The 56,621-nt window shown below is 65.6% G+C and carries 54 protein-coding genes, 3 tRNA genes and 1 other RNA gene (1 of these 58 running past the window's edge); 50 read left to right on the forward strand and 8 right to left on the reverse strand.

What is annotated here, in order from left to right; all coding sequences use genetic code 11:
- Positions 1-84: 84 nt before the first annotated feature.
- Together lspA and ispH are read left to right on the forward strand one after the other, a co-directional pair.
- The gene (lspA, locus tag UU9_RS10675; RefSeq protein ID WP_007081766.1) at positions 85-582 is read left to right on the forward strand and encodes a signal peptidase II; all 498 of its coding nucleotides are present in this window, start codon (positions 85-87) and stop codon (positions 580-582) included.
- A gap of 99 nt (positions 583-681) precedes the next feature.
- Complete coding sequence (ispH, locus tag UU9_RS10680) at positions 682-1,644, forward strand: 4-hydroxy-3-methylbut-2-enyl diphosphate reductase (protein ID WP_007081767.1); 963 nt, start codon at positions 682-684, stop codon at positions 1,642-1,644.
- Between the two features lie 77 nt (positions 1,645-1,721).
- On the opposite strand, the gene UU9_RS10685 is transcribed toward ispH, so the two are convergent.
- Positions 1,722-1,798 (reverse strand) — tRNA-Pro (locus tag UU9_RS10685).
- Positions 1,799-1,961: 163 nt separating this feature from the next.
- Here UU9_RS10685 and hisS point away from each other — a divergent pair.
- A complete protein-coding gene (hisS, locus tag UU9_RS10690) occupies positions 1,962-3,335 on the forward strand; it encodes a histidine--tRNA ligase (RefSeq protein ID WP_007081768.1) in 1,374 nt (457 codons plus the stop codon).
- A 103-nt stretch (positions 3,336-3,438) separates the two neighbouring features.
- Positions 3,439-3,837: a DUF6165 family protein gene (locus tag UU9_RS10695; protein ID WP_007081769.1), complete on the forward strand. Its 399-nt coding sequence runs from the start codon at positions 3,439-3,441 to the stop codon at positions 3,835-3,837.
- 73 nt (positions 3,838-3,910) lie between these two features.
- Here UU9_RS10695 and UU9_RS10700 read toward each other — a convergent pair whose 3' ends face one another.
- Positions 3,911-4,966 (reverse strand): glycosyltransferase family 9 protein, encoded by a 1,056-nt coding sequence (locus UU9_RS10700; RefSeq protein WP_007081770.1) that lies wholly within the window; start codon positions 4,964-4,966, stop codon positions 3,911-3,913.
- A 34-nt stretch (positions 4,967-5,000) separates the two neighbouring features.
- On the opposite strand from UU9_RS10700, the gene UU9_RS10705 reads away from it, so the two are divergent.
- The 8 genes from UU9_RS10705 to UU9_RS10735 all read left to right on the forward strand — a co-directional run bounded on the left by UU9_RS10705 (position 5,001) and on the right by UU9_RS10735 (position 10,221).
- On the forward strand, positions 5,001-5,732 hold the full coding sequence (locus UU9_RS10705) for a 3-deoxy-D-manno-octulosonic acid kinase (protein WP_007081771.1): 732 nt from the start codon (positions 5,001-5,003) through the stop codon (positions 5,730-5,732).
- Positions 5,729-6,487, forward strand: coding sequence for an MBL fold metallo-hydrolase (locus UU9_RS10710; protein WP_007081772.1), 759 nt, complete (start codon positions 5,729-5,731; stop codon positions 6,485-6,487). Before UU9_RS10705 ends, UU9_RS10710 begins: the two co-directional genes overlap by 4 nt.
- A gap of 96 nt (positions 6,488-6,583) precedes the next feature.
- Positions 6,584-6,673 (forward strand) — tRNA-Ser (locus tag UU9_RS10715).
- Between the two features lie 65 nt (positions 6,674-6,738).
- Positions 6,739-6,835, forward strand: an RNA gene (gene ffs, locus UU9_RS17560) — signal recognition particle sRNA small type.
- Positions 6,836-7,122: 287 nt separating this feature from the next.
- Entirely contained in the window at positions 7,123-8,808 is a 1,686-nt protein-coding gene (gene dnaX, locus UU9_RS10720; protein WP_040670823.1) for a DNA polymerase III subunit gamma/tau, read from the forward strand.
- A gap of 20 nt (positions 8,809-8,828) precedes the next feature.
- Positions 8,829-9,152, forward strand: coding sequence for a YbaB/EbfC family nucleoid-associated protein (locus UU9_RS10725; RefSeq protein ID WP_007081774.1), 324 nt, complete (start codon positions 8,829-8,831; stop codon positions 9,150-9,152).
- Positions 9,153-9,260: 108 nt separating this feature from the next.
- A complete protein-coding gene (gene recR, locus UU9_RS10730) occupies positions 9,261-9,860 on the forward strand; it encodes a recombination mediator RecR (protein WP_007081775.1) in 600 nt (199 codons plus the stop codon).
- A 16-nt stretch (positions 9,861-9,876) separates the two neighbouring features.
- On the forward strand, positions 9,877-10,221 hold the full coding sequence (locus UU9_RS10735) for a histidine triad nucleotide-binding protein (protein WP_007081776.1): 345 nt from the start codon (positions 9,877-9,879) through the stop codon (positions 10,219-10,221).
- A 64-nt stretch (positions 10,222-10,285) separates the two neighbouring features.
- Here the strand turns inward: UU9_RS10735 and UU9_RS10740 are convergent, their stop codons facing one another.
- The 6 genes from UU9_RS10740 to UU9_RS10765 all read right to left on the reverse strand — a co-directional run bounded on the left by UU9_RS10740 (position 10,286) and on the right by UU9_RS10765 (position 15,937).
- Entirely contained in the window at positions 10,286-10,891 is a 606-nt protein-coding gene (locus UU9_RS10740) for a Slp family lipoprotein (RefSeq protein WP_040670832.1), read from the reverse strand.
- Between the two features lie 47 nt (positions 10,892-10,938).
- Positions 10,939-12,915, reverse strand: coding sequence for a transglutaminase TgpA family protein (locus UU9_RS10745; RefSeq protein WP_007081778.1), 1,977 nt, complete (start codon positions 12,913-12,915; stop codon positions 10,939-10,941).
- The gene (locus UU9_RS10750; protein ID WP_007081779.1) at positions 12,912-13,865 is read right to left on the reverse strand and encodes a DUF58 domain-containing protein; all 954 of its coding nucleotides are present in this window, start codon (positions 13,863-13,865) and stop codon (positions 12,912-12,914) included. The genes UU9_RS10745 and UU9_RS10750 overlap by 4 nt, the downstream gene beginning before the upstream one ends.
- Entirely contained in the window at positions 13,865-14,806 is a 942-nt protein-coding gene (locus UU9_RS10755; protein WP_007081780.1) for an AAA family ATPase, read from the reverse strand. Before UU9_RS10755 ends, UU9_RS10750 begins: the two co-directional genes overlap by 1 nt.
- A gap of 97 nt (positions 14,807-14,903) precedes the next feature.
- Positions 14,904-15,494 carry a Maf family protein gene (locus tag UU9_RS10760; protein WP_007081781.1) on the reverse strand — a complete coding sequence of 197 codons (591 nt, stop codon included), beginning with the start codon at positions 15,492-15,494 and terminating at the stop codon, positions 14,904-14,906.
- Positions 15,491-15,937, reverse strand: coding sequence for a hypothetical protein (locus UU9_RS10765; protein WP_040670834.1), 447 nt, complete (start codon positions 15,935-15,937; stop codon positions 15,491-15,493). The genes UU9_RS10760 and UU9_RS10765 overlap by 4 nt, the downstream gene beginning before the upstream one ends.
- A 152-nt stretch (positions 15,938-16,089) precedes the next feature.
- Here UU9_RS10765 and UU9_RS10770 point away from each other — a divergent pair, with 152 nt between their 5' ends.
- The 38 genes from UU9_RS10770 to UU9_RS10955 form a co-directional block, all read left to right on the forward strand.
- Positions 16,090-16,605, forward strand: a complete 516-nt coding sequence (locus UU9_RS10770) for a YceD family protein (RefSeq protein ID WP_083838964.1) — start codon at positions 16,090-16,092, stop codon at positions 16,603-16,605.
- An 80-nt stretch (positions 16,606-16,685) separates the two neighbouring features.
- Positions 16,686-16,880 (forward strand): 50S ribosomal protein L32, encoded by a 195-nt coding sequence (rpmF, locus tag UU9_RS10775; protein WP_007081784.1) that lies wholly within the window; start codon positions 16,686-16,688, stop codon positions 16,878-16,880.
- A 158-nt stretch (positions 16,881-17,038) separates the two neighbouring features.
- A complete protein-coding gene (locus tag UU9_RS10780; protein ID WP_007081785.1) occupies positions 17,039-18,013 on the forward strand; it encodes a beta-ketoacyl-ACP synthase III in 975 nt (324 codons plus the stop codon).
- Between the two features lie 146 nt (positions 18,014-18,159).
- Entirely contained in the window at positions 18,160-19,107 is a 948-nt protein-coding gene (fabD, locus tag UU9_RS10785; RefSeq protein WP_040670836.1) for an ACP S-malonyltransferase, read from the forward strand.
- A gap of 64 nt (positions 19,108-19,171) precedes the next feature.
- Positions 19,172-19,915: a 3-oxoacyl-ACP reductase FabG gene (gene fabG / locus UU9_RS10790; protein WP_007081787.1), complete on the forward strand. Its 744-nt coding sequence runs from the start codon at positions 19,172-19,174 to the stop codon at positions 19,913-19,915.
- Between the two features lie 196 nt (positions 19,916-20,111).
- Positions 20,112-20,351, forward strand: a complete 240-nt coding sequence (gene acpP / locus UU9_RS10795) for an acyl carrier protein (protein ID WP_007081788.1) — start codon at positions 20,112-20,114, stop codon at positions 20,349-20,351.
- A gap of 230 nt (positions 20,352-20,581) precedes the next feature.
- Positions 20,582-21,871: a beta-ketoacyl-ACP synthase II gene (gene fabF, locus UU9_RS10800; RefSeq protein ID WP_007081789.1), complete on the forward strand. Its 1,290-nt coding sequence runs from the start codon at positions 20,582-20,584 to the stop codon at positions 21,869-21,871.
- A gap of 2 nt (positions 21,872-21,873) precedes the next feature.
- Positions 21,874-23,223 (forward strand): aminodeoxychorismate synthase component I, encoded by a 1,350-nt coding sequence (locus UU9_RS10805; RefSeq protein ID WP_040670825.1) that lies wholly within the window; start codon positions 21,874-21,876, stop codon positions 23,221-23,223.
- The gene (pabC, locus tag UU9_RS10810) at positions 23,223-24,050 is read left to right on the forward strand and encodes an aminodeoxychorismate lyase (protein ID WP_007081791.1); all 828 of its coding nucleotides are present in this window, start codon (positions 23,223-23,225) and stop codon (positions 24,048-24,050) included. Before UU9_RS10805 ends, pabC begins: the two co-directional genes overlap by 1 nt.
- A 41-nt stretch (positions 24,051-24,091) precedes the next feature.
- The gene (gene mltG, locus UU9_RS10815; RefSeq protein ID WP_425476848.1) at positions 24,092-25,084 is read left to right on the forward strand and encodes an endolytic transglycosylase MltG; all 993 of its coding nucleotides are present in this window, start codon (positions 24,092-24,094) and stop codon (positions 25,082-25,084) included.
- Positions 25,081-25,734: a dTMP kinase gene (tmk, locus tag UU9_RS10820; RefSeq protein WP_007081793.1), complete on the forward strand. Its 654-nt coding sequence runs from the start codon at positions 25,081-25,083 to the stop codon at positions 25,732-25,734. Before mltG ends, tmk begins: the two co-directional genes overlap by 4 nt.
- On the forward strand, positions 25,731-26,672 hold the full coding sequence (gene holB, locus UU9_RS10825; RefSeq protein WP_007081794.1) for a DNA polymerase III subunit delta': 942 nt from the start codon (positions 25,731-25,733) through the stop codon (positions 26,670-26,672). Before tmk ends, holB begins: the two co-directional genes overlap by 4 nt.
- Positions 26,669-27,628: a PIG-L deacetylase family protein gene (locus UU9_RS10830; protein ID WP_237710272.1), complete on the forward strand. Its 960-nt coding sequence runs from the start codon at positions 26,669-26,671 to the stop codon at positions 27,626-27,628. Before holB ends, UU9_RS10830 begins: the two co-directional genes overlap by 4 nt.
- A gap of 178 nt (positions 27,629-27,806) precedes the next feature.
- A complete protein-coding gene (locus UU9_RS10835; protein WP_156804265.1) occupies positions 27,807-30,194 on the forward strand; it encodes a putative bifunctional diguanylate cyclase/phosphodiesterase in 2,388 nt (795 codons plus the stop codon).
- Positions 30,195-30,278: 84 nt separating this feature from the next.
- The gene (locus UU9_RS10840) at positions 30,279-30,632 is read left to right on the forward strand and encodes a PilZ domain-containing protein (protein WP_007081797.1); all 354 of its coding nucleotides are present in this window, start codon (positions 30,279-30,281) and stop codon (positions 30,630-30,632) included.
- Between the two features lie 279 nt (positions 30,633-30,911).
- Complete coding sequence (locus UU9_RS10845) at positions 30,912-31,268, forward strand: NADH-quinone oxidoreductase subunit A (RefSeq protein ID WP_007081798.1); 357 nt, start codon at positions 30,912-30,914, stop codon at positions 31,266-31,268.
- Entirely contained in the window at positions 31,259-31,816 is a 558-nt protein-coding gene (locus UU9_RS10850) for a NuoB/complex I 20 kDa subunit family protein (RefSeq protein WP_007081799.1), read from the forward strand. The genes UU9_RS10845 and UU9_RS10850 overlap by 10 nt, the downstream gene beginning before the upstream one ends.
- Before the next feature lie 8 nt (positions 31,817-31,824).
- On the forward strand, positions 31,825-32,553 hold the full coding sequence (locus UU9_RS10855; protein WP_007081800.1) for an NADH-quinone oxidoreductase subunit C: 729 nt from the start codon (positions 31,825-31,827) through the stop codon (positions 32,551-32,553).
- Positions 32,538-33,809, forward strand: a complete 1,272-nt coding sequence (locus UU9_RS10860) for an NADH-quinone oxidoreductase subunit D (RefSeq protein ID WP_425476847.1) — start codon at positions 32,538-32,540, stop codon at positions 33,807-33,809. The genes UU9_RS10855 and UU9_RS10860 overlap by 16 nt, the downstream gene beginning before the upstream one ends.
- A 162-nt stretch (positions 33,810-33,971) precedes the next feature.
- Positions 33,972-34,538 (forward strand): NADH-quinone oxidoreductase subunit NuoE, encoded by a 567-nt coding sequence (nuoE, locus tag UU9_RS10865; RefSeq protein WP_007081802.1) that lies wholly within the window; start codon positions 33,972-33,974, stop codon positions 34,536-34,538.
- The gene (nuoF, locus tag UU9_RS10870; RefSeq protein ID WP_007081803.1) at positions 34,538-35,848 is read left to right on the forward strand and encodes an NADH-quinone oxidoreductase subunit NuoF; all 1,311 of its coding nucleotides are present in this window, start codon (positions 34,538-34,540) and stop codon (positions 35,846-35,848) included. The genes nuoE and nuoF overlap by 1 nt, the downstream gene beginning before the upstream one ends.
- Positions 35,845-38,172 (forward strand): NADH-quinone oxidoreductase subunit NuoG, encoded by a 2,328-nt coding sequence (gene nuoG / locus UU9_RS10875; RefSeq protein WP_007081804.1) that lies wholly within the window; start codon positions 35,845-35,847, stop codon positions 38,170-38,172. The genes nuoF and nuoG overlap by 4 nt, the downstream gene beginning before the upstream one ends.
- A 5-nt stretch (positions 38,173-38,177) precedes the next feature.
- Positions 38,178-39,206, forward strand: a complete 1,029-nt coding sequence (nuoH, locus tag UU9_RS10880) for an NADH-quinone oxidoreductase subunit NuoH (RefSeq protein ID WP_040670839.1) — start codon at positions 38,178-38,180, stop codon at positions 39,204-39,206.
- Positions 39,207-39,209: 3 nt separating this feature from the next.
- A complete protein-coding gene (gene nuoI, locus UU9_RS10885; protein WP_007081806.1) occupies positions 39,210-39,701 on the forward strand; it encodes an NADH-quinone oxidoreductase subunit NuoI in 492 nt (163 codons plus the stop codon).
- A gap of 9 nt (positions 39,702-39,710) precedes the next feature.
- Complete coding sequence (locus tag UU9_RS10890; RefSeq protein ID WP_007081807.1) at positions 39,711-40,355, forward strand: NADH-quinone oxidoreductase subunit J; 645 nt, start codon at positions 39,711-39,713, stop codon at positions 40,353-40,355.
- Entirely contained in the window at positions 40,352-40,657 is a 306-nt protein-coding gene (nuoK, locus tag UU9_RS10895; protein WP_007081808.1) for an NADH-quinone oxidoreductase subunit NuoK, read from the forward strand. Before UU9_RS10890 ends, nuoK begins: the two co-directional genes overlap by 4 nt.
- A 124-nt stretch (positions 40,658-40,781) precedes the next feature.
- On the forward strand, positions 40,782-42,821 hold the full coding sequence (nuoL, locus tag UU9_RS10900; RefSeq protein ID WP_007081809.1) for an NADH-quinone oxidoreductase subunit L: 2,040 nt from the start codon (positions 40,782-40,784) through the stop codon (positions 42,819-42,821).
- A gap of 14 nt (positions 42,822-42,835) precedes the next feature.
- Positions 42,836-44,344 carry an NADH-quinone oxidoreductase subunit M gene (locus UU9_RS10905; protein WP_007081810.1) on the forward strand — a complete coding sequence of 503 codons (1,509 nt, stop codon included), beginning with the start codon at positions 42,836-42,838 and terminating at the stop codon, positions 44,342-44,344.
- Between the two features lie 18 nt (positions 44,345-44,362).
- The gene (gene nuoN / locus UU9_RS10910; RefSeq protein ID WP_040670828.1) at positions 44,363-45,817 is read left to right on the forward strand and encodes an NADH-quinone oxidoreductase subunit NuoN; all 1,455 of its coding nucleotides are present in this window, start codon (positions 44,363-44,365) and stop codon (positions 45,815-45,817) included.
- An 80-nt stretch (positions 45,818-45,897) separates the two neighbouring features.
- Positions 45,898-45,974 (forward strand) — tRNA-Met (locus tag UU9_RS10915).
- Positions 45,975-46,170: 196 nt separating this feature from the next.
- Positions 46,171-46,704: a ribosome maturation factor RimP gene (locus tag UU9_RS10920; protein WP_007081812.1), complete on the forward strand. Its 534-nt coding sequence runs from the start codon at positions 46,171-46,173 to the stop codon at positions 46,702-46,704.
- Between the two features lie 105 nt (positions 46,705-46,809).
- Positions 46,810-48,315 (forward strand): transcription termination factor NusA, encoded by a 1,506-nt coding sequence (gene nusA, locus UU9_RS10925; RefSeq protein WP_007081813.1) that lies wholly within the window; start codon positions 46,810-46,812, stop codon positions 48,313-48,315.
- A 127-nt stretch (positions 48,316-48,442) separates the two neighbouring features.
- On the forward strand, positions 48,443-51,256 hold the full coding sequence (infB, locus tag UU9_RS10930; protein ID WP_007081814.1) for a translation initiation factor IF-2: 2,814 nt from the start codon (positions 48,443-48,445) through the stop codon (positions 51,254-51,256).
- 135 nt (positions 51,257-51,391) lie between these two features.
- Positions 51,392-51,772, forward strand: coding sequence for a 30S ribosome-binding factor RbfA (rbfA, locus tag UU9_RS10935; protein WP_007081815.1), 381 nt, complete (start codon positions 51,392-51,394; stop codon positions 51,770-51,772).
- Between the two features lie 62 nt (positions 51,773-51,834).
- Positions 51,835-52,788, forward strand: coding sequence for a tRNA pseudouridine(55) synthase TruB (gene truB / locus UU9_RS10940; protein ID WP_007081816.1), 954 nt, complete (start codon positions 51,835-51,837; stop codon positions 52,786-52,788).
- Positions 52,789-52,894: 106 nt separating this feature from the next.
- A complete protein-coding gene (gene rpsO, locus UU9_RS10945; protein WP_007081817.1) occupies positions 52,895-53,164 on the forward strand; it encodes a 30S ribosomal protein S15 in 270 nt (89 codons plus the stop codon).
- Between the two features lie 85 nt (positions 53,165-53,249).
- The gene (gene pnp, locus UU9_RS10950; protein ID WP_007081818.1) at positions 53,250-55,355 is read left to right on the forward strand and encodes a polyribonucleotide nucleotidyltransferase; all 2,106 of its coding nucleotides are present in this window, start codon (positions 53,250-53,252) and stop codon (positions 55,353-55,355) included.
- Between the two features lie 141 nt (positions 55,356-55,496).
- Positions 55,497-56,621, forward strand: the 5' portion of a protein-coding gene (locus tag UU9_RS10955) for a poly(R)-hydroxyalkanoic acid synthase subunit PhaE (protein ID WP_040670830.1). 24 nt of this gene lie beyond the right edge of the window; 1,125 of the gene's 1,149 nt are visible here — the first part of the coding sequence; it begins with the start codon at positions 55,497-55,499; its stop codon lies beyond the right edge, outside the window.

Here is a 56,621-nt window from a genome sequence, read left to right on the forward strand (position 1 = left end):
CCCCGCCTGCGGGGGAAGGTGGCCGACAGGCCGGATGGGGGCCCGCTCCGCGGCGCTCTCCACTAACCCACACACGAGCCACCCATGACCAAACCCAACGCACTCCCATGGCTGTGGCTCTCCGCCATCGTCATCGTGCTCGACCAGTTCAGCAAATGGTGGGCGCTGCACGCCCTGGCGCCGGCGGGTGTACCGCATTCGGTGATTCCCGGGTTCCTCAACTGGACGCTGGCCTTCAACCGCGGCGCCGCCTTCAACTTTCTGGCTGATGGCAGCGGTTGGCAACGCTGGTTTTTCGTGGTGCTGGCGCTGGTCATTTGCGCGGTGCTGCTGGTGTGGCTGGCGCGTACGCCGCGACGTGACTGGCGTACCGGCCTGCCGCTGGGCCTGATCGTGGGCGGTGCGCTGGGCAACCTGATCGATCGGCTGCACGCGGCGCAGGTCACCGATTTCATCCATGTCTACTTCCGCCAGTGGGACTATCCGGTGTTCAACGTGGCCGATTGCGGCATCACCGTGGGTGCGGTGCTGTTGATCGTGTTCGGCATGTTCGGCGGCAAGTCCGGGGACGGCGTGCGATAATCGGGGCTCCCCGCAGCGCGGCTTGCAGCCGCGACTGGCAGGCGGCGTGTCGCGGCGGAAGTCGCCTCCGCACGACCGCGCTCAACGCATGAGGCTCTCTTGGACATCCTGCTCGCCAACCCCCGTGGTTTCTGTGCTGGCGTCGATCGCGCCATCGCCATTGTCGATCGTGCGCTGGAATCCTACGGCCCGCCGATCTACGTGCGGCACGAGGTGGTGCACAACCGCTACGTGGTGGAGAAACTGCGCGCCGACGGCGCGGTGTTCGTCGAGGAGCTGCACGAGGTGCCCGACGGTGCCACGGTGATCTTCAGCGCGCACGGCGTATCGCAGGGCGTGCGCGAGGAGGCTGCCCAGCGTCACCTGAAAGTGTTCGACGCGACCTGTCCGCTGGTCACCAAGGTGCATATGGAAGTGGCGCGACTGGGCCGCATCGGTCGCAGCGTGGTGTTGATCGGCCACGCCGGCCATCCGGAAGTCGAGGGCACGATGGGGCAGTGGAACGCCGCCAACGCGGGCGAGATCCTGCTGGTGGAATCGCTGGAGTGCGTGGCGAAGCTTGCGCCGCGCGACCCGCACCAGCTTTCCTATGTCACCCAGACCACGCTGTCGGTGGACGACACCAAGGCGATCATCGACGCCCTGCGCCAGAAATTCCCCGACATTGAAGGGCCGCGCAAGGACGATATCTGCTACGCCACCCAGAACCGGCAGGATGCCGTGCGCCGCTTGGCCGATTCGGTCGACCTGATGCTGGTGGTCGGTTCGGTCAACAGCTCCAATTCCAACCGCCTGCGCGAGCTGGCGCAGAAACGCGGCGTGCGGTCTTTCCTGATCGACGGCGCTGAGCACATCGAGCGCAGCTGGCTGGACGGGGTAAATCGCATCGGCCTCACCGCCGGCGCATCCGCACCGGAGAAACTCGTGCTCGACGTGATCGAGCGCCTGCAATCCTGGGGCGCCGGCGCCGTGCGCGAGCTGGATGGTGAGCCGGAAAACATCACCTTCGCCCTGCCCAAGGAATTGCGACTGGTGGACGGCACGGACTCCGCGACGCCCTGAGCTCCATGCATCGCCGCATCGGGCGGCGAAATCGGGACACAAAAAAGCCGGCATAAAGCCGGCTTTTTCATCGAATTTGGTCGGGGAGACAGGATTCGAACCTGCGACTTCTACGTCCCGAACGTAGCGCTCTACCAGGCTGAGCTACACCCCGTGGGAAGCCGCGTATCTTAATCGCCGCGCCGGTGCTTGGCAACAGGTTTTGCGCAGCGCCCGGATGGATGCGGCGGCGAGAGGACAGGGCGTTCTGCTAATCTAGGCGGCTCCGTCACGGACTCCACGGGACGGTATCTTCTCCCTTGCCAGCAGAGGCTTTCATGGCGCTTACCTTGGCCCGCACCATGCCCGGCGTGCTCGAGCTGCTGCCGCTCGACCAGATCGCGTTTCAACGCATGCTTGACGTGATCCGTCGCAATTATGAGCGTTTCGGCTTCCTGCCGGTGGAAACGCCGGTTATCGAATTCTCCGATGTGCTGCTGACCAAGACCGGCGGCGAAACCGAGCGCCAGGTGTATTTCGTGCAATCGACCGGCGCGCTGGACAAGGAGGGCGCGCCCGAGCTGGCATTGCGTTTCGACCTCACCGTGCCGCTGGCGCGCTACGTTGCCGAGCACGAGCGCGAGTTGAGCTTCCCGTTCCGCCGCTACCAGATGCAGCGCGTCTATCGCGGCGAACGCGCACAGCGCGGACGCTTCCGCGAGTTCTACCAGTGCGACATCGACGTGATCGGCAAGGACGCGCTCTCGGTTCGCTACGACGCCGAAATCCCCGCGGTGATCTACAGCGTGTTCCGCGAATTGAACGTGGGCGCGTTCACCATCCAGTTGAACAACCGCAAGCTGATGCGCGGTTACTTCGAGAGCCTGGGCATCGTCGACGGCGAGCGGCAGATGCTGGTGCTGCGCGAAGTGGACAAGCTGGACAAACGCGGCGCCGACGCGGTGCGCGACACCCTGGTGGGCGAGGCTTTCGGCCTCGACGTCGCGGTGGTGCAGAAGATTCTGGCCTTCGTGCAGGTGCGCTCGACCTCGCTGCAGGATGCGTTCGACAAGCTCGACGCGCTGGGCAGCGGCCCGGAAATCATGGAGCAGGGCCGCGCCGAGTTGAAGGAAGTGCTGGCGATGATCCGCGACTTCGGCGTGCCCGAATCGCATTTCGTGCTGAACCTGTCGATCGCGCGCGGCCTGGATTACTACACCGGCACGGTCTACGAGACCACGCTGAACGATCACCCGCAGATCGGCTCGGTGTGCTCGGGCGGCCGCTACGAAAACCTGGCCGGCCAGTACACCAAGTCGCACCTGCCCGGCGTGGGCATCTCGATCGGCCTGACCCGGTTGTACTGGCAATTGCGCGATGCCGGCCTGATCAACACCGCGCAGAGCACGGTGGACGTGCTGGTGACGCAGATGGACCCGGCGCAGCTGCCGGCGTACCTGGCGCTGGCCACCGAACTGCGCAGTGCCGGCATCGCCACCGAAGTGGTGCTGGAGGGCGGCAAGCTGGCCAAACAATTCAAGTACGCCGACCGCGCCGGTATCCGTTTCGTGGTTGTGCTGGGTGAGGACGAGCTGGCCAAGGGCGTGGTGACCGTGAAGGATCTGCGCCGCCAGGATCAGTTCGAGGTGGCGCGCGGCGAGCTGATCAAGACGTTGCGGGTGGAACTGGAACAGGCCGCCGCGATGGGCTGAAGGCGGATCGGATGTCGCCGCCTTCGCTTTCCATTTCGCGACAACAACAACGGGTCTGGCGCCAACGCGCCGGACCCTCAACTTCCCAAAGGAATCCCCAGCCATGAGCCTGATCCAGACGCCGGTGTCCTATGGCGAACTCATCGACAAGATCACCATCCTCGAAATCAAGTCGCGCCGCATCACCGACGCGGCCAAGCTGGCCAACGTGCGCAACGAGCTGGACATGCTCAACGCCACCTGGGCCAACAGCGCCGCCTCGCAAACCGATATCAGCGATGAGCGCGCGCGCCTGCTGGCGGTCAACGAAGCGCTGTGGGACATCGAGGACAACATCCGCCTGATGGAGCGCGCGCAGACGTTCGATGCGGCCTTTATCGAGCTGGCGCGCTCGGTGTATTTCCGCAACGACGAACGCGCCGCGTTCAAGCGCGAGATCAACCAGAAGCTGGGCTCGGAACTGGTCGAGGAAAAGTCGTACCAGGATTACCGCCAGAAATGACGAGCTCCTGTGGGAGCGGCTTCAGCCGCGATGCTTTTTGCCAAAGCGCAGAGCATCGCGGCTGAAGCCGCTCCTACAACAGCCCCATCTCGTGGGCAGCGGCTTCGTAGCGTTCGATCGCGTCGTCGACGGTGATCAGATCCATCACGCCCGGCTTTTCGATCTTGCTTCCCCAGGGGATTTCGCTGGCCGGTTTGCCCAGGTATTTGCGGGCGGCCTCGTCGTATTTGTTCACGCACCAGCGGCGGTCGGAATACGGGCCGGACCGGTCGGGATTGCTGGCGGCGTGCAGTCCCAGCACCTTGGTGCCGACCGCGTTGGCCATGTGCATCGGACCCGAATCAGGCGTCAGCAGCAATTGCGCGCGGCCGAGCAGGGCCATCAGCCGCTTCAAGGTGTCCTTGCCGGTGAGGTCGAGTGGCGGATGTTTGCAGGCGGCCAGCACCGCGTCGGCCATGTCGCGCTCGGTCGGCGACGGACCACCGACCAGCGCCACGCGCCAGCCGCGCGTGGCGGCGTGATCCATCACGGCGGCGTAGCGCTGCGGTCGCCAGTTGCGCAGCGCATGGCTGGAAGTGGGGCTCACCAGCAGGGTGGGCGTGTCGCCGGGCAGTTGTGTGGCGGCCCATGCGTGCGCTTCGTCGGGCACCGGGATATCCCAGCGCACCTGTCGTTGTTGCAGCCCCAGCGGTTCGCAGAAACTACCGATCGCATCCAGCACGTGTTCGCCGCGTCGCGCCGGAATCCGTTCGTTGATCACCAGGCCATGCAGATCGCGCGCACGTGCACGGTCGTAACCGATGCGTCGTTTGGCCTTGATGCCCAGGCTCAGCAGGTTGGAGCGCATCGCCACCTGCATCTGCAGCAGCGCGTCGAATCGCTGACCGCGCAGCGCCTCATGCACCACGCGCATGCCGGACCAGCCGGCGGCCTTGTCGAACGTGACGAACGCGACGCCAGGCAGGTCGCCCACCAGCTTGCGTTCGAGCTTGCCGATCACCCACGTCAGCGCCACCTCCGGCCACGCCTGTTGCAGCGTGCGCACCAGCGGCACCACGTGGGTGACATCGCCGATGGCGGAGGTGCGCAGCAGGCAGATCGAGGCGGGAATCGTCGGGTTGGGTGTCATGGGCCTGGGTTAGAATCGTGAGGGATCACCGGGCATGATGATGCAGGAAGAAACGCTCAACCAGGCGGGCGGCGCGATTGTCTTCGACGCCGCGCTGTCGGCACAAGTCACGCACAACTGGTTTGCGCCAGCGTACTGGCGTGAGCGCGATGCGTTGCGCGTGCAGGCAGGCGGGCGCGGTGGCGTCGCGGTGATCGATACGCCGGCCGGTGAATGCGTATTGCGCCATTACCGTCGGGGCGGCCTGGTCGCCGCATTGATGGGCGACCGCTATTTCTGGCGCGGCGCGATGCGCACGCGGCCGTTTGCCGAATTCCACTTGCTTGCCGAAATCGAGCGGCTCGGACTGCCGGGTCCGACACCGGTCGCTGCACGTTACTGCCGCCAGGGCGCGTTCTACACCGCCGACCTGATCACCCGCCGTATCCCTGATGCGCACACGCTGGCCGAACGCCTGGCCGCGGGGCAACTGGATGACGCGCTTGCCGAAGCCGTGGGCATGTTGCTGGCACGTTTCCATCGCGCCGGAATCTGGCATGCCGATCTGAACGCGCACAATGTGATGGTGAGCGGGGACGCGTTGTTTTTGATCGATTTCGATCGGGGCCGGAAGCGCGCGCCCCGGGCGGCATGGCAGCAGGCCAACCTGCAACGCCTGCGCCGTTCGCTGCTGAAGCTGGGCGCGGCGGCGGGGGACGAAGAAGCTTTCGACCGCGAGCTGTGGCAGCCACTGTTGCGTGGCTACCGTCGTACGATGTCGGCATGAATTGGCATTTGCATTTTCTGGGGGTGGGCGCCGCCCACGCGGTGGAACTGGGTTCCTCCGCCGTGGTGCTGGAGCGCGATGGCGAGCCGGTGCTGTTGGTCGACTGCGGCCCCGATACGCTCGACCGCTACCAGGCCGCCTATGGCAGCTTGCCGCGGGCGATCTTCATCACCCACACGCACATGGATCACGTGGGTGGCATGGAGCGGCTGTTCACCCGACTGTGGTTCGACGAACGCCTGCGCGGCCGCACCCGGGTCTTCGCACATGCCGGCCTGCTGCCGTGGCTGCAGGTGCGGGTGGCCGATTACCCCGGCGCGCTGGCCGAAGGCGGCGTCAATTTCTGGGAGGCGTTCCAGCTGGTGCCGTGCACGCGCGGCTTCTGGCTCGATGGCCTGTGGTTCGACGTATTCGCCACCCGCCACCACGTCCCCGGCACCTCGTTTGGCCTGGCGCTGGACGGCAGCTTTGCCTACACCGGCGACACACGACCGATCCCCGAAGTGCTCGGCGCGCTTGCCGGCGAATCGATGCTGATCGCGCACGATTGCGGCCTGGTCGGCAACCCGTCGCACACCGGTGTCGACGACATCGAGCGCGAGTATCCCGAAACGCTGCGTCGACAAATGATGCTCTACCACTACGGCAGCGCCGCCGACGGCGCCGCACTGGCGGCGCGCGGCTACCGCATCGCCACATCGGGCGAGCGCATCGCACTGGCATCGCCCGCCGTACCCCGCGCCGGCGCCGGCTGAAACACTCTCGATTCGCTTGCCTGTACCCCAAGCCAGCGGCTATCCTTCCGCTTCTTTGTCGGGCCGTGATGTCCGGTAAAGGCGGTTTCACCCTGCGGAGAGGTGTCCGAGTGGTTGAAGGAGCACGCCTGGAAAGTGTGTATAGGGTAAAACCTATCGCGGGTTCGAATCCCGCTCTCTCCGCCAATTAAAAAAGCGCGACGGCTACGGCCGGCGTGCTGGGTTCCAGAAGCCCACGTCCATGGTGGCCCCGTCGGTCCCCCCGCGACGATAGTTCGCAAACTCCGCCAGGTCCGGAAGGAAGCAACGGTAGCGAATGATTCGGGTGCCGGGGTGTGGCTGGCGGGGCCGCCACCATTTAACTCCGAATTCTCCCCTTGAGCCCGCAGCCTAACGCCGGCTGCAAGCTGGCAAGTGCGATTCCCGCACGGCACCTTCGCTCCCTCTCCCGCTCGCGGGAGAGGGTTGGGGAGAGGGCAAGCCGGCCGCGCACTCGCCGATCCCTGCAACCTCACGCCGGCCGCGATCCAGCAAGTGCGATTCCCGCACGGCCCACCCTTACGACTCCGCCAGCCCTTTACTGACTTACCCCGCCCGACTTGGCACAATCGACCTTTGCCCCAACGTTGGTTGCCATGTCTTATCAGGTACTCGCACGCAAGTGGCGCCCCCGTAAATTTTCCGAGCTGGTGGGGCAGGAACACGTGGTGCGCGCACTCACCAATGCGCTCGATACCGGACGCATGCACCACGCCTACCTGTTCACCGGCACGCGGGGTGTGGGCAAGACCACGATCGCGCGCATCTTCGCCAAATCATTGAACTGCGAGCGTGGGCAGTCGGCTGATCCCTGCGGCGAGTGCTCGGTATGCACGGCGGTGGACGAAGGCCGCTTCGTGGACCTGCTGGAGATCGATGCGGCCAGCAACACCGGCGTGGACGATGTGCGCGAGCTGATCGAGAACGCGCAATACGCACCGTCGCGCGGCCGCTTCAAGGTGTACCTGGTCGACGAGGTGCACATGCTGTCGAAGAACGCGTTCAACGCGTTGCTGAAAACGCTGGAAGAGCCGCCGCCGCACGTGAAATTCCTGCTCGCCACCACCGACCCGCAGAAGCTGCCGGTGACGGTGTTGTCGCGCTGCCTGAAGTTCAACCTGAAGCGTCTGCTGCCGGACCAGATCTCCGGCCAGATGCGGCACATCCTGGGTGCCGAGAACCTGACGTACGAGGAAGCCGCCATCGGTGAGCTGGCGCGCGCCGCGGATGGGTCATTGCGTGATGGCCTGTCGCTGCTCGATCAGGCGATCGCCTATGGCGGCGGCGCGCTTCGCGGCGACGATGTGCGAACGATGCTCGGCAGCGTGGCGCGTGGCCAGGTATTGGGCGTGCTCGATGCGCTGGCGGCGGGCGACGGTGAGCGTCTCCTGGCCGAAGCCACGCAGATCGCGTCGTATTCGCCGGATTTCGGCAGCGTGCTGGACGACCTGGCCAGCGTGCTTCATCGCGTGCAGTTGATCCAGCTCATCCCCGGTTACCGGGCGGAAGAGGGCAGCGACGACGACCAGGCGTTGCCGGCACTCGCCGAACGCATGACGCCGGAGGATGTGCAGCTTTATTACCAGATCGCCACCTCGGGTCGCCGCGATCTGGCGCTGGCGCCAGATGCGCGCACCGGCTTCGAGATGGCGCTGTTGCGCATGCTGGCGTTCCGGCCGGGGGACGCGTCACCCACGGGTACGGAGCGATCGACCAGCCACACCCCGGCCCCCGTGCCAGCGCCCAGGCCGGCACCGGCACGGACGGAACAACGCGCCACACCCGTACCTCCCGCCACGGCTCCCTCGCCGCCGCGTGATACCGCGGTGGCGCCACCCGCGCCTGCACTTGCATCGTCCGCACCCGTGCCGCGCGACGCCAACGGCTTGCCGGTGTGGGAGGCCTTGATCGCCCAGGCGGGCTTGCGTGGTCCGCTGGGTTTGCTGGCGCAGAACGCCGTGCTGCGCGAACGCGACGGACAAACCCTGGTGCTGGCACTGCAGCCGGTGCACATGCATCTGGCCGTCGAACCGATGGTCAGCCAGATGGAAGAGCGCATCGGCCAGGCGCTGGGCGAACGCATTCGCCTGCGCTTCGTCGGCAGCAGCGCGGATGCGGCGGTGGAGACGCCCGCGGCGCGGGCCGCGCAGGCGCGCGACATGGCGCAGTCGGCTGCCGAACAGGCGATCGAGGGCGACCCCCTGGTGCAATCATTGAAACGCGATTTCGGCGCCAAGGTGGTGCCGCAATCGATCAAGCCCATTGTTGACAGTCGATCCTGACTGAAGAGCGGAGTAATGCCATGAGAGGACAAATCGGCCAGCTGATGCAGCAGGCCCAGCGCATGCAGGAAGACATGAAGCGTGCGCAGGAAGAGCTCGCCAAACTGGAAGTTACCGGCAGCGCCGGTGGTGGCCTGGTCAGCGTGGTGATGACGGGCGCGCACGAGGTCCGCCGCGTGCAGATCGACCGCCAAACCTTCGCCGACGATCCGGAAATGGCCGAGGATCTCGTCGCCGCCGCCGTCAACGACGCGGTGAACAAGGTGGCGCAAGCCAGCAAGGACCGCCTCGGCGGCGTCACCGCCGGCATGAATCTGCCGGCCGGCTTCAAGATGCCGTTTTGAGGCAGGGAATGGAGAATCGGGAATGGAGAATGGTGAAAGCGGAGCGAGGCTTCCCGTGCTCTTGATCTTCCGATTCCCTATTCCCCATTCCCCATTCCCGGATGTCCAATGACCGGCTCGCCTCTCCTCGCCGACCTGATCGAAGCATTGCGCTGCCTGCCTGGCGTGGGCGGCAAGAGTGCGCAGCGGATGGCCTTCCATTTGCTGGAGCGCGATCGCGAGCGTGGGCTGAAACTGGCGGCGGCGCTGGAGCAGGCGATGCAGCGTATCGGGCATTGCAACCGCTGCCGCAATTTCAGTGAAGACCCGTTGTGCGCGCTGTGCGCCAACAGCAGTCGCGACCGCCAGGTGCTGTGCGTGGTGGAGTCGCCGGTGGATGTGGCGGCGATCGAGCAGGCGACGGGGTATCGCGGCCAGTACTTCGTGCTGATGGGGCGCTTGTCGCCGCTGGACGGGCTTGGTCCGGAAGAATTGGGGCTGGGGCTGCTCACCCAACGGCTGGGTGAGGGCGAAATCGAGGAAATGATCATCGCCACCAATCCCACCGTCGAGGGTGAAGCCACGGCGCATTACCTGGCGCAACTGGCCCGCGCCGGCGGTATCCGGCCGACCCGGTTGGCGCATGGCGTGCCGCTGGGTGGTGAACTTGAATTCGTCGACCGCGGCACCCTCGCGCATGCGTTTGGTCGTCGACAGATCGTTGAGTGACTAAGGGGAAAGCACCATGAGCGACACGATTTTCAGCAAGATCATCCGCCGCGAAATCCCCGCAGATATCGTCTACGAAGATGACGACGTGCTGGGTTTCAGGGACGTCAATCCGCAGGCCCCGATCCACGTGCTGTTCATCCCGAAACGGCCGATGGCCACCTTGAACGACGCCGAGTCGGGCGATGCGGCGCTGCTGGGCAAGCTGTTGCTTGCCTGCGCTGATTACGCGCGCCAGGAAGGGGTTGCCGAGCAGGGTTATCGAACGGTGATCAATTGCAACGACGATGGCGGGCAGACGGTGTTCCATCTGCATGTCCATTTGCTGGCCGGCCGTCGCCTGACGTGGCCCCCGGGCTGAGCGGGCTATACGGCATGGCAATACGAAAACGCCGGCACGAAGCCGGCGTTTTCTTTGGGTCCCGTCATTTGCCGCGTGGTGGATGCTGGTGCGGAGGTCGCACGATGATCACCCGTGGCTGGTTCCAGTAAGGATTGCCCCAACCGTAGCCGCCGAAGCCGGGGCCGTAATAGCGGCCAAAGCCCGGGCCCCAGAACGGGTCGTAGAAGCCCGGCCCGTAACGCTGCGGCGCGACCCGCTTCGGCCACAGGTAAACCACGTCGGCCTCGACCCGGGGGTAGGCGTAATCGAATTCGCCCACCTTCTGCGACACGATGCCGTGCAGTGTGCCGGTTACCGTCAGCTCGCGGCCGCGGGTGAATACCTCGGGGTCGTAGAAGCCGTTGCGGCAGGCGACGAAGCGCCCTTCGCTTTCACCCTCGACACCGGCCTTGGGGCGTGCCTGATCGTTGAGCGGGCGGGACAGCAGATAGAAACAGGTCTGCTGCGGACCCGGCTCGGTCTTGATGATTTCGCCACCCCAGCGTACGTGCGTACCGCCGGCACCGCCCTGTTGGGCAGCCGCGGTGCTGACGCTGGAATAGGTGCCCTGCAGCGGTTGCGGAATGGTGGCGCAGCCGCCCAGCAGGGCGATGGCCGCGACGAGGGCAAGCGGGCGATAGGGGGACATGACGGTTTCTCCGGCAGGGGCGATGGCGTGCGCGATCACTTCAATGATCATTTGACCACGTCGAGGGGGCGGAATTCCCGTACGGCAACAGAAAATGCGCGCACGGATTCAGTCGACGGGTGGTCCTGGGCGTAACGCAATGACAGATACAGATTCATCAGTGCTTCCAGTTCATGGCGCTGCGTGGGCAAGGCTCTCGCGGCGCGGCTCAGATAATGCTGCGGCCCTTCACTGGAACGCCGCGTGATTCCGCGGCGCGCCAGCTTGCTTTCAAGCCGGTGCATGGCGGCGCGCAGGTGATCGCGCGCTTCGCGCCGCCATAGCGCCCAGCCCAGCCCGAGGGCAACAAACAGCACGCTGCTGATCGCCAGCAGCAGGCCAAGCATCCCGGTATCGGTGTTGCGTATGCCGAAAGGCGTCAGCAGGCCTCGCTGGCGCAAGGCATCGAAACCCACAACGGCCTGATCCCACCATCGGTTGACAACGTCCCAGCGGTTGCGCACGTCCTGCAGCCAGTCGTTGCGGTACCAGTCACGTTGATCGCCGGCCGCCGCAGACGCGCCCAGGGTCACGCGCTCGGGCCGCACGGCGGCGGTGGGATCGACGCGAACCCAGCCGCGCCCGGCCAGCCACACTTCGCTCCATGCATGCGCATCCGAGTTGCGTACCAGCAGGTAGTCGGCCAGCTTGTTCCAGTAGCCGCCCTGGTAGCCGGTGACCACCCGCGCGGGAATGCCGGCGGCGCGCATCAGCACGGTGAACGACGACGCGTAGTGCTCGCAGAAACCCTCCTGCGTGGAAAACAGGAAGTCGTCGATGGAGTCGCGGCCCAGCGGCGCGGGCGCCAGGGTGTAGCGAAAGCCGCCATCGTGGAACAGTGCCAGCGCCGCATCCACGATCGCCGCATCATCGCTGCCGAAGCGTTGGCGCCATTGCGCTGCCAAGGCATGGCTGCGTGGATTGAATGCCGTCGGAAGTTGCAGGCTGCGCTGCCGCGATGCGGGATCGAGCACCGCTTGCAGCCGGTATCGCGACGCCGACGTGGCGGCGTAGCTGATCGCTTCGGTCACCACCTTGTCCGCCAGCACTTCGCGGTCGGGTTGCATCCGCGATTGCGTTGGCGCCTGCAGCGGTACGTCCAGGGTCGGCAGTACCCGTTGGCGGGTGGGCTGCAGCGTGATCCGGTAGCTGACTGTCGTGCCGGCCTCGATTGCGGCGACCGCTTCACGCGGATCGGGTGGCCTGCGGTGCCAGCCGCGGCCGTCGTAGTAGCCCATCACGTAGGCGCGAAAATAGCGCAGGTCGGTGGCCGGTGGCGGTCCGTCGAAACTCACCCGCATGGCGGGCCGGTCGTCGGTGAGCAACTCGGTGAAATTTCCCGGCGTCATGCTGTCGCTGAGACCGGTGGTTGCCTGTCGCGGGGACGGCGCGCCCCACAGCGGCGTGCTCAATCGCGGCACCAGCAGAAACGCGAGCAGTGCCAATGGCAGGGCGGAGAACAACAACCCCAGGTTGGACAGCACGGTGCGGCGCGTGCTGGTGGGCAGGCGCGCCGGTTGCAGCGCGCGCAAGGTGGCCAACGCGGGCAGCAGGCCCAGCGCCACCACGAGGGTGGCGATCAGGCCCTGATCGAACAGCAGGGCAACCATCAGCGCAAAGCAGGCGAAGCTGATGCCCACCCGCGCATCGCGTTCGGTCTCGCTTTCCAGCAGTTTCAGCACCAGCAGGCCCACGGCCAGCGCGGTGCCCGGTTCGCGGCCGAAAATGCTGCCGTACCAGGCGATCACCACCAGGGTCAGCAACACCAGCATCGGCAATTTCAGCCAGGCGGGTACCCGGCCGGTTTGCTGCCGCCGCTGCCACCAGCGCCAGCCGAGTATCAATGCCAGCGCCCCGCTCAACCACCACGGCAGATGCGGCGCATGCAGCGCCAGGACCATGGCGAGCGTGCCGCTGAGCAGGTCGAAGGCGCGGTTGTCGATCGGGGCGTCGATGGTGGCTTGCGGGCGCGGCGTGCGTTTCATGGCAACTGCGCCAGCGCGTTCATGCAGTGGGCGTAATGCTCCGGTCCGCTGCCGTTGGGGATGATGTTGCCAGGCAGCCACAGGCTGAAATGACGCTGTTGCGCGTGGGCCTCGTTGACCCAGCGGGCCAGCCGGGAGATGCGCGATTCATCGTCGAGTCCGTCGAGGCGGCGCCAGTCCAGTTGCCATTGCGGACGGTTCTGCGCCCGCTCGAAGTCCTTCACCAGCAGGTTGTCGTGGCGCGCGCTGGCTTTCCAGGCGACGTGGCGCTGCGGATCGCCCACGCGATACTCGCGCAGCGCCGCCAGCTCGTCACCCTGCAGCAGGCGCATGTGCCGTGCATCCTCGGCCGGCGCGACCGGCGGTGGACCGGCTTCTTCCGGGCGCGGCCACACCAGCACGGCCTGCTCCGGATGCAGCCAGCTCCATGCGCGAAACAGCCCCAGCGGCCAGTTGCTCCAGACCCGCAGGCGCGTCAGCGACTGCCAGCCGCGTCGCGTCGTCGGCATCATCAATTTCAAATGCACGACCGCGCCGGCATCGATCGCGAAGGCGGTGGTGTCCCGGCCGAGTTCCACCCGGATCGCCTGGCGCACGCGTGACGAATCGAAGGCAAGCGTGAGCTCGATCGGTTGCCCCGCCACGGCATGGCCGGCCCGGATGTGGCCCAGCCGCAGACCATCGAGGTCGCGGAACGCCACCAGCATGCTGGCGGCGCTGGCCGCGCCGAGCAGGCAGGTCAGCAGCAGGGCGGCGTTGTTGGCGTAATTCAGCGCGCCCACCAGCATCACCAGCAGCAACACCGAAAAACCCAGGCCGAAACCGGTCGGCACGATGTAGATGCGCCGCCGGTGCAATTCGATCGGCAGCTTTTCGGCCCGGCGGTAGCGGGTGAGGGACGGCAGCCGGCGCTCGGCCAGTTGTTGCGCGCGCTGCAGCAGCGGAGCCATCAATCCACCGCCACCTCGGCCAGCAACTGGCGCGCCAGCGTCTCGCCGTTGGCGCCGCGCACGGGCAGCAGCCGATGCGCCGCCAGGGGCACGAACAAGGCCTGCACATCCTCGGGCAGCACGTGGGTTCGACCACTCAGCAAGGCCCACGCCCGCGCCGCCGCAAGCAGCGCCAGCCCCGCGCGCGGTGACAGCCCGGCGCGAATGTCCGGATGGCGGCGGCTGGCCGTGAGCAAGGCCTGCAGGTAGTCGAGCAGGGCGGCGCTGGCGGTGATCGATTGCGCCTGTCGGTGCAATGCGGACAGCGCCGCGCCGTCGAGTTGCGGCGCCAGTTGCGCCAGCAGGTCGCGTCGATCGCTGCCGGTCAGCAATGCGCGCTCGGCCGCCGCGTCCGGATAATCCAGCGACAGCCGCAGCATGAAGCGGTCCAGTTGCGAATCGGGCAACGGGAAGGTGCCATTGAGGTCCAGTGGATTCTGCGTGGCCACCACGAAAAACGGCTGCGCCAGCGCATGCGTCTGGCCGTCGACGGTGACCTGGTCCTCGGCCATCGCTTCGAGCAGCGCGCTTTGTGTCTTGGGGCTGGCGCGGTTGATCTCGTCGGCCAGCAGCAGGCCGGTGAAGATCGGCCCGGGATGAAAGCGGAACTGGCCGGTTTCGCGCTCGTACACGCTGACGCCGATGATGTCCGAGGGCAGCAGGTCGCTGGTGAACTGCACCCGCTGGAATTCCAGCGCGAAAGTCGCCGCCAGCGCGTGCGCCAGCGTGGTCTTGCCTACGCCAGGCACATCTTCCAGCAGCAGGTGGCCGCCCGCGATCAGGCAGGCAAACGCCAGCTTCACCTGCCGCGCTTTTCCCAGCAGGACCTGGTTGACCTGGGCGATGGCGGCGTCCAGCCGCTGTTGCAGGGAGGAATCACGAAGCGGCGTGGTGGCTGGCATGGGCGGTCGATGCGGGAAGGGTAGTGGTGACCTTACCCATGCCGAGTCGGAACCGTCCAGCGACCATGCCGCAATTTGCCGCGCGCCCGAGCGGCTCCTAGGGCAGGGCGATGCCGCAGTCGCGCAACAACCGGGCTACCGCGATCAGCGGCAGGCCGATCAACGCGCTGGGGTCGCTGTTGTCGATGCCCTCGAACAGGCTGATGCCCAGGCCCTCGCACTTGAAACTGCCCGCGCAGTCGAGCGGTTGCTCGCGCTCGATATAGCGGGCGATTTCCTCCTCCCGCAACGGACGGAAGCGCACGCGGGTGTGATCGACGTGCACGTGCCGGCGACCGTCGCGGGTATCCAGCACGCAGACGGCCGTATGAAAATCCACCCGACGGCCCGAGCTGGCCAGCAATTGCTCGCGGGCGTGCGCTGCCGTGCCGGGCTTGTCCAGCAGCGTTCCGTCCAGTTCGGCCACCTGGTCCGATCCGATGATCACGGCGTCGCGCCGTGTGCCGGCCGCTGCCTCGGCCTTGGCGATGGCCAGCCGCAGCGCTCGTGCGTGTGGGCTTTCACCCGCCACTGGCGCTTCGTCGGTACCGGGGGCGCAGGGCTCGAAATCCACGCCCAGCCGGCGCAGCAGCTCGGCGCGGTAACGTGATGTGGAGGCAAGTACCAATCGGACGGCGCTGCCGCTCATGCGTCGGGGTCGCGGCGGATGTGGTCGCGCATGGCGCTGTCCAGATCGGTCTGGGCCTGGCTCAGCGCCTGCAGCAGCGGGCGCAGACGCGCGCGCGCGCTCAGCAACGAGTTGCGTGCTTCGTCGATTTCATGTGCCTTGGCGTGGGGCAGGCGGTCGCGGATCCACAGCCTCTGCTGCAGCAGGGCGCGCAGGCCGGCGTCGATCGCGTGCTGGGCGTCTTCCTCGCCCGCGGCAGGCAGGTCAGGGTTGATCGACATCACGGCGTAGGCCTGCTGCAAGCCGCTGCGGCAGGTCTTGAGATCGCTCTCCAGCCGGTCGGCCAGGTCGAGCAGGCTGGTGAGGCTTTCGGCGCGGCCCGGGCGGCGCAGCAACAGCCAGCCTGTCGCGGCAACAAGAAGCGCCAGCAACGTGGCGGCGCCGAGCGTCAGGTAGACATTCAAGGTGCGCATCCAGGCGACACGGGGTCGAAAGGCCCCAGTCTGCCGTATCGTGGGCGGATCAGGCAAAATGGGCAGATTGCCGGCCCCGTCCCGCCGGCTGTTGCGCCACGCCGGTTGACTTCGATCGGGTTCAAACCTACCATTCCGCGACTATGTCCGTGACACTGCCAGAGTCCCTGGACGCTTGGCGCGTGGTTTCGGCGCGGCGTTCGTTCGAAGGAACACTCCCCATCGCGACCCTGTCGCGCCTCCGCGAGGCGCTGGCCGGCACCGACGGGTTGGTGCAATTCGAGCTGGATTTCGGACGCGACAGCCTCGGAACGGATTACGTCGCTGTACGGGCGCAGGCCCGGCTTGCCCTGATCTGCCAGCGCACGCTTGAGCCATTCGTGCTGCCGGTGGTCGTGGACACGCGGCTGGGCCTGATCAGGCACGAGCGCGACGAAGCCGGGTTGCCACCGGACTACGAAGCGCTGCTGGTGCCCGAGGATGGGCGGTTGAATCCGGCGGACGTGATTGAGGACGAATTGTTGTTGGCGCTGCCGCTGGTACCGGTCAACCCGGACAGCAGCCTGCCCGACGAAGTGACAGGCCATGACGCCGAAGAGGATTCCGGCGAAGGGCATGCCGGAAATCCGTTCGCGGTGCTGCGCGAACTGAAGAAATAACCATCGGGCCAGGTCAGTGATCCGGTCCATACCGATTCAGAACATACCTAGCAAATCATTGCTTTAGCTGGAGAACTACCATGGCAGTTGCCAAGAGCCGCCGTACCCCGTCCACCCGCGGCATGCGTCGTTCGCACGACTCGTTGAAGACCGTGCAGCTGTCCACCGATCCGACCAGCGGCGAGGTGCATCTGCGCCACCACGTCACCAAGGACGGCTACTATCGCGGCAAGAAAGTCATCGAAACCAAGGGTGCGGTGTCGGTCGAAGATTGACCGCGTGTTCCGGGGCCCGAGGTTCCGGTAGTCACGACCCAAGGCAAACGGCGCGGTGACGCGCCGTTTTGCGTTCCCGGCGGCTGAAACGTAACGTGGCGATGTCGTGTCGCCGCCCAGCCGACCGAATCCTTTGCAGTCATGGGATGGATAGCCGAATGCCGCAGATATATTCCCGCATCATCGCCACCGGCAGCGCCTTGCCGGAGCGAGTGGTCACCAATGTCGACCTGGAAAAGATCGTCGACACCAGTGACGAGTGGATCCACAGCCGCACCGGCATCCGCCAGCGGCACATCGCCGCCGATGGCGAGACCACCGGCGACCTCGCCTTCCGGGCCGCGCAGAGCGCGCTGGAAGCGGCGGGCGTCAAGGCGTCCGAGCTCGACCTGATCGTGCTGGGCACCACCACGCCGGACATCATTTTTCCGTCCACCGCCTGTCTGGTGCAGCACCGGCTGGGCGCCAACGGTTGTGCCGCGTTCGACGTCAACGCGGCCTGTTCGGGCTTCGTCTATGCGTTGGGCATCGCCGACAAGTTCATCCGCAGCGGGCAGTCGAAAAAGGTGCTGGTGATCGGCGCCGAGACGCTGACGCGCATGGTCGACTGGAGCGACCGCCAGACCTGCGTGCTGTTCGGCGATGGCGCCGGCGCCGTGGTGCTGGAGGCTTCCAGTGAGCCGGGCATTTACGCCACCTGCCTGCACGCCGACGGCGGCTTCAAGGAGCTGCTGTACAACCCCGTGGGCGTGTCGGTTGGCTTCAACGACGAGCCCAATCATGGCGTGCGCATCCACATGTCCGGCCGCGAGGTGTTCAAGGTCGCGGTGAAGACGCTCGATTCGCTGGTCGGTGAAACACTCGAGGCCGCCGGCATGGTCGAATCGCAGATCGACTGGCTGATTCCGCACCAGGCCAACCTGCGCATCATCGAGGCCACCGCCAAGCGGTTGAACATGTCGATGGAGCGCGTCATCGTGACGGTCGACAAGCACGCCAACACCTCGTCGGGTTCGGTGCCGCTGGCGCTCGATTACGCGGTGCGCTCGGGCAAGGTGCAGCGTGGCCAGAACCTGTTGCTGGAGGCGTTCGGCGGCGGCTTTACCTGGGCGTCGGCGCTGTTGCGTTACTGATCCCGGCACGCTTGCTGACTGCGTTCGTTTGAATCGATGCCGCCGCCGAGGCGGCATCGTCACGTCAGCCAGGATGATCCGATACCGCTGCGCACGGACAGCCCGGCATGGCACCATGCCGTTTTTCCATCGACGGTTTGCGCATCATGAGTTCGATTTCCCCTTCGCTCGCTTTCGTATTTCCCGGTCAGGGCTCGCAGTCCGTAGGCATGCTGGCCGACCTCGCCGAGGCGCATCCGCAAGTGCGCGCGACGTTCGACGAAGCCTCGCAGGGTGCGGCGACCGATTTGTGGAAGCTGAGCGCGCAGGGCCCCGAAGACCAGCTCAACAGCACCGAGAACACCCAGCCGGCGTTGTTGGCCGCCAGCGTGGCGGTGTGGCGGGTGTGGCAGGCGCTGGGCGGCGCGCAGCCGGCGCAGTTCGCTGGCCATAGCCTGGGCGAATACAGCGCGCTGGTGTGCGCCAACGCCTTGTCGCTGCATGACGCGGCGGCGCTGGTGGCCGAGCGTGGCCGCCTGATGCAGGCGGCTGTCCCGGCCGGCGTCGGCGCGATGGCGGCAATCCTGGGTGGCGACGACGCGCAGATCGCCGCGGTGTGCGAGGAGGTGGCGCAGGGGCAGGTGGTGGCGCCGGCCAACTTCAATTCGCCCGGCCAACTGGTGATCGCAGGTCATGCGGAGGCGGTCGATCGCGCCCTGGCGAAACTGGCCGAGCTGGGTGTGAAGAAAACCATCAAGCTGGCCGTTTCGGTGCCGTCGCATTGCGCGCTGATGCGCGACGCGGCCGATCGCCTGGGTGAGCGCATGGCCTCGATCGCATGGCAGTTGCCGTCGATCCCGGTGATCCAGAACGCCGAGGCACGCAGCTACAACACGGTCGAGGACATCCGCGGCGCCCTGCAGCGTCAGCTGTACCTGCCCGTGCGCTGGACCGAATGCGTGCAGGCACTGGCTGCCGGTGGCGCCACGCGCATCGCCGAATGCGGCCCCGGCAAGGTGCTGGCTGGCCTGATCCGGCGCATCGACAAGACACTCGAGGCACGTGCCATCGGCGCACCCGCCGAGCTGGACGCCGCACGCACCGAATGGGTTTGAGCGCGCACTCGACGCGTCATTCGCCCCACACGATTTCTGTTATCGAACCTGAGGATTCCACACGATGAGTCATTCCCTGCAAGGCGAGATCGCCCTGGTTACCGGCGCCAGCCGCGGCATCGGCGCGGCGATTGCCGATGAACTGGCGGCGATGGGTGCCACTGTCATCGGCACCGCCACCAGCGATGCGGGCGCCGCGGCGATCGGCGAACGCCTGGCGGCGCACGGCGGCCACGGTCGCAAGCTGGATGTCACCGATGGCGCCGCCGTTGAAGGCTTGATCGATGCCATCGGCAAGGAGTTCGGCGCGGTGTCGATCCTGGTCAACAACGCCGGCATCACCCGCGACCAGTTGCTGATGCGGATGAAGGACGATGACTGGCAGGCGATCATCGATACCAATCTCACCTCGGTCTACCGCACCTCCAAGGCGGTGATGCGCGGCATGATGAAGGCACGCAAGGGCCGCATCATCTCGATCGCCTCGGTCATCGGCCTCACCGGCAATCCGGGTCAGTCCAACTACGCGGCGGCCAAGGCCGGCATCATCGCGTTTTCCAAGTCGCTGGCGCGCGAGATCGGTACCCGCGGCATCACGGTCAACGTGGTTGCACCCGGTTTCATCGACACCGACATGACCCGCGCCTTGCCGGAAGCACAGAAGGAAGCCCTGCTCGGGCAGATCGCGCTGGGCCGTCTCGGCGAGGCCGATGACATCGCCAAGGCAGTGGGTTTCCTGGCCTCTGCGGCGGCCGGCTACATCACCGGCGAAACGCTGCACGTCAACGGCGGCATGTACATGGCGTGAGGATTCTCACGCTGGTTGTCGCCAGCAGACGGTTTTTAGGCGACAATTACCCCTTCGCGCCGGCCATCGTGGCCTGTGCTGTGGGTTCATCAGCCGGCGATGGCGGCATCACTGCTTAGCCATTACAATGCGCCGGCCTTTTGCTGGCACGGTGCCGGCACAGACAAACAACTACTCCTTGAGAGGTATGGGCAACATGAGCACCATCGAAGAGCGCGTCAAGAAAATCGTCATCGAGCAGCTGGGCGTGAAAGAGGATGAAGTCACGACGAATGCTTCGTTCGTGGACGATCTGGGCGCAGATTCGCTGGACACGGTGGAGCTGGTGATGGCCCTCGAAGAAGAGTTCGAAACCGAGATTCCCGACGAGGAAGCCGAGAAGATCACCACCGTGCAGCAGGCCGTCGATTACATCAAGGCCCACTCCAAGGATTGAATGATCCGGGTTTGATCCCACCGGTGGGCGGCGTTCGATATCCGAGCCTGCCACCTCCGTGGTGATAGCGAATGCTGCGCCTTCTGGCGCAGTTTTCGTTTCTGCGTTTTGTAACGTCCGATCCCGTATGGTGCGCCAGCCGCGCCCTGCGGTGACGGGCGCCATACCCGCGGTGTGCACGGGCCTGTGCTGACGATGGGCGGCGCCACGCAACCTTGAAGGAAAACAGCATGAGCAAGCGACGAGTGGTAGTGACCGGCATGGGCATCATTTCCCCGGTCGGCAACGACATCGCCACCGCTTGGCAGAACATCGTCGAAGGCCGCAGCGGTATCGGTCCCGTGACCAGCTTCGACGCCAGTGCCTACGCCACCCGCATTGCGGGCGAGGTCCGCGATTTCGATCCGGTCGACGCCTATTTCGCCGGCATCGATGCACCGGACGACGAGCGCCGTGCGATCGCCAAGGACTTCAAGCGGATGGACCCATTCATCCACTACGGCATCGTGGCGGGCACCCACGCGTTGCGCCAGTCCGGGCTGGTGGTCGACGAGCGCAATGCCGCCCGCGTCGGCATCGCCGCGGGCGCCGGCATCGGCGGCCTGCACACCATCGAGTCGACCGCGCTGGAGCTGGCCGCGAGGGGGCCGCGCAAGGTGTCACCGTTCTATGTGCCCAGCTCGATCATCAACATGGTGGCCGGCAACCTGTCGATCTACCACGGCATCAAGGGCCCGAATATCGCCCTGGTTTCGGCTTGCACCACGGCCACACACAACATCGGCATGGCAATGCGGCTGATCCAGTACGGCGATGCCGACGCCATGCTGGCCGGCGGTTCCGAGTTTGCCACCACGCCCACGGCGATGGCGGGTTTCTGCTCGGCCAAGGCCATGTCCACCCGCAACGACGATCCCACCCACGCCAGCCGTCCGTGGGACGTCGGCCGCGACGGCTTCCTGCTGTCCAACGGCGCGGGCATGCTGATGCTCGAGGAATACGAATTCGCCAAGGCGCGCGGCGCCAACATCCTTGCCGAGCTGACCGGTTTCGGCATGAGCGGCGACGCGTACCACATCACCGCGCCGAGCGGCGATGGCGCCGAGCTGGCCATGCGCAACGCACTGCATGACGCGCACCTGCAGCCGTCCGATGTGCAGTACGTCAACGCGCACGGTACATCGACGCCGGTGGGCGACCTGGGCGAGGCCAAGGCCATCCGCAGCGTCTTCGGCGAGCATGCCACGCAGAAAGGCAAGTTCGCGGTCAGCTCCACCAAGTCGGTCACCGGGCACCTGCTTGGCGCCGCTGGCGGCGTGGAGGCGATCTTCTCGATCATGGCGCTGCGCGAGGGTGTGTTGCCGCCGACGATGAACCTGGTGGATGTCGATCCGGAGGTCGCCGCGCTCGGCATGGATCTGGTGCCGAACCAGGCGGAGAAGGCCGACATCGACATCGCCATGTCCAACTCGTTCGGTTTTGGCGGCACCAACGGCTCGCTGGTTTTCCGCCGCGCCTGAGCGTGACCTGTCTCCGCCGCCTGTTGCCCGGCGAGCGCGACCTGCTCGCGCCCGCCGCGGCCTTTCCGCAGCGTTATCCGTGCCTGCTTGAAAGCGTGCTGCATGGCACGCGGCAGGCGCGCTACGACATCCTGTTCGCGTTTCCCCGCGAATCCCTGACGTTGCATACCGACGGTTCGCTGCGCGACGAAGCGGGGCGCGCGCTGGACGGCCATTTCCTCGACGCGCTGGATGCCGCCTGGAAAAACGAGCAACTGCCGGGCAGCCCGTCGGATGAGCTGCCGTTCCACGGTGGCTGGGTGCTGATGCTGGCCTACGAGCTGGCCGCGCAAATCGAGCCCACGTTGCGGTTGCAGCCCTCGCCGTTGTTGCCGCAGGCGCTGGCTGTGCGCTGCCCAGCCGCGATCATCGTCGACCACCAGCGCGGCCGCACCACGCTGGTGGCGGAAACCGGTTGCGAGGCGTTGCTCGACGCGATGCAGGCCGATCTCGACACGCCGTTGGCGATCGATGCCGCCCCCCTCCCGGCGTCATGCGAAGAGGACGATCCGCAACGCTTTCTCACCGGCGTGGCGCGCATCCACGACCACCTGCGCGACGGCGACATCTTCCAGGTGAACCTGTCGCGCGAGTGGCGCGCCCGCTACGCGCAGCCACCTGCAGCCGCATCGCTGTATGCCGCGTTGCGCCAGGCCAACCCGGCGCCGTTCGCCGGCTTGCTGCAGCAATCGGGATGGTCGCTGGTCAGTTCGTCGCCCGAGCGGTTGGTGGAAGTGCGCGACGGTTGGGCGCAGACGCGGCCCATCGCCGGCACGCGACCGCGCACGCCCGGCGATGACGACGATGCCCGCATCCGCGAATTGAGCGATCACCCGAAGGAGCGCGCCGAGCACGTCATGCTGATCGACCTGGAGCGCAACGACCTGGGTCGTGTCTGCGTGCCGGGCACGGTCGAGGTGGACGAGTTGATGGCGGTGGAAAGCTATGCCCACGTCCATCACATCGTTTCCAACGTGCGCGGCCGGCTGCGCGCCGGGGTGACGCCGGGCCAGGTGATTGCAGCAACCTTCCCGGGCGGTACCATCACGGGTTGCCCCAAGGTGCGTTGCATGGAAATCATCGCCGCGCTGGAAGACGCACCGCGCGGCGCCTATACCGGCGCGCTGGGTTATCTCGATCGACATGGTGACCTCGATTTGAACATCCTGATTCGCACGCTGACCTTGAGTGGCACGCAGGCAAGCCTGCGCGCCGGCGCCGGCATCGTGGTCGACTCGGTGGCGGCGCTGGAGCTGGAGGAAACGCGCGCCAAGGCGCGCGGCCTGTTGCGCGCGCTGGGCGTGCCCGGCTGATGGCCAGCCGCATGCTGGTCAACGGCGTTGCGTCCGAGGTGGTGTCCGCCGCCGACCGGGGCTTTTCATATGGCGACGGGCTGTTCGAGAGCATCCGCTTCGTGGGCGAAAGCGCGCCACTGTGGGACCGGCACATGCAGCGGCTGGCCGACAGTTGCCGTCGCCTGCAACTGCCGCTGCCCGATACCGCACAGCTCCTGCGCGAGTCACGACAAGTGCGTGATGCCATGGCGCACGCGGTGGTGCGCATCGCCTGGACCCGCGGCGTGGGCGAACGCGGCTATTCGCCGCCTGCGGCCGCCACGCCCACGCGAGTCGTGGCGGCCTTCCCGCCGCCACCGATGGATGGCGCCGTGTATGCACGCGGCGTGCGCACGCGGCTGTGCACGCTGCGCCTGGCCGAACAACCGCAACTGGCAGGCATGAAACATCTCAACCGGCTGGAACAAGTGCTGGCCCGCGCGGAATGGAATGATCCGGCAATCGCCGAGGGTTTGCTGTGCGATGGCGGCGGCCGGCTGGTTTCGGCAACCATGGCCAACCTGTTCGCCGTGATCGATGGCGAACTTGTGACGCCATCGCTGCAGCGCTGCGGCGTGGCCGGCGTGGCCCGTGCGCAGATACTGGCGCGTGCCGAAAACGCTACGGAGCGTGACATCCGGCTACCGGACCTGCAGCGCGCCAGCGAGGTTTTCCTCAGTTCCAGCGTGCGCGGCGTGGTGCCGGTACAGTCGCTGGATGACTGGGGCTGGACACCTGGCCCGGTGACCCGGCAATGGCAACGTCACTGGCGGCAATTGGGTTTCCCGATGGAGTACGCGGCATGAATCAGCATCGAACCCGCGGTCGCGCGCTGGGACGCGGCCTGATGTGGCTCGCGATGCTGGCGCTGGTCGCGGCCGCCGCCTGGGGCTGGCACGATTTCAACCGCTTCGCCCGCACGCCACTGCGCGTGACCACCATCGGCGACAGCATCGACATCGCCCGCGGCAGCAGCTTCAAGGCGATCGTGGCCGACCTGCGCCAGCAGGGCGTCACCCGCGCGCACCCGTTGTACTGGCGGGCGCTGGCCGAACAGATGCGGGTGGCGGGCAGGCTGCACGCAGGCGAGTACGCGCTGACCCCGGGCATCACCCCGCGGACGCTGCTGGCCAACATGGCCGCCGGGCGTGTATTGCAGCGCAACCTCACCATCGTCGATGGCTGGACGTTCCAGGAATTGCGCCAGGCACTGGCGCGCGCCGAGAAACTGAAACACGACAGCAGCAACCTCGATGACGCGGCCGTCATGCAGCGCATCGGTGCGGCGGGCGAGAATCCGGAAGGCCGTTTCCTGCCCGAGACCTACGCCTACGTCAAAGGCGACAGCGACCTGGACATCCTGCGTCGTGCGCACCAGGCGATGGTCAAAACGCTGGCCAGCCTGTGGGCCGGGCGCGCTCCCGACCTGCCGCTGGCCACGCCCTACGATGCGCTGATTCTCGCCTCGATCGTGGAAAAGGAAACCGGCAAGCCCGACGAGCGGGCGCAGATCGCCGGGGTGTTCGTGCGCCGCTTGCGCCATCACATGCTGCTGCAGACCGATCCCACCGTGATCTACGGCATGGGCGCGCGCTACGCCGGCAATATCCGCCGCAGCGACCTCACCACCGATACGCCCTACAACACCTACACCCGCCCCGGATTGCCACCGACGCCGATCGCGCTGCCGGGCAAGGCGGCCTTGCAGGCGACACTGCACCCGGCGGCCGGCGATGCGCTTTATTTCGTGGCGCGCGGCGATGGCGGCCACGTGTTTTCCAGCACGCTGGCGGAACACAATCGCAACGTCGATTGCTATCAACGGAAACGCTGCCCATGAACGCGCCATCATCGACAGCACGCGGCCGCTTCATCAGCCTCGAAGGCGGCGAGGGCGCCGGCAAAAGTACCTTGCTGGCGGGGTTGCGCGACTGGATCGGGCAGCAGGGCGTCACCCTGGTGCAGACGCGTGAACCCGGCGGCACCGAACTGGGCGAGGCGGTGCGCGCCATCGTGCTCGACCCGCGACACCACGGCCTGGCCGCTGAAACCGAATTGCTGCTGATGTTCGCCTCGCGCGCGCAACTGGTGCGCGAGCGGATCGAGCCGGCGCTGGCGGCCGGCCAGTGGGTGCTGTGCGACCGTTTCGCCGACGCCAGCTACGCCTACCAGGGCGGCGGCCGTGGCCAACCCGTGCAACGCATCGCCGCGCTGGAGCAGTGGGCTTGCGCCGGTGTGACGCCGGACATGACCTTGCTGCTGGATCTTCCCGTGGCCACCGGCCGTGCCCGTGCCACGGGGCGCAGTGCACCCGACCGCATCGAGGGCGAGGCGGACGGCTTCTTCGAACGGGTACGCGCCGCTTACCGTGAGCGCGCCGCGGCCGAGCCGTCGCGGTTCAGGGTCATCGATGCAACCCAATCGCCGGCGAAGGTACTCGCCGATGCCATCGATGCCGTGGCCGAATTGACCCGGGGCATCAACGCATGAACACCCAACCGTGGCATGCGGAGCACTGGTCGCGGCTGCAGGCGCGGCGGGCGCGTGGTGCGCTGCCTCACGCCTTGCTGCTGTGCGGCCCCACCGGGTTGGGCAAGCGCGCGTTCGCACGGCGCTTCGTCCATGGGTTGCTGTGCGAACAGCCGAACGGGAATACCGGCGACGCATGCGGCCACTGCCGCGCCTGCCTGTTGCTGGCGGCGGGCAGTCACCCGGATCTTGTCGGCTTGACCTACGGCCTGCGCAAGGACGGCGTGCAGCGCAGCGAAATCGTGGTGGAGCAGATCCGCGACCTGTCGGTGCGACTGGCGATGAGCAGCCAGTTCGGCGGCTGGCAGGTTGCCGTCATCGACCCGGCGGATGCGATGAACGCGGCCGCGGCCAACGCCCTGCTGAAAACGCTGGAGGAGCCTGCCGCGCAGACCATGCTGTTGCTGCTGGCCGACGCGCCCTGGCAATTGCCGCAGACCATTCGCAGCCGCTGCCAGCGCATCGAGTTTCATTTGCCTACCACTGATCAGGCGCTGGCCTGGCTGCAGGCCGAGGGTGTCGCCGATGCGGCCACGGCGCTGCAGGCGGCCGGTGGCAACCCGGGGCTGGCGCGTGACTGGACGGCGCAGGGCGCGCTCGACCGCCGCCGCGAAGTACGCAAGGACCTCGCCGCGCTGGCGGCGGGGCGCGGGCAGACGGCCGACGTCGTCAAGCGCTGGCTGGACGACGAGCCGGCGCAGCGGCTGTGGTTTGCCGCGCAGGCGTCGGCCGACGAAATGAAGTCGCGGGCCGATCGACAGGCTCCGCCGCTGTCCAGCGCCCTGGATGCCGACATGCTGGCGCAGTGGTATGCCGCCGCCAACCGCACCCGCCACGCTTTGCGCGGCCCGTTGCGCGACGACCTGCTGTTGCTGGAGTTGCTGGCGATGTGGCGGTGACGACACCGTCCGCCGGGCCCGCGGCGGCGGATGCCCTGACGAGCTTTACGGCGCATACGCGCCTGTTGATCGTGGCGCCGCATCCCGACGACGAAACCATCGCCAACGGTCTGCTGATCCAGCAGGTACGCGCCGCTGGCGGCGAGGTCGGCATCGTGCTGTTGACTGACGGCGACAACAACCCCTGGCCGCAACGCTGGGTGGAACGGCGACTGTACATCGGCGCCGACGGACGCCGGCGCTGGGGCGCGCGGCGTCACGCCGAACTGCTGCGGGCGATGCAGCGGCTGGGTGTTCCGGCCGCGGCACTGCAACAGCTGCACTGGCCCGATCTGGGCGTGACCTCCCGCCTGCTCTCGACGCACCAGGCCGCTGTTGCCGCGTTGACCTCCGCCATCACCACGTTCCGCCCGGACATCGTGGTGGCTCCCGCGTTGGGGGATCGCCATCCCGATCACGGCTCGGCGCACGTGCTGGCGCGCCTGGCACTGGCCAGGCTGCCGTCGGCGCCCGGGTTGCTGACGTACATGGTGCATGGCCTGCAGAGCGATACGCCCGCGCTTCGTCTCGAAGGGTCGCCCACGGAGCAGGCGGCAAAGCGGTTTGCGCTGTCGGCGCATCACAGCCAGCTGGTACTCAGCGGGGGCAGGGTGCAGCGTCTTTCCGGACGGGCGGAGCGGTTTTTTGCCGTCCCCCCGTCACTCGCGGCGCCGGATGGCGGTTTGCCCTGGCGGCCGCCTGCGGCGCTGCATCCGTGGTTGCGACTCAGCCTGGTCGACGCCGCCGGTGCCCACACCTGGCGCTGGCGGGAGGCTCCGCTCCGGCGCGGCGATGCGGGCGGGTACCAGCTGTCGCCGCCGCGTGGCGAGCCGGTGGCCTCACCCCGTTTCGCGCGCCTGTCGCTGGCGGTTCCGTCGCCCTGGATATTTGATCATTGGGGCTGGTGTGAAGTGTGACACAGCCCCGGGTCGAGCGCTTTACACGCCGGGGTCACCCCGCTAGCTTGTGTCGGTACAGGGTGTGCTGGGGGCCCTGATTTGCGACCGCAGCGTTCCGCTCATCGGTGTTCAGGGATGGAAGGGGCGACGGGCAAAGCAGGACTGCCGGTGCTGTCCATTCGCCCGGACAACAAGCATGCGCGACAGGGACCAGCATCTGATGCCAGCAGCAACCGGTTTGCCGGTAGCGATGGCGGAGCGCGGTCCATCGCCCCGGCCGGTGGATGATGATGCCCGGCAGCGACGCGCGCTGCGCCTGCTCAGTGACGTGGTCAGGGCCATCCACGCCCATCGCGATGAGTCGACCATGTTCGGCGACGTCTGCCGCCTGGCCGCAAGCTTTGATGATTGTCCGGTCGCGCTGATCGCCTTGCGCGAACCGTGCGGCGCACTGCGGTTGCGCACAACGGCCGGGCTGGCATGGGATGTTGATGCCACCACCGACCTTGCCGGTTCCGGTCGCCTGGCCAGCGTCGCCAGCATGGCCATCGACAGTGGAAAACCCGCGTGGCACACGCATGTCGCGCCGGCCGAGGCGGCGGATGCGTGGGATGAAAGCCTCGCGCAGGTCGGTGCGTTGCTGGCGTTGCCGCTGCATCGGGATCATGTTGTCGATGGCGTTTTCGTCATCGGCGCCTACCAGGCCGATGCGTTTGCCGGGGTGGGCCTGTCGGTTTTTTCGGAGATCGCCGAGGAGCTGGGCCGGGCCCTGCCATCCCATGGCTCGCCCCCGGCGCGACTGCCGCACAGGGCTGACCTGCCCTTCAGCGCGGCGTATGTCCGGGCGGTGTTGTCCAGCCAGTACACCGGCGTGCTGGTGATGTCCGAGGACAATCATGTGGTGCTGGCGAACGAGGCGTTCTGTGCCTTGTTCGGCATCACCGACCCACCCATCACCCTCGAGAACATGCCGGCGGAAAACCTGTACGAGCGCATGTGGTCCGCGTACGCCGATCCCGATCAGGAGTGGGCCCGCGTCCGGGAGATCGTGGCCCGGGGCGAAACGGTCCGGGGCGACGAGGTGCAGATCCATGGCGGCCGCATTTTCCTGCGCGACTTCACCCCGATCACCACCCATGGCCGGCCAAACGGGCGGATCTGGCATCAGCACGAAATCACCGAGCGGAAAATGTACGAGGCGCGGGTCGAGCGGCTGGCCTTCTATGACGTGGTAACCGGGCTGCCCAACCGGCGCCTGCTGTTCGAACGGCTGGAGCAGGGGCGCGTGCTGGCGACCACGCAGCGCTCGCTGATTGCGGTGGGCGTGCTGGACCTGGATCGCTTCAAGAGCGTCAACGACAGCGTCGGCCATGCCGGCGGCGACCACGTGCTGGCGGAGGCCTCGTCACGCGTCGCCGCGTTGCTGCGCGAGGCCGACGTGCTGGCCCGGTTTGGTGGTGACGAGTTCGGGCTGGTCATATCGGGCCTGGACAGCAAGGAGCAGCTCGACGCGATCAGCCGCTGCATCCTGCAGGCACTGCGCGCGCCTTTCGATCTGCGGGGGGAACTGCTCTACCTTTCAGCCAGCATCGGGTGGACGCTCTATCCGCTGGACACCTCGGACGCCGAGGGCCTGCTGCGCCACGCGGACATGGCCATGTATGCGGCCAAGGAGGAGGGCAAGGACCGCGGCCTGTTGTACGAACCGGCGATGGAAGAGGAGCAGGTGCGCCTGCAGGCGATGCGCGAGCGGATGGCGCAGGCGCTGCTGCAGTCGCGCCTGCAGCTGTTGTTCCAGCCGATCGTCTATATCGACGGGCTTCCCGGCCTGCATGGCGTGGCGGGGATGGAGGCACTCCTGCGCTTGCGCGATGGTGAAGACGGGCTGATCGAGCCCGCGCATTTCATGCATGTGCTGGACGACCCGCAACTGGCCCGCCCCATCGGTCGCTATGTGCTGGACGAGGCATTGAAGCAATGCCAGGCGTGGATGCGCCTGGGCGTCTCGATTCCCGTGTCGATCAACATCAGCACCCGGCACTTGCTGCACCCGGCCTTCTTCGCCGACATCGATACGGCGCTGGACAGTTATCCGGGCGTGATGGATGTCGGCTTCGGCATCGAGGTGACCGAGACCGGCCCGACGATGGACCATGCCCGGGCCAAGGTGGTTATCGAGGAGTGCCGGCGCCGCGGCATCCGCGTGGGTCTGGACGATTTCGGCACCGGCACGGCATCGCTAAGCCATATCCAGAAACTGGATATCGAACACATCAAGCTCGACCAGAGTTTCGTGCGCGATATCCTGAGTGACGAACGCAACGTGGCGATCGCCGCCGGCGTCATCACCACCGCCCGCATGCTGGCCAAGACGGTGATCGCGGAAGGGGTCGAAACCTCGGAGCAGGGCGATCTGCTGGCCATGCTGGGTTGTCACCAGCTGCAGGGTTTCTCCATTTCGCGCCCGATGCCTTCCGAGGCGGTGCCTGGCTGGGTGGCGGACTGGAAGCCCCCTGCATCTTGGGAGCGACTGGTCGGCGAGCGGCGGAACCAGCAGGCCGTGCAGCCCCCTGCGGTGCGCTGATCGCCTGCGGTGGTGCGATCGCCCGGCAGCATCTACCATCATGCCCATTGAGCGGGCGGTGCAGCCGCCATCCAGGAGTCGAACATGAAACCCGTGGCCGCCCGGCAGGGCATCATCTCGTTGAAGATCAAGGACGCCGTGTCGCTGTACAACGCGTACATGCCCTTTCTGAAACATGGCGGATTGTTCGCACCCAGCGAACACGTCTATGCGCTGGGCGACGAAGTGGTGCTGCTGGTTACCCTGGCCGAGGAAACCGAGCGCCTGTCGGTCGTGGGCAAGGTGGTATGGATCAGTCCGGCCGGTGCGCAGGGCAATCGTGCGGCGGGCATCGGTATCCACTTCAACGAATCCAGCGACGCGGAAGCCGCGCGCAGCCGCATCGAGAACATCCTGGCCGGCACACTCAACTCCGAGCGCCCGACCAATACGATGTGACCGTTCGTGGTCACGCGAACCACCCATGTCGTCGCGTTGTCGCCGCTGCAGACGCGCGCCATGTCGTCAAGGCTTGTCCCTCGACCCATGGGCGCTGATACAATGGCCGGATTCGCGAACTCGCTTCGCGGAACGTCGAACGCCAGCGGGTTCATCCGCGGACGTGGCTGAGCAGCCCATGGCCCAAGCGGCCTGTCGAATCGAAGTCGCCGGACCGTAAGTTGCTGGGTTGAACCCCGCGGTCACTGATGCGCCCGATGGCGCGGAGGTCGTTGCACCGTGCTTGCCGAATATTGGCCTGTCCTGTTGTTCATCGGCGTTGCCACCGGCCTCGGGCTGGTGCTGCTGGCGGTTGGCCTGCTGGCCGGCCCGCGTCGTCCCGAAGCCGAGAAGCTGGCGCCGTACGAATGCGGTTTCGAGGCGTTCGAGGACGCCCGCATGCGTTTCGACGTGCGCTACTACCTGCTCGCCATCCTGTTCATCATCTTCGACCTGGAAATCGCCTTCCTGTTTCCGTGGGCGGTGGTGTTCAAGCAGATCGGGCTGATCGCGCTGATCGAGATGGGCCTGTTCCTGCTGCTGCTGGTGATCGGCTTTGCCTACGTGTGGAAGAAGGGAGCACTGGAATGGGAATGATGGAATCCGTCAGCGGGGTGATGCACAACCCGCAGCCGCTGAACCTGGTGGACGACATCCTGCGCCCGGCCGGTGACAACCCGGTGGTGCAGCGCGGCTTTGCCACCACCAGCGTGGATGCCTTGATGAACTGGGCGCGCACCGGCTCGATGTGGCCGATGACGTTCGGCCTGGCCTGTTGCGCGGTGGAAATGATGCACGCCGGCGCGTCGCGACTGGACCTTGACCGTTACGGCGTGATCTTCCGCCCCAGCCCGCGCCAGTCCGACGTGATGATCGTGGCCGGTACCCTGGTCAACAAGATGGCCCCGGCGCTGCGCAAGGTCTACGACCAGATGCCCGAGCCGAAATGGGTGATCTCGATGGGTAGCTGCGCCAACGGCGGCGGCTACTACCATTATTCCTACTCGGTGGTGCGTGGTTGCGACCGCATCGTGCCGGTGGACATCTACGTGCCAGGCTGCCCGCCCACGGCGGAGGCGCTGATCCACGGCATCCTGCAACTGCAGAAGAAAATCCGCCGCACCAGCACCATCGCGCGTTCGTAGGCCCCGACATGACCGACACATCCGCGACCTCGCTGTCCGACCAGCTCGCCGCCCGCTTCGGCGACACGCTCACCCTCAGCACCGTCCGCAACGAAACCACCGCCGAACTGGCCGCCGCCGACCTGATCGCCGTGGCCACCGCGCTGCGTGATGAGCCCGCGTTCCGCTTCAGCGAATTGATCGATCTTTGCGGCGTCGACTACCTCGGTTACGGCCAGACCGAGTGGGATACCGAATCGGTTTCCGGCACCGGTTTCTCGCGTGGCGTGGAAGGCCAGGCGATGGGCCGTTTCACCTGGGCCGAGCGCCCGCGCGACAGCAATCATCCGCGCCGCTTCGCCTCGGTCATTCAACTGCTGTCGATCGAGCACAACCGGCGCCTGCGCCTGCGCGTGTTCTGCGACGACGACAGCATGCCGCTGCTGCCGTCGCTGACCCTGATCTGGCCGTCCGTGAACTGGTTCGAGCGCGAGGCGTTCGACCTGTACGGCATCATTTTCGATGGCCACCAGGATCTGCGCCGCATCCTCACCGACTACGGTTTCGTGGGCCATCCGTTCCGCAAGGATTTCCCGCTGATCGGCAACGTGGAAGTGCGCTACGACCCCGAGCAGAAGCGGGTCATCTACGAGCCGGTGTCGATCGAGCCGCGCGTGCTGGTGCCGCGCACCATCCGTGACGACGCCGACCTGATGCAGGCGCGGGCCGAAGCCGCCGACCAATGGCGGGAGAATTGAGCATGCAGGAAATCCGCAATTACACGATGAACTTCGGCCCGCAGCATCCGGCCGCTCACGGCGTGCTGCGTCTGGTGATGGAAATGGACGGCGAGACCATCGTTCGCGCCGATCCGCACATCGGCCTGCTGCATCGTGGCACCGAGAAACTGGCCGAGTCCAAGCCGTTCAACCAGTCCATCGGCTACATGGATCGACTCGATTACGTCTCCATGATGTGCAACGAGCACGCCTACGTGCGCGCCATCGAAACCCTGCTGGGCATCGAGGCGCCGGTGCGTGCGCAATACATCCGCACCATGTTCGACGAGATCACCCGCATCCTGAACCACCTGATGTGGATCGGTTCGAACGGTCTCGACCTGGGCGCGATGGCGGTGTTCCTGTACGCGTTCCGCGAGCGCGAGGAGCTGATGGACGTCTATGAGGCGGTGTCGGGCGCGCGCATGCACGCCACGTACTACCGCCCCGGCGGCGTCTATCGCGACCTGCCGGCGCAGATGTCGCAGTACCGCGAATCGCCGTGGCACAAGGGCAACGACCTCAAGCGCATCAACAGCTGGCGCGAAGGTTCGATGCTGGATTACCTCGACGCCTTCACGGCGGATTTCCCGAGCAAGGTCGACGAGTACGAGGAACTGCTCACCACCAACCGCATCTGGAAGCAGCGCACCGTCGGCATCGGCGTGATCTCCCCGGAGCTGGCCCAGCAATGGGGCATGACCGGCGTGATGCTGCGCGGTTCGGGCGTGGAGTGGGACCTGCGCAAGAAGCAGCCCTACGCGAAGTACGCCGAGATGGATTTCGACCTTCCGGTCGGCGTCAACGGCGACTGCTACGACCGCTACCTGTGCCGCGTCGAGGAGATGCGCCAGTCCAACCGCATCATCCAGCAATGCGTGCAGTGGCTGAAGGCCAACCCCGGCCCGGTGATGGTGAAGAACTTCAAGGTCGCGCCGCCGTCGCGGGTCGAGATGAAGGAGGACATGGAAGCCCTCATCCACCACTTCAAGCTGTTCACCGAAGGCTATTGCGTGCCGGCCGGCGAGACCTATTGCGCGGTCGAGGCGCCCAAGGGCGAGTTCGGCTGCTACCTGGTGTCCGACGGCGCCAACAAGCCGTTCCGCGTGCACCTGCGTGCACCGGGTTTCGCCCACCTGTCATCCATGGACACCATCGTGCGCGGCCACATGCTGGCCGACGTGGTGGCCATGATCGGAACCTACGACCTCGTGTTCGGCGAAGTGGATCGATGAATACGGGAATCGGGAATAGGGAGTCGGGAATGGGTAGAGCGCACCGCTGCAGCTCCGCCTTTCGTATTTCGACGAGTCGCAAATGTTGCAATGGAGTAGGGACGGTAGTGCGACGGGTCGGGTCTTTCCGACTCCCGATTCCCGATTCCCGGAGTTTCACGCATGAAAGCCACCGGACATTTCGAGCAGGTCAGGCACGTCGATCCGACGGTCGTACTGACCGAGCAAACCCGTCACCACATCGACAAGTGGGTGGCCAAGTTCCCGCCCGACCGCAAGCGGTCGGCGCTGATCCAGGCGCTGTTCGGCGCGCAGGAGCAGAACCGTGGCTTCCTCACCGATGAGCTGATCACGGCGGTGGCCAAGTATCTGGACGTGCCGTCGATCTGGGCCTACGAGGTGGCCAGTTTCTACTCGATGCTGGAAACCAGGCCGGTGGCGCGCAACAACGTGGCGATCTGCACCAATATCTCGTGCTGGCTGAATGGCGCCGAGGATCTGGTGCGTCATTGCGAACAGAAGCTCGGCATCAAGCTGGGCGAAAGCACCGCGGACGGACGCGTGTACCTGAAGAACGAAGAAGAATGCATCGCGGCCTGCGTTTACGCGCCGGCGGCCACGGTCAATGGTCACTACCACGAGCACCTCACCATCGAAAAGCTGGACGCCATCCTTGATGGGCTGAGCGTCGATGGCCCGGATCACGGGCACGCAGGGGAGGCGCACTGATGGCCGTCGGAGCCGCACCGCAGGAACACCAGGTCGTCTACACCACCTTGCATTTCGACAAGCCGTGGGCGATGGCCAGCTATGAGCAGGTCGATGGCTACAAGGCCTGGCGCAAGATCCTGGCCGAAAAGCCCGATCCGGCGTCGCTGATCGAAGAGATCAAGAAAAGCAGCCTGCGCGGCCGCGGCGGCGCGGGCTTCCCGACCGGCCTGAAGTGGTCCTTCATGCCCAAGGGCGACATGCAGAAGTACATCCTGTGCAACTCGGACGAGTCCGAGCCGGGCACCGCCAAGGATCGCGACATTCTGCGCTACAACCCGCATGCGGTGATCGAAGGCTTGGCCATTGCCTGCTATTGCACCGGCACCACGGTGGCCTACAACTACCTGCGCGGCGAGTTCCACCACGAGCCGTTCGAGCATTTCGAGGCCGCACTGGCCGAAGCCTACGCCGCCGGTCTGCTGGGCAAGAACGTGCAGGGCACGGGCCTCGATGTGGACATCTATGCCGCGCTGGGCGCTGGCGCCTACATCTGCGGCGAAGAGACCGCGATGATGGAGTCGCTGGAAGGCAAGAAGGGCATGCCGCGCTTCAAGCCGCCGTTCCCGGCCAATTTCGGCCTGTATGGCAAGCCGACCACGATCAACAACACCGAAACCTACGCCTCGGTGCCGGCCATCATCCGCAACGGCGCGGACTGGTTCCTCAACCTGGGCAAGCCGAACAATGGCGGTCCGAAGATCTTCTCGGTGTCCGGTCACGTCAACCGGCCGGGCAACTACGAAATCCGCCTGGGTACGTCGTTCAAGGACCTGCTCGAGATGGCCGGCGGCGTGCGCAACGGGCACAAGCTGAAAGCCGTGATTCCGGGCGGTTCGTCGATGAAGGTGCTGCCGGCCGACATCATGCTCGAAAGCACGATGGACTATGACTGCCTGCAGAAGGCCGGCTCGGGCCTCGGCTCCGGTGCGGTCATCGTGATGGACGAAACCACCTGCATGGTCCGGGTCTGCCACCGCATCTCGCGCTTCTACAAGGCGGAGTCGTGCGGTCAGTGCACGCCGTGCCGGGAGGGCACCGGCTGGATGCATCGCGTGCTGACCCGCATCGTCGAAGGCAACGGTACGCAAGAGGATCTGCATCGGCTGAAGGCTATCGCCGGGCAGATCGAAGGACACACCATCTGTGCCTTTGGTGAGGCGGCTGCGTGGCCGGTGCAGGGCTTCCTGAACCGCTTCTGGAACGAATTCGAGTACTTCGTGGAGCACGGTCACTCGATAGTGGATTCTCGCGAGGAAGTGACGGCATGAGTGCGCAGCCAACCAACAACGCGCCCGATCTGGTCAGCATCGAAATCGACGGCAAGCCGGTGCAGATCCGCAAGAACGCCATGATCATCGAGGCGGCCGATACGGTCGGCATCACGATTCCGCGCTTCTGCTACCACCGCAAGTTGCCGATCGCCGCGAACTGCCGCATGTGCATGGTCGAGGTGGAAATGGGTGGCCGCCCGGTGCCCAAGGGGCTGCCGGCATGCGCCACGCCGGTGACCGACGGCATGAAGGTGCAGACGCGTTCCAAGCTGGCCCTGCAATACCAGCGCGACGTGATGGAATTCCTGCTGATCAACCATCCGCTGGACTGCCCGATCTGCGATCAGGGCGGCGAGTGTGAACTGCAGGACGTGGCGCTGGGCTTCGGCCGCAGCGTGTCGCGCTTCACCGAGCGCAAGCGCACCGTGTCCGACGAGAACATCGGGCCGCTGGTCGCCACCGAGATGACGCGTTGCATCCACTGCACGCGCTGCGTGCGTTTCACCAGCGAGATCGCCGGCACCTTCGAACTCGGCGGCATGAATCGCGGCGAGAACCTGCAGATCGGCACCTACATCGGCAAGACGGTGGAAACCGAACTGTCCGGCAACATCATCGACCTGTGCCCGGTGGGCGCGCTGACCGACAAGGTGTTCCAGTTCAAGGCGCGTGCGTGGGAATTGATTGCCCGGCCGTCCATCGGCTACCACGATGCGCTGGGTTCCAACCTGTGGCTGCATACGCGCCGCGGCGAAGTGCTGCGCACGGTGCCGCGCGACAACGAGGCGGTCAACGAATGCTGGCTGTCCGATCGCGATCGCTACAGCCACCAGGGCCTGACGGCCGCCGACCGCGCCATCGCACCACTGGTGAAGCGCGATGGCCAGTGGCAGGAGACCAGCTGGGAAGACGCACTGTCGTTTGCCGGTGAGGCGCTGAAGAAGTCGCCCGGCAGCGAGCTCGGTGTGCTGGTGCATCCGGCCACCTCGAACGAAGAGGGCGACCTGTTGATGCGCCTGGCGCGAGGACTGGGCAGCGCCCACGTCGATCACCGCCTGCGTCAGCTGGATTTCGCCGACAACGCCGTGGCCACCACCTTCGGTACGCCGGTGGCCCAGGTGGATCAGCTCGAGGCCGCCTTGCTGGTCGGTTCCGACCTGCGTCTCGAACTGCCGTTGCTCAATCACCGCCTGCACCAGGCCGTGAAGAAGGGTGCGCGGGTTTACGCGGTCAACCCGGTGCATTTCGATTTCAATTACAAGCTGGCCGGTGAGGCGATTGCCGCTCCGCACGAGCTGGTCGGCGCCTTGCTGGCCTTGGCCAAAGCCGCCGTGAGCGCGGGCGCTTCGGCACCCGCGCCGCTGGCTGACGCGATCAACGGCGCAACCAGCGATCAGGGCGACAGCGAAGCCGTTGCGGCGCTGAAGTCCGGTGCGGCGGTGGTGATCCTGGGCGAAGCGGCGGTGACCCATCCGCAGGCGTCGTGGTTGCGCGCCATCGCACGCTTCATCGCCGACGCCACCGGCGCGGGCTACAACGAGCTGCCGGTTGGCGCCAATGCCGTCGGCCTCGCACGCCTCGGCGTGGTGCCGGGCAATGGCGGGCTGGATGCGCAGGCGATGCTGGCGCAGCCGCGCAAGAGCTACCTGCTGTACGGCGTCGAGCCGCCGCACGATTTCGCGGACGGCGCCGCCACGCTGAAGGCGTTGCGTGGGGCGGAGCAGGTGGTGGCGTTCAGCGCCTTTGCCAGCGATGCGCTTCGCGAGGTGGCCGATGTGATCCTGCCGATCGCCTTGCTGCCCGAGATCGATGCCACCCTGGTCAATGTCGATGGCCTGGCCCAGGGCGTGCTCGCCGGTTCCAAGGCACCGGGGCAGGCGCGGCCGGGCTGGAAGGTGTTGCGTGCGCTGGGCGGCTCGCTGCAGCTGGCCGGCTTCGAGTTCGACGATATCGCCGGCCTGCGCAACGACATCACCGATCGTGCGGTGGTTGCGCGCGATGGCATGGCCTCGCGTGCCAGCACGCCGGCGGGGCTGACCCGCGTCGCCACCTGGCCCATCTATCGCAGCGACGCCGTGTTGCGTCGTGCGACGGCACTGAACGCGCATCCGCTCAACCGGGCGCCCGCCGTTCGGGTCAACGCGAATGAGGCGGCGCGGCTGGGCCTTGCCGATGGCGAGCAGGTTCGCGTCGGCGCGGCGTCGCTGCCGTTGCGGATCGACGTGGCGGTTCCCGATGGGGCCACCTGGATCGAGGCGGCGCAGGACCTCACTGCCACGTTGCCGCCGTATGGCGCGACCATCACCTTGAGCAAGGCTTGAGCATCATGGCTGATCAACTCATCAACCAGGTTTTGTGGCCGGTGATCTACATCCTGTGCATCGTGCTGCCGCTGGTGATCGCGGTCGCCATGTTCGTGTACTGGGAGCGCAAGGTCATCGGCTGGATGCACGTGCGCCTGGGGCCGAACAAGATCGGTCCGTTCGGCATCCTGCAGGCCTTCGCCGACGTGGTGAAGCTCCTGATCAAGGAAGTGATCCTGCCGACCAAGGCCAATCGCTTCCTGTACTTCATGGCGCCGTTGATCGCGTTGATACCGGCGCTGGCCGCGTGGGCGGTCATTCCGTTCAGTGGCCAGATGGTGTTGTCCAACGCGAACGCCGGCATCCTGTACCTGCTGGCGATGACCTCGATGGGCGTGTACGGCATCATCATCGCGGGCTGGGCGTCCAACTCACGCTACGCGTTGCTGGGTGCGATGCGCTCGGCTGCGCAGGTGATTTCCTACGAGCTGGCGATGGGCCTGTGCTTGGTCTGCGTGCTGGTGCTGGCGGGCAGCCTCAACCTGACCGAGATCGTCAACGCGCAGGCCGGCAACAAGGGCATCCTCGAGTGGTTCATGTGGCCGCTGCTGCCGGTGTTCGTGATCTATTTCATCTCCGGCGTGGCCGAGACCAACCGCGCGCCGTTCGACATGGCCGAGGGCGAGTCGGAGATCGTAGCCGGTTTCCACGTGGAGTATTCCGGCTCGGCGTTCGCGATCTTCTTCCTGGCCGAATACGCCAACATGATCCTGATCAGCTTCCTGGCCTCGATCCTGTTCCTGGGTGGCTGGCTGTCGCCGTTCCCGGCGTCGTGGGGCTTCATCGGGCACGGCGGCTTCATCTGGCTGTTCATCAAGGCCTTCCTGATGAGCTTCCTGTTCCTGTGGTTCCGCGCCACGTTCCCGCGCTATCGCTATGACCAGATCATGCGTTTGGGCTGGAAGGTGCTGATCCCGATCGCGATCGTCTGGGTGATGGTGGCCGGATGCATGAAATTTTTCGACGTGGTCACCGTCGGCGTGGGAGCGTAAGTCGTGAATACCGTGATTCGCTATTTCAAGAGCCTGCTGCTGATCGAGCTGTTCCAGGGCATGGGCCTGACCATGCGCTACATGTTCAAGCCGAAGTACACCGTGCGCTACCCGATGGAGCACATCCCGAAATCGAACCGTTTCCGCGGCCTGCACGCGTTGCGCCGCTACGCGAACGGCGAGGAGCGCTGCATTGCCTGCAAGTTGTGCGAGGCGGTGTGCCCGGCGCTGGCGATCACCATCGACTCGGCGCCGCGCGAGAGCGACGGCCAGCGCCGCACCACGCGTTACGACATCGACCTGTTCAAGTGCATCTATTGCGGTTTCTGCGAGGAAAGCTGCCCGGTGGATTCCATCGTCGAAACTTCGATCCACGAGTACCACTTCGAGAATCGCGGCGAGAACGTGGTGAACAAGCAGCAACTGCTTGCCATCGGCGACCGCTTTGAACAGCAGATCGCCGCCGATCGCGCGCAAGACGCAGCGTACCGCTGAGGCCTCCTGATGAATCCCCAAACGCTGCAACTCATCTGTTTTTACGCCTTCGGCTTCGTCACCGTGGCCGCGGCGCTGTCGGTGATCTCGCTGAAGAACACGGTGCACGCCGTGCTGGCGCTGGTGCTCACGTTCTTTAGCGCCGCTTGTCTCTGGTTGCTGCTGGAGGCCGAGTTCCTGGCGCTGGCGCTGATCGTGGTCTACGTCGGCGCGGTGATGGTGCTGTTCCTGTTCGTGGTGATGATGCTGGACATCGATCAGGAAAAGATGCGCGAAGGCTTCGTCAAGTTTCTGCCCGTCGGCCTGATCGTGGCGGTGGTGATGCTGGCGGAAATGCTCGGCTTGGTCGGTGTGCGTGCGATGAACGCCCATGTGCTGGGGCAAAACCCGGCAGTGGCAGCGGGCATGTCCAACACGGAGTGGCTGGGTCATGCCCTGTACACCACGTTCCTGCTGCCGTTCGAGATCGCCGCGCTGATCCTTACCGTGGGCGTGGTCGCTGCCGTGGCGCTGACGCTGCGCGAACGTCGCGACGCCCGCTACGAGACGCCGAGCCAGCAGGTCAGGGTCGATCCGCGCAACCGCGTGCGCATCGTGAAGATGGCCGCCGTCCGTCCGGATGAGCCGACCGCCAGCCAGGAGCCGCAGTCATGATTTCGCTCGCGCACTACATCGTGCTGGGCGCGGTGCTGTTCTGCATCGCCGTCGCCGGCCTGTTCATCAACCGCAAGAACGTGATCGTGCTGTTGATGTCGATCGAGCTGATGCTGCTCGCCGTGAACATGAACTTCGTGGCGTTCTCGCGGTTTCTGGGCGACGTGTCGGGGCAGGTGTTCGTGTTTTTCATTCTCACCGTGGCTGCGGCGGAAGCTGCCATCGGCCTGGCGATCCTGGTGTTGCTGTTCCGTAACCGCAGCACGATCAACATCGCCGACATCGACAGCATGAAGGGGTGAGGCCGGAGCGACATGCCAGTGGCATGTCGCTCCAGGCCGAACGGCCGGACAGGATGTCCGGCCCGGCGCCAACCACCATGGATGGTTCCCCGCAGAACTTCTGGCACGCAGCAATGGAAGAAAAATGGCGATATCCACACACATCCTGCTGATCATCGCGCTGGCGCCGCTGGTGGGCTGCCTGCTGGCCGGCTTCCTGGCGCGCTTCATCGGCCGTGCCGGTGCGCACAGCGTCACGATCCTCGGCGTGGCGGTGTCCTGCGCACTGTCGTTCCTGGTGCTTTACCAGCTGACCGTGGGCGGCGCGGCCGAATACAACCAGAACCTCTACACCTGGTTCCAGATCGGCCACTTCAACGCCAGCGTCGGTTTCATGGTCGACCGCCTTACCGCGATGATGCTGGTGGTGGTGAGCTTCGTGTCGTTGCTGGTGCACGTTTACACCATTGGCTACATGCGCGATGACCCGGGCTACACGCGCTTCTTCAGCTACATCTCGCTGTTCACCTTCTCGATGTTCATGCTGGTGATGAGCAACAACTTCATGCAGCTGTTCTTCGGCTGGGAAGCGGTGGGCCTGGTGTCGTACCTGCTGATCGGCTTCTGGTACAAGCGGCCGACGGCGATCTTCGCCAACCTGAAGGCGTTCATGGTCAACCGCGTGGGCGACTTCGGTTTCCTGCTGGGCATCGCCGCGGTGCTGTATTTCCTGGGTACGCTGGATTACGCCACCGCGTTCGCCAACGCGCCTTCCCTGGTCGGCCGCACGCTGCAGATTACGGCCGGTACGCAGTGGGACGCCGCCACGGTGATCTGCATCTGCCTGTTCATCGGCGCCATGGGCAAGTCGGCGCAGGTGCCGTTGCATGTGTGGCTGCCCGACTCAATGGAAGGCCCCACGCCGATCTCGGCCTTGATCCACGCGGCCACGATGGTGACCGCCGGCATCTTCATGGTGTCGCGCATGTCGCCGCTGTTCGAGCTGTCGTCCACCGCGCTGAGCTTCGTGCTGGTCATCGGCGCCACCACGGCGCTGTTCACCGGGTTGATTGGCATAGTCCAAAATGACATCAAGCGGGTGATCGCGTACTCCACGCTGTCGCAGCTGGGCTACATGACGGTGGCGCTGGGCGTGTCGATGTATTCGGGCGCGGTGTTCCACCTGATGACGCATGCGTTCTTCAAGGCGTTGCTGTTCCTGGGCGCCGGCTCGGTGATCATCGCGATGCATCACGAGCAGGACATGCGCTACATGGGCGGCCTGCGCAAGTACATGCCGATCACCTGGATCACCATGTGGGCCGGCTCGATCGCGCTGGTGGCGGTGCCGTTCACCTCGGGCTTCTATTCCAAGGACGCGATCATCGAGGCGGTGGGCGAATCCCATCGCTGGGGCGCGCATTACGCCTATTTCTGCGTGATGGCCGGCGTGCTGGTGACCGGGTTGTACACGTTCCGCCAGATGTATCTGACGTTCCACGGCAAGGAGCGCTTCACCATCGCCGAGCATCACGGCCACGGCCACGATCATGACGATCACGGCCACCACGAGCCGGGTGTGCTGGCGCATGCGCCGAAGGAATCGCCGTGGGTGGTGACACTGCCGCTGGTGCTGCTGGCGATTCCGTCGCTGCTGGTGGGCTTCTTCACCATCGGGCCGTTGCTGTTCGGCAACTGGTTCGGCAGCGCGATCCACGTGGAGGCCGCCAACGACGTGCTGGCCGAAATGGGGGCCGAGTTCCATGGGCCGTTGGCGATGGCGCTGCACGGCTTTACCCAGATGCCGTTCTGGCTGCTGCTGGCGGCGTTCATCATCTGCACCTACATCTACCTGTTCAACCCGGCCATGGCCGGCAAGATCAAGGCGGCGCTGAAGCCGCTGTGGACGGTGCTTGACCGCAAATACTGGGTCGACAACGTGTACTTCGCGCTGTTTGCCCGTGGCGGCGTCATGCTCGGCCGCGGGTTCTGGAAGGCGAGCGAGCAAGGCGTCATCGACGGCGCGATGGTCAACGGCTCGGTGGGCGTGGTGCATCGCGTCGCCGCTGCCATGCGCCGGCTGCAGTCGGGCTACCTCTATCACTATGCCTTCGCGATGATTCTCGGCCTGATCCTGCTGCTTGGCGGGTACTGGCTGGTGGGTCCCGGGCTGGCCGGGCAATAAGGGAAACGGGATCGATGTTCAATCACTTGCTCAGCCTGCTGATCTGGCTACCCGTCGTCGGTGCCATCCCGGTGTTGTTTGCCGGCTCGGCCCGACCCAACCTTGCACGCTGGCTGTCGATGCTGGTGGCCGTGCTGACCTTCGTCGCCAGCCTGTTCCTGCTGGTGCGGTACAACGCCGATACCGGCGGCATGCAGCTCACTGAAAGCTATCTGTGGATCGCCTCGTGGGGTGTCCATTACGGGCTTGCCGTCGACGGCATCTCGGTGGCGCTGATCGTGATGACCACCTTCGTCGGCATCCTGGTGATTGCCGGCGCGTGGGAGGTCATCCAGGACAAGCCGCACCTGTACATGGCCGCGATGCTTATCCTCGAAGGCCTGCTGATCGGCGTGTTCTGCGCCACCGACGCGCTGCTGTTCTACGCGCTGTTCGAAGCCATCCTGATCCCGATGTTCATCCTGATCGGCATGTGGGGCGGCCCGCGGCGCGTGTATGCCACGCTGAAGTTCTTCATCTACACGTTCTTCGGCTCGGTCTTCATGCTGATCGCGCTGCTGTACCTGTACCAGAAGGCCGGCACGTTCGACCTGGCCACGCTGGCGGCGCTGCCGCTGACGTTCAAGGAGCAGGCCTGGATCTTCTTCGCGTTCCTGATCGCGTTCGCGATCAAGGTGCCGATGGTGCCGGTGCACACCTGGCTGCCGGACGCCCATGTGGAGGCGCCGACCGGCGGCTCGGTGGTGCTGGCGGCGGTGATGTTGAAGGTGGGTACCTACGGCATGCTGCGTTTCATCCTGCCGATCGTGCCGGACGCCGGTGCGCACTTCGCCTGGCTGATCGTCGTGCTGAGCCTCATCGCGATCGTCTACATCGGCTACGTGGCGTTGGTGCAGGAGGACATGAAGAAGCTGGTGGCGTATTCGTCCGTGGCGCACATGGGCTTTGTCACCCTGGGCATCTTCATCGCCTTCGCACTGGTGCGCGAGCAGGGCAGCACCGACATGGCGCTGCTCGGCATGCAGGGCGCGATGGTGCAGATGATTTCGCACGGCTTCGTCTCCGGCGCGATGTTTACCTGCATCGGCGTGATGTACGACCGCACGCATACGCGCCAGATCAAGGATTACGGCGGCGTCATCAACGTGATGCCGTGGTTCGGCTTCTTCTACGTGCTGTTCGCGATGGCCAATTGCGGTCTGCCGGGCACCAGCGGTTTCGTCGGCGAGTTCATGGTGATCCTGGCCAGCTTCGCGGCCAGCCCGTGGATCGCGCTGTTCGCCGCGTTCACCCTGATCATCGGCGCGGCGTACACGCTGTGGCTGGTCAAGCGCGTGCTGTGGGGTGAGATCACCAACCCGCACGTGGCGGAAATGAAGGAGATCAATGGTCGCGAGACCTTCGTGCTGGTGGCGTTCGCCGCCGCCGTGCTGGCGCTGGGCATCTGGCCGCAACCGCTGATCCACCTGATGGACAGTTCGGTGTCGCAGCTGGTGCAGCAGCTCGCCATTCACAAGATTTGATCGGGACACGGACACACCATGCCAACTTTGAATGACATCCTGATCCTGCTGCCGGAGTTCTACCTGGTGGCGGCAGCGTGCTTGCTGTTGCTGCTGGACGCCTTCATGAAGCCGGCGCAGCGTCCGTTGTTGCACTGGATCTCGATCGCGGTATTGCTGGTGGCGATCTACCTGGTGATCGCGGGCCAGCCGGACCGGGCGGTAACCGCATTCGGCAGCATGTTCGTGCGTGATGACGTGGCGGAGATCATCAAGGTCTTCGCGCTGGGCACCACGGCCATGATCTTCGTCTACGCGCGTCCGTACCTGATCGACCGCAAGCTGCTCGGCGGCGAGTTCTACACGCTGATGATCTTCGCCGTGATCGGCATCATGCTGCTGGTTTCGGCGGGTAACCTGGTCACCGTCTACCTGGGCCTGGAACTGCTCTCGCTGTCGTCGTATGCGCTGGTGGCCTTGAACCGCGAGGCGAAGCTGCCGTCCGAGGCAGCGATCAAGTACTTCGTGCTGGGTGCGCTGGCGTCGGGCATGCTGCTGTACGGCATGTCGATGGTCTACGGCGCGTCGGGCATGGGCGGCACGCCCACCCTGGAACTGGCTCAGCTGAGCCATGTGATGGGCTACACCACGGCACCCACGCTGTTGCTGTTCGGCCTGATCTTCATGATCGTCGGCATCGGCTTCAAGCTGGGCGCCGCACCGTTCCATATGTGGATCCCGGACGTCTACCAGGGCGCGCCCACGCCGGTGACCACCTTTGTCGCCGCCGGCTCGAAACTGGCCGCGTTCGGCATGGCGTATCGCCTGCTGGCGGACGGAATGGGCGACCTGGCGCAGCATTGGCAGCTGATCCTGGCGGTACTGGCGGTGTTGTCGTTGGCGATCGGCAACCTGGTTGCCATCGTGCAGACCAACCTGAAGCGCATGCTGGCCTATTCCACCATTTCGCACATGGGCTATCTGTTGCTGGGTCTGTCCGCAGCCGGCCCGGAAGGCTATGCCGCAGCGTTGTTCTACGCGATCTGCTATGCGCTGATGGGCGTGGCCGCGTTCGGCGTGATCCTGGCGATGAGCCGGGCCGGGTTTGAATGCGAGGAGATCGCCGATTTCAAGGGCCTTGCCCGCAAGGCACCGTGGATGGCATTCCTGATGTTGCTGGCGATGTTCTCGCTGGCCGGCGTGCCGCCGCTGTTCGGGTTCTGGGCCAAGGTGCTGGTGCTGGAAGCGGCCATCCATGCGGACATGCTGTGGCTGGCGATCGTCGGCATCGTGTTCGCAATTGTCGGCCTGTACTACTACCTCTACGTCATCAAGGTGATGTATTTCGATGCGCCGGAAGAGGGTGGCGCATTGCAGGTACAGCAGGACAAGCCATTGCGTCTGGTGCTGTCGCTGAACGCACTTTCACTGCTGGCGCTGGGACTGTACTGGGGGCCGTTGCTCGCCTGGTGCCGTCGCGCGTTCGGCGTGTAAGAGGATGCGGCGATTTGCGGAAATAATGGCGTCGACGCTTGCAAGAAACCGGCCATTACGTTAATATCTTCGGACTCTGATGCGGGGTGGAGCAGTCTGGCAGCTCGTCGGGCTCATAACCCGAAGGTCGCAGGTTCGAATCCTGCCCCCGCTACCAGATCTTTCTTGATGCAAGAAAGCCTCCTCGTGAGGCTTTTTTGTTGGGCGCAAGGATGCGTAGTGCCGGGTGGCAGGTTTCGCCAGGGCACCGGAAGGAGCTGCACGAGGAGGAACATCGGCGACACAGGGAAATGGGCCGTTGGAGCCCATTTTTTGTTTCTGCCGTTCTGAGAGTGAGCCGGGAATAACGACCCATGGATACACAGGCACTGGCACAGCGTTTCAACGAGGTTCTGGCCGATCTGGGCCTGGAATGCCTTGGCGTGGAGTTCAACCCGTCGCAAGGGCAGAGTACCCTGCGCATCTACGTGGACCTGCTGGACAAGAGCGGCGCCGATGGTGAGCGCCGTGAGGTCGGCATCGAGGATTGCGAAAGCGCCAGCCGCGAGTTGTCGGCGATGCTCGATGTGGAGGATCCGATCCCCGGCCATTACGTGCTGGAGGTTTCCTCGCCCGGTATTGATCGCCCGCTGTTCACCGCCGCGCAATTTGCGAAGGTCGATGGGCAGGAAGTGAAGGTGCTGCTGAGGGCGCCGCTGGAAGGGCGCCGTCGCCTGCGCGGCAAGCTGGCATCGGTGGAAGGCGAGCACATCGTGCTGGAAGCCGAAGGCAAGACATTCGAATTCGATCATGCACTGGTGGAAAGTGCGCGTGTGGTGCCGGACTGGGTAGCGCTGGGTTATGCGCCGCAGCCCAAGCCCGGCGGCAAGGCATCCGGAAAAAAGTAATTCGATGCGGCCCCACCATGGCTGCGTTCCAGGTTTTGTGTTCCGGGACGAACACAACAATTTCAACCATCGGTATCCGCACGTGATGCCTACGGAGTTGCTGCAATGAGCAAAGAACTTTTGCTGGTCGTCGACGCGGTCGCCAATGAAAAGGGCGTGCCGCTGGAAGTGATTTTCGAGGCGATGGAGGCCGCGCTGGCTTCGGCCGCGAAGAAGCGCTACCCCGAGGAAGAGCCCGACGTGCGCGTGTCGATCGACCACGACACCGGCGAATACGAAACCTTCCGTCGCTGGGAAATCATTGCCGACGATGGCGAGATGGAATCGCCGTCGTATCAACTGCGTCTGATGGATGCGCTGGACGTGCGCCCGGATGCCCAGGTGGGCGAATACATCGAGGAGCAGGTCGAGAACGCCGAGTTCGGCCGCATCGCCGCGCAGGCCGCCAAGCAGGTGATCGTGCAGCGCGTACGCGAGGCCGAGCGCCAGCAGGTGGTCGATGCGTTCGCCGATCGCGTCGGCGAGTTGGTCACCGGCATCGTCAAGCGGGTCGAGCGCGGCAACATCTACCTGGACCTGGGCAGCAACGCCGAGGCCTTCATCCCACGCGACAAGACGATTCCGCGCGAGTCGGCCCGCGTCGGCGACCGCGTGCGCGGTTATCTGTATGAAGTGCGTTCCGAGCCGCGCGGCCCGCAGTTGTTCGTGTCGCGCGCCGCGCCGGAATTCATGATCGAGCTGTTCAAGCTGGAAGTGCCGGAAGTCGGTCAGGGCCTGGTCGAGATCAAGGGTTGCGCCCGCGATCCCGGCGACCGCGCCAAGATCGCCGTGCTGGCGCATGACAGCCGCACCGATCCCATCGGCGCCTGCATCGGCATGCGCGGTTCGCGCGTGCAGGCGGTCTCGAACGACCTCAACGGTGAGCGCGTCGACATCATCCTGTGGCACGAGAACCAGGCGCAGTTCGTGATCAACGCGATGGCGCCGGCTGAAGTGCAGTCCATCATCATGGACGAGGAAAAGCACTCGATGGACATCGCGGTGGCCGAGGACAAGCTGTCCCAGGCGATCGGCCGCGGTGGCCAGAACGTGCGCCTGGCCAGCAAGCTCACCGGCTGGCAGCTCAACGTGATGACGCAGGACCAGGTCACCGCCAAGAGCGAGAGCGAGCAGGATGCCGCCCGCCAGTTGTTCATGGACAAGCTCGAGGTGGACCAGGAAATCGCCAACATCCTGGTGCAGGAAGGCTTCTCCAGCGTCGAGGAAATCGCCTACGTGCCCAGCGCCGAGCTGCTGGCCGTGGAAGGCTTCGACGAGGACATCGTCGAGGAGCTGCGTGCGCGCGCCCGCGATGCCTTGCTGACCGAGGCGCTGGCCGCGGAAGAGGGTGTCGACGAAGGCGAGGGTTCCGGCGATCTGCTGGCGCTTGAAGGCATGGACGAATCGCTGGCGCTGGCACTGGCCGCCCGCGAAGTTTTCACGGTGGACGACCTGGCCGACCTGGCCGTGGACGACCTGATCGATATCGAGGGCATGGACGAGGCGCGCGCCGCGGCGCTGATCATGTCCGCACGCGCACCCATGATCGAGCGGCTGGAGAAGGGCGGCTAACCGCGGTTGGCGGCGCCCTGGAGGGGCGCACCGGGAAAGGCCTGCGGGCCTTTCACCACGGATGGAGGTGGCGGCGCAGACAATGCCGCACAGACGATAAGCGCGGGAACGGCGGAGCAACAAAACGATGTCGGACGTCACGATCAAACAACTCGCCCAGGTATTGGGCATGCCGGTGGACAAGCTGCTGACGCAGCTTGGCGAGGCGGGCATGAAATTTTCCGACCAGGAGCAGGTCATCAGCAGCACCGAGAAGGTGAAGCTGCTGGGCTTCCTGCGTCGCACGCACGGCAAGGGCGACACTGCGGCCGAGGCCGACGCCAGTGCGCCCAGGCAGATCACGCTCAAGCGACGCACGGTCGGCGAATTGAAGGTCGCCACGCCCGGTGCGCGTGGCGCCGCCGGTACCGCCAAGACGGTGAATGTGGAAGTGCGCGCCAAGCGCACCTACGTCAAGCGCAGCGTGATCGCCGAAGAAGCCAGCGCCGAGCCCGAGCGCGAGGAGGCCGCGCGCAAGCTGCAGGAATCGCAGCAGCAACGCGAACAGGAAGAGACCGAGCATCGCGAGCAGGAAGCGCGGCGCCAGGAAGAAGCGCAGCAGCGCGCTCGGGAAGAAGAGCAGAAGCAGCAGGCCGCCGAGGCGCAGCGCCGGGCGCAAGCCGAGGCGGAAGCCGCCGAGCAGGCGCCGGCTGCCACGGAGACTGCCGCACCGGCGCCTGAAGCTTCCGGGGTCGAGGCGACACAGGATGCCGCGGATTCGTCCGTGGTCCAGCGTATCGACCAGCGCGAGCTGGGCATGATCCTGCCGCGCATCCACGAGCCGCGTAAACGCGAAAAGCTGGTCAAGCCGGCTCCGGCACCCGCCCCGGCGCCAGCGCCTGCACCTGCACCTGCGCGTGCGGCGACGACGCGCCCCGCGGCCGGCGCCAGCGACACGGCAGCGCCTGCCACCGATGCCGGGCGCGGCAAGGCCAAGCACGCCCGTGGTGGCGAGCGTGGCGATGCGAGCGGCAAGCGTTTCGCCGGCGGCGAACTGCACCTCAGCGAGGCCGATCGCGCCCGCCGTTCCAGCAACAACAAGCGTGGCAAGCCCGGCCGCAGCAGCGGTCGCGATGCCATGCGCAGCAGCCACAGCGCGCCCAGCGGCCCGCATGGCTTCTCGCGTCCCACCGCGCCGGTGGTGCGTGAGGTGATCGTCAGCGATGCCAACATCGTGGCCGAGCTGGCGCAGAAGATGGCGGTCAAGGGTTCGGAGGTGGTCAAGGCGCTGTTCAAGATGGGCGTCATGGCGACCATCAACCAGACCATCGATCACGACACCGCCGTGCTGGTGGTGGAGGAACTCGGCCACGTGCCTGTGGCCGACACGCAGAACAATGCCGAGGAAACGCTGGCCGCCCACACCCAGAACGTGGAGCTGGAAGGCGAGAAGAGCACCCGCCCGCCGGTCGTCACCATCATGGGTCACGTCGACCACGGCAAGACCTCGTTGCTCGATTACATCCGCCGCACCAAGGTGGCTTCCGGCGAAGCCGGTGGCATCACCCAGCACATCGGCGCGTATCACGTGAAAACGTCGAAGGGCGTGATCACCTTCCTCGATACCCCGGGCCACGCGGCGTTCACCTCGATGCGCGCCCGTGGTGCGCAATCGACCGACATCGTGATCCTGGTGGTGGCCGCCGATGACGGCGTGAAGCCGCAGACGATCGAGGCGGTCAAGCATGCGCGCGCCGCCAAGGTGCCGCTGATCGTGGCCGTCAACAAGATGGACAAGGACGGCGCCAACCCGGACAACGTGAAGCAGGGTCTGGTGGCGCAGGAAGTGGTGCCGGAAGACTGGGGCGGCGACGTGCAGTTCGTGCCGGTGTCGGCCAAGACCGGCATGGGCGTGGAGGATCTGCTGGACGCCATCTCGATCCAGGCCGAAGTGATGGAGCTGAGCGCCGTGGTCGATGGTCGCGCCTCGGGCGTGGTGATCGAATCCAGCCTTGACCGTGGTCGTGGTCCGGTGGCCACCGTGCTGGTGCAGCAGGGCACGCTGAAGAAGGGCGATTTCATCGTCTGCGGCATCGAATACGGCCGCATGCGCGCGCTGATCGACGAATCGGGCAAGCAGGTCGCAGAAGCCGGCCCGTCGATTCCCGTGCAGGTGCTCGGCTTGTCCGGCGTGCCGGAAACCGGCGACGACTTTGTCTGCGTCGAGGACGAGCGGCTGGCCCGCGAAGTGGCCGAAGAACGCCAGCTGAAACGTCGCGAAACGCGCATGGTCAGCAAGGCCAACCGGCTCGAGGACATCATCGCCAGGATGGGTCAGGGCGAAGAGCAGCAGACGCTCAACATCCTGGTCAAGGGCGACGTGCAGGGCTCGGTCGAAGCCTTGCGCGAATCGCTCACGCAGATCGGCAACGAGCGCGTGCGCGTCAACGTGGTTTCCTCCGGCGTCGGCGGCATCACCGAGTCGGACGCCACCCTGGCGGCCGCCTCGAAGGCGCTGGTCATCGGCTTCAACGTGCGCGCCGATGCGTCGGCACGCAAGGTCATCGAGACCAACGGCCTGGACGTGCGCTACTTCTCGATCATCTATGACGTGATCGATCAGGTCACCCAGGCGGCCACCGGTCTGCTCGGCATGGAAGTGCGCGAGGACATCATCGGCCTGGCCGAGGTGCGCGACGTGTTCCGCAGTTCCAAGTTCGGCGCCGTGGCCGGTTGCATGGTTACCGAAGGCACGGTCAAGCGCAGCAAGCCGATTCGCGTGTTGCGCGACAGCGTGGTGATCTTCGAAGGCGAACTGGAATCGCTGCGCCGCTTCAAGGAACTGGTCGACGAAGTGCGCAACGGCATGGAATGCGGCATCGCGGTCAAGCAGTACAACGACGTCAAGGCCGGCGACCAGATCGAGTGCTTCGAGCGCACCGAAGTGGCGCGCACGCTGTAACGCAGGCGTTACAGCGTGGGAATAGGGAATGGGGAATCGGGAATGGTAAAAACCGGTTCCTCCCCCGATTCCCGGTTCCGCGTGCTTTTTGCTCTTCCCATTCCCCATTCTCTATTTCCCATTCCCGGCTTCTCTATGCCCTCCCGCGATTTCAAACGTACTGACCGCATCGGTGCCGAACTGCGCCGCGAACTCGGCTTGCTGGTGCATGCGGCCGTGCGCGATCACGGCCTGCCGTCGGTCAGTGTCTCGGACGTGGAGATCACGCGCGACCTGGATTGGGCCACGGTATGGGTGACCGCGCTGCTGCCCGACCAGGGCTTGCCCGCGGTGAAGGCGTTGAACCAGATCAGTCACGAGATCCGGCATTCGCTGGCGCACAGCGGCATGCGCATGCGGCGTGTGCCGGAGCTGAAGTTCAAGTACGACGACTCGGTCGACAAGGGCGAGCGCATCGAGACGCTGCTGCGCGAGCAGGCACGTACGCTGCCGCCGGCCGACGACAAGCAGGATTGACGGAAGGTCGAGTGGCATCCCGTGCTTCGATAAACCGGTCTGAGCGTGTCCAGTGGCGTGACTTGCACGGCATCGTGCTGCTCGACAAGCCGATGGGCGTGAGCTCCAACCAGGCGTTGCAGTCGGCGCGCCGATTGTTTCGCGCCGCCAAGGGTGGCCATGCCGGCGCGCTCGATCCGCTGGCGACCGGGTTGCTGCCACTATGTTTCGGCGAGGCCACCAAGTTGGCCGGCACCCTGCTTGGTTCACGCAAGGCGTACATCGCCGAATGCCGCCTGGGCGTCACCACCGATACCGCCGATCGCGAAGGCGAAGTCCTGCAGCAACATCCCGTGCCGCCGCTCGACGACGCCATGATCGAGGCGGCGCTGGCGAAGCTGCGCGGCCGCATCCTGCAGGTGCCGCCGATGTATTCGGCACTCAAGCGCGACGGTGAACGGTTGTATGAGAAAGCGCGTCGCGGCGAGACGGTTGAGGTGGAACCCCGGGAAGTCGACGTGCATCAGCTGGAATTGCAGGCGCGTACGGATGACACCTTGCAGCTGCTGGTCGAATGCGGCTCGGGCACCTACGTGCGTGCGCTGGCCACGGCGCTGGGCGACGATCTGGGTTGCGGCGCCCATCTGATCGCATTGCGCCGTACCTGGATCGAACCCTTCCGCGAACCGCGCATGGTGACACTGGAGGATTTGCAGCAGGCTGCCGAGCAGGGTGACGACGTGCTGCTGTCGCGGATGCTGCCGGTTTCCGCTGGCCTGTCGGACATTCCCGCCGTGCACCTCGACGAAACGCAAAGCATGGCGATCGCCCGCGGTCAGCCGGTGCAGTTGGACGCATCCTTGCCGACCGGTCGCTGTGCGGCATTTGCCAGCGATGGCGCGCTGCTGGCGGTGCTCGAGTTGGATGCACAGCGGCAAACCCGCATCCTGCGCGGCTTCAACCTGCCGCCGGAAGACGATTTCCGGCAAAAAAGCCGCTCTGCTCTTGTTGTAACACCGCTCCGGTCAGTAGAATAGACAAGTTATTTCAACGCTTTCACTCATCTAGGCGAAGCTTGCGCTTGTGTCATCGCTGATGATGCAAGCGCAAGCTTCGCATCGCCTTTTCAAGGAAACGTACTCCATGTCTCTTACCGCAGAACAGACCGGCAAGATCATCGCTGATTTCGGCCGCGTGCCGAACGATACCGGTTCGACCGAAGTCCAGGTGGCCCTGCTGTCCGCTCGCATCGAGCACCTCACCGGCCACTTCAAGGATCACAAGCAGGACCACCACTCCCGCCGTGGTCTGCTGAAGCTGGTCAATCAGCGCAAGCGTCTGCTGGCGTACCTGAAGGATCGCGATCTCGCCCGTTACCAGACCCTGATCGAGCGCCTCGGCCTGCGTCGCTGATTCGCGCGCGTTCCTGCGTGAACGCAAGGATCAAGAAGCGCCCGTCGCAGGGCGCACTTCTTCAATCAGATCAGGAATCAAACACGTGGCAAAAGTAACCAAGTCATTCCAGTACGGTAATCACGAAGTCACACTGGAGACGGGCGAAATTGCCCGCCAGGCATCCGGTGCGGTCATGGTCAGCATGGGCGGCACCGTGGTGCTGGTCACCGCCGTGGCGGCCACCAAGCAGAAGGAAGGGCAGGATTTCTTCCCGCTCACCGTCGACTATGTCGAGAAGTTCTATTCCGCCGGTCGCATCCCCGGTGGTTTCTTCAAGCGCGAGGGTCGCCCGACCGAGAAGGAAACGCTGACCTCGCGCCTGATCGATCGCCCGGTGCGCCCGCTGTTCCCGGATGACTTCAAGAACGAGGTGCAGGTCATCGCGCAGGTCGTGTCGCTGAACCCGGAAGTGGACGGCGACATCGTGGCCCTGCTGGGCGCATCAGCCGCGCTGAGCTTGGCAGGCATTCCGTTCAAGGGTCCGATCGGCGCCGCCCGCGTCGGTTACGCCAACGGCCAGTACCTGCTGAACCCCACCGCCACCGAACTGAAGACCTCCGATCTCGACCTGGTCGTCGCCGGTACCGCCGGTGCCGTGCTGATGGTGGAGTCGGAAGCCAAGCTGCTGTCCGAGGACGTGATGCTGGGCGCGGTGATGTTCGGCCACAAGCAGATGCAGACCGCCATCCGCGCCATCGCCGAGCTGGCCGCCGAAGCCGCCAAGCCCTCGTGGGACTGGAAGGCACCGGCCCGCGACGAATCGCTGGTTGCCGCCGTCAAGGGTGCCGTCGGCGATCAGCTGGCTGCGGCGTTCCAGGTGCGCGACAAGCTGGAGCGTCGCGACGCGATCTCCGCGATCAAGTCCGACGTGCTGGCCGGCCTCAAGGCGCAGGCCGAAGAGAAGGGCTGGGCGTCCGCTGCGGTCGCCAAGGAATTCGAGGAACTCGAATACCACACCATGCGCGACAGCGTGCTGAAGACCAAGGTCCGCATCGACGGCCGTCAGCTCGACGACGTGCGCGCCATCTCGGCCCGCATCGGCGTGCTGCCCCGTACGCATGGTTCGGCGCTGTTCACCCGTGGCGAAACCCAGGCGCTGGTCGTCATCACGCTGGGCACCACGCGCGACGCGCAGATCATCGACGCCCCCGGCGGCGAGTCGAAGGATCCGTTCCTGTTCCACTACAACTTCCCCCCGTTCTCGGTGGGCGAAGCCGGCCGTTTCGGCGCGCCGAAGCGTCGCGAGATCGGCCACGGCCGCCTCGCCAAGCGCGGCGTGCAGGCGGTCAAGCCGACGATCGAGGAATTCCCGTACGTGGTGCGCGTGGTCTCGGAAATCACCGAGTCCAACGGCTCCTCGTCGATGGCCTCGGTGTGCGGTTCCTCGCTGGCGATGATGGATGCCGGCGTGCCGCTCAAGGCGCCGGTGGCCGGCATCGCGATGGGCCTGGTCAAGGAAGGCAACGACTTCGTCGTGTTGAGCGACATCCTGGGTGATGAAGATCACCTCGGCGACATGGACTTCAAGGTGGCCGGTAGCGCCGATGGCATCTCCGCGCTGCAGATGGACATCAAGATCGACGGCATCACCGAAGAGATCATGAAGGTGGCGCTGGCCCAGGCCAAGCAGGGTCGCCTGCACATCCTGGGCGAGATGGCCAAGTGCCTGAGCACGGCCCGCACCGAGATGAGCGAGTTCGCACCGCGCCTGCTGACCATCAAGATCCACCCGGACAAGATCCGCGAAGTGATCGGCAAGGGCGGCGCCACGATCCGCTCGATCACCGAGGAAACCGGCACCACCATCGACATCAGCGATGACGGCACCATCATCATCGGCTCGGTCAATCGCGAAGCGGCCGAGGCGGCGAAGAAGCGCATCGAGCAGATCACCTCCGACGTGGAGCCGGGCCGTATCTACGAAGGCAAGGTCGCCAAGCTGATGGACTTCGGCGCGTTCGTCACGATCATGCCGGGCAAGGATGGTCTGGTGCACGTGTCGCAGATTTCCGATGAGCGCGTCGAGAAGGTGTCCGACAAGCTGAAGGAAGGCGACATCGTCAAGGTCAAGGTGCTCGAGGTCGACAAGCAGGGCCGCATCCGCCTGTCGATGAAGGCGGTGACCGACGAGGAACGCGCCAGCGTCTGATTCGTTTCGCGTTGAACACCAGAAGGCCCGGTATTTCGATACCGGGCCTTCTGCGTTTTCGGTCCGCCATGCCATCCGCTGCGCTAAGATCGTGGCATCAATGGACGAGGAATCGAGATGGCCCCTCCGGCGGATTTTCAGATGCCCGATTTTCTCAAGCCGGGGATCGACGCGGATTTCCTGCGCGATTTCCAGACATTGGCACAGCAGTCGTGGGATGCGTGGTTGCGCCAGCAGTCAGCGGCGACGGGCGCCGGCAGTCCATCGTTTGCTGCCGCCCCCAATGCCGCTGCCGGCAACGAGGTGCTCGATCGCACCCTGGCGGGATTGAAGAGCTATTTCGAATGGATGCAGGGCATGACCGCGGGCGCAGCCGGCGTCCCCGGTGCCGACTGGCAGCAACAGGTGCAGCAGCTTTTTGGCGGCGCACAGCAGCCGTTTGCGCAGGCTTTCCAGCATATCGATGGTGCCGGGATGGAAGGGTTTGCCGGCAAGTGGCATTCCTGGCTGCAGGGAATGCAGCCTGCCGACACCTTGGCGTCCGGCCCAACGCCCGCTTTCGGGCAGGATCGTGAGCAGCAGATGCAGCGCCAGGCGCTGGCGGCGGCGATGCTGGAGTCGATGCAGGCCAGTGCGCGCTACCAGTCGCTGATTCAGCGAGCCAATACGCAAGGCATGCAGAAACTGCAGGACAAGCTCGCGGAACACGCCGAACCCGGCCGCCAGATCGAGTCGCTCAAGGCCTTGTACGACCTGTGGGTGGATGCTGCCGAGGAAGCGTATGCCGAGATCGCGTTGACGGACGAGTTTCGCGAAGCCTACGGTGCGATGGCCAACAGTCAGATGCGGGTGCGCAGCTTGCAGCAACAGCAGACCGAGCAACTGTGCCAGCAATGGGGCCTGCCGACGCGCCGCGAGATGGACACGCTGGGCGAGCGCTTGCAGCAAGTGCGGCGCGAGGCACGGGCATCCCGTGCCGGCACGGCGGTCGACCACTCGAAGGAGATCGCCGATCTGCGCCGGGAGTTGGCCGAGTTGCGCCGTCAATTGGCTGGTGCGGAGGTGAAGCTGGTTCCCGCCCGGCGATCGGCTGCAAAGAAGGCTCCGGCGAAAGCCGCCGCGAAGACATCGCGTTTGGCCGTAAAGAAGGCTGCAACCGCAAAACCGGGTGCAACAAGGAAAACCGCCGCCAAAAAGCCCGCGCCCGCCGCGCCACGAAAGTCCGCAGGCAAACCCGCGGCTCGCAAGTCATCCACGACGCGTACC

Origin of the sequence: Rhodanobacter fulvus Jip2 (genome assembly GCF_000264315.1) — a bacterium.
Classification (GTDB): Bacteria; Pseudomonadota; Gammaproteobacteria; order Xanthomonadales; family Rhodanobacteraceae; genus Rhodanobacter; species Rhodanobacter fulvus.

What these genes read in the sequence shown, in the direction of transcription:
- lspA (WP_007081766.1), top strand. Translation starts at nt 85, where the DNA reads ATGACCAAACCCAACGCACTCCCATGGCTGTGGCTCTCCGCCATCGTC.
- hisS (WP_007081768.1), top strand. Translation starts at nt 1,962, where the DNA reads ATGGCGCTTACCTTGGCCCGCACCATGCCCGGCGTGCTCGAGCTGCTG.
- UU9_RS10695 (WP_007081769.1), top strand. Translation starts at nt 3,439, where the DNA reads ATGAGCCTGATCCAGACGCCGGTGTCCTATGGCGAACTCATCGACAAG.
- UU9_RS10700 (WP_007081770.1), bottom strand. Translation starts at nt 4,966, where the DNA reads ATGACACCCAACCCGACGATTCCCGCCTCGATCTGCCTGCTGCGCACC.
- UU9_RS10705 (WP_007081771.1), top strand. Translation starts at nt 5,001, where the DNA reads ATGATGATGCAGGAAGAAACGCTCAACCAGGCGGGCGGCGCGATTGTC.
- UU9_RS10710 (WP_007081772.1), top strand. Translation starts at nt 5,729, where the DNA reads ATGAATTGGCATTTGCATTTTCTGGGGGTGGGCGCCGCCCACGCGGTG.
- dnaX (WP_040670823.1), top strand. Translation starts at nt 7,123, where the DNA reads ATGTCTTATCAGGTACTCGCACGCAAGTGGCGCCCCCGTAAATTTTCC.
- UU9_RS10725 (WP_007081774.1), top strand. Translation starts at nt 8,829, where the DNA reads ATGAGAGGACAAATCGGCCAGCTGATGCAGCAGGCCCAGCGCATGCAG.
- recR (WP_007081775.1), top strand. Translation starts at nt 9,261, where the DNA reads ATGACCGGCTCGCCTCTCCTCGCCGACCTGATCGAAGCATTGCGCTGC.
- UU9_RS10735 (WP_007081776.1), top strand. Translation starts at nt 9,877, where the DNA reads ATGAGCGACACGATTTTCAGCAAGATCATCCGCCGCGAAATCCCCGCA.
- UU9_RS10740 (WP_040670832.1), bottom strand. Translation starts at nt 10,891, where the DNA reads ATGTCCCCCTATCGCCCGCTTGCCCTCGTCGCGGCCATCGCCCTGCTG.
- UU9_RS10745 (WP_007081778.1), bottom strand. Translation starts at nt 12,915, where the DNA reads ATGAAACGCACGCCGCGCCCGCAAGCCACCATCGACGCCCCGATCGAC.
- UU9_RS10750 (WP_007081779.1), bottom strand. Translation starts at nt 13,865, where the DNA reads ATGGCTCCGCTGCTGCAGCGCGCGCAACAACTGGCCGAGCGCCGGCTG.
- UU9_RS10755 (WP_007081780.1), bottom strand. Translation starts at nt 14,806, where the DNA reads ATGCCAGCCACCACGCCGCTTCGTGATTCCTCCCTGCAACAGCGGCTG.
- UU9_RS10760 (WP_007081781.1), bottom strand. Translation starts at nt 15,494, where the DNA reads ATGAGCGGCAGCGCCGTCCGATTGGTACTTGCCTCCACATCACGTTAC.
- UU9_RS10770 (WP_083838964.1), top strand. Translation starts at nt 16,090, where the DNA reads ATGTCCGTGACACTGCCAGAGTCCCTGGACGCTTGGCGCGTGGTTTCG.
- rpmF (WP_007081784.1), top strand. Translation starts at nt 16,686, where the DNA reads ATGGCAGTTGCCAAGAGCCGCCGTACCCCGTCCACCCGCGGCATGCGT.
- UU9_RS10780 (WP_007081785.1), top strand. Translation starts at nt 17,039, where the DNA reads ATGCCGCAGATATATTCCCGCATCATCGCCACCGGCAGCGCCTTGCCG.
- fabD (WP_040670836.1), top strand. Translation starts at nt 18,160, where the DNA reads ATGAGTTCGATTTCCCCTTCGCTCGCTTTCGTATTTCCCGGTCAGGGC.
- fabG (WP_007081787.1), top strand. Translation starts at nt 19,172, where the DNA reads ATGAGTCATTCCCTGCAAGGCGAGATCGCCCTGGTTACCGGCGCCAGC.
- acpP (WP_007081788.1), top strand. Translation starts at nt 20,112, where the DNA reads ATGAGCACCATCGAAGAGCGCGTCAAGAAAATCGTCATCGAGCAGCTG.
- fabF (WP_007081789.1), top strand. Translation starts at nt 20,582, where the DNA reads ATGAGCAAGCGACGAGTGGTAGTGACCGGCATGGGCATCATTTCCCCG.
- pabC (WP_007081791.1), top strand. Translation starts at nt 23,223, where the DNA reads ATGGCCAGCCGCATGCTGGTCAACGGCGTTGCGTCCGAGGTGGTGTCC.
- mltG (WP_425476848.1), top strand. Translation starts at nt 24,092, where the DNA reads ATGTGGCTCGCGATGCTGGCGCTGGTCGCGGCCGCCGCCTGGGGCTGG.
- tmk (WP_007081793.1), top strand. Translation starts at nt 25,081, where the DNA reads ATGAACGCGCCATCATCGACAGCACGCGGCCGCTTCATCAGCCTCGAA.
- holB (WP_007081794.1), top strand. Translation starts at nt 25,731, where the DNA reads ATGAACACCCAACCGTGGCATGCGGAGCACTGGTCGCGGCTGCAGGCG.
- UU9_RS10835 (WP_156804265.1), top strand. Translation starts at nt 27,807, where the DNA reads ATGCGCGACAGGGACCAGCATCTGATGCCAGCAGCAACCGGTTTGCCG.
- UU9_RS10840 (WP_007081797.1), top strand. Translation starts at nt 30,279, where the DNA reads ATGAAACCCGTGGCCGCCCGGCAGGGCATCATCTCGTTGAAGATCAAG.
- UU9_RS10850 (WP_007081799.1), top strand. Translation starts at nt 31,259, where the DNA reads ATGGGAATGATGGAATCCGTCAGCGGGGTGATGCACAACCCGCAGCCG.
- UU9_RS10855 (WP_007081800.1), top strand. Translation starts at nt 31,825, where the DNA reads ATGACCGACACATCCGCGACCTCGCTGTCCGACCAGCTCGCCGCCCGC.
- UU9_RS10860 (WP_425476847.1), top strand. Translation starts at nt 32,538, where the DNA reads ATGGCGGGAGAATTGAGCATGCAGGAAATCCGCAATTACACGATGAAC.
- nuoE (WP_007081802.1), top strand. Translation starts at nt 33,972, where the DNA reads ATGAAAGCCACCGGACATTTCGAGCAGGTCAGGCACGTCGATCCGACG.
- nuoF (WP_007081803.1), top strand. Translation starts at nt 34,538, where the DNA reads ATGGCCGTCGGAGCCGCACCGCAGGAACACCAGGTCGTCTACACCACC.
- nuoG (WP_007081804.1), top strand. Translation starts at nt 35,845, where the DNA reads ATGAGTGCGCAGCCAACCAACAACGCGCCCGATCTGGTCAGCATCGAA.
- nuoH (WP_040670839.1), top strand. Translation starts at nt 38,178, where the DNA reads ATGGCTGATCAACTCATCAACCAGGTTTTGTGGCCGGTGATCTACATC.
- UU9_RS10890 (WP_007081807.1), top strand. Translation starts at nt 39,711, where the DNA reads ATGAATCCCCAAACGCTGCAACTCATCTGTTTTTACGCCTTCGGCTTC.
- nuoK (WP_007081808.1), top strand. Translation starts at nt 40,352, where the DNA reads ATGATTTCGCTCGCGCACTACATCGTGCTGGGCGCGGTGCTGTTCTGC.
- nuoL (WP_007081809.1), top strand. Translation starts at nt 40,782, where the DNA reads ATGGCGATATCCACACACATCCTGCTGATCATCGCGCTGGCGCCGCTG.
- UU9_RS10905 (WP_007081810.1), top strand. Translation starts at nt 42,836, where the DNA reads ATGTTCAATCACTTGCTCAGCCTGCTGATCTGGCTACCCGTCGTCGGT.
- nuoN (WP_040670828.1), top strand. Translation starts at nt 44,363, where the DNA reads ATGCCAACTTTGAATGACATCCTGATCCTGCTGCCGGAGTTCTACCTG.
- UU9_RS10920 (WP_007081812.1), top strand. Translation starts at nt 46,171, where the DNA reads ATGGATACACAGGCACTGGCACAGCGTTTCAACGAGGTTCTGGCCGAT.
- nusA (WP_007081813.1), top strand. Translation starts at nt 46,810, where the DNA reads ATGAGCAAAGAACTTTTGCTGGTCGTCGACGCGGTCGCCAATGAAAAG.
- infB (WP_007081814.1), top strand. Translation starts at nt 48,443, where the DNA reads ATGTCGGACGTCACGATCAAACAACTCGCCCAGGTATTGGGCATGCCG.
- rbfA (WP_007081815.1), top strand. Translation starts at nt 51,392, where the DNA reads ATGCCCTCCCGCGATTTCAAACGTACTGACCGCATCGGTGCCGAACTG.
- rpsO (WP_007081817.1), top strand. Translation starts at nt 52,895, where the DNA reads ATGTCTCTTACCGCAGAACAGACCGGCAAGATCATCGCTGATTTCGGC.